Below are 45,966 nucleotides of genomic sequence, written 5' to 3' on the forward strand. Positions count from 1 at the left end.
AAGGCGACGCGCGCTTTGAGATCGGCATTCTCTTCGTCGAGCGAGAGAATGATCCGGGTTAATTGCGCAGCATCCTGAGGCAAGGGGGTGGGTCGGAGCGGCATGGACGACCCTACCACACAAGCCTGAATCTGCAAGCAAAACCAATAGGATCAGCCTGCTTTCGTCGGTCGCTTTACCGCGTTTCGTTTGACCCGCGTCCAGTCGATACCGGCCAACAAAAGCGAGAACTCCTGGCTACTCATCTGCATCGCGCCATCGCGGATCGGTGGCCAAACGAACTTGCCCGCCTCCAGCCATTTCGTCACCAGGATCATGCCTGATCCGTCCCAGTAAATGCAGCGAAGTCGATCGAGACGCTTGGCCCGGAACACGAACACGTCGCCACAATAGGGATCGGCCGCAAGCGCTGATGCCACCAAAGCCACCAGGCCATTCATGCCGCGCCGGAAGTCGACAGGCTGCGTCGCCACCATGATCTTCACGGCATTCGGCGAAACTCCGATCACCGGCGTCCTCGCAACGCCGCCACCATCGCCTGCGCCAACTCGGGCGCCACCGAGCCGATCACGGTCATGCGCGCCCCGGCAATCTCGATCTCAATTCGACCGGAAGCGACGGAAGCGATATCCGACGACGCGCTCTGGTGAAGCGTTCGTTCTCCAACCACTGTCACCGGCACGAACATCGCCTGCTGTGCGCAGGCTTGCTCTGATCGTCGAGAGGTCAGCCCGGCTTCGCGGCGCCAGACATTCAGCAAGCCGCGATTGACGCCCCAACGCCGGGCAACAGCCGAGATGTTCACTCCGGGTTCAGCGCTCTCCGCAAGGATCCGCGCCTTCTCCTCGTCGGTCCAATTCCGCCGCTGGCGTCGCCCGGTGATCAGCTCGATCCGCCGGTAGGCTCCATCATGCCTGGCTTCATCCATGGCTTCATGCATGACTCCAAGCATGGCACCAGCGCGATCTCCAACCATCCCGTTCCACTCCTGTCGATGACGGAGCTTATCTCGCGGTCTCAATCAGCAAAGGCAAGGTGGGCTGTTCGTAGCGCTCACCGTCGATCCCTGGACAAGCCGCCCACCGGCCCCGACTGGGCCTATGAGGTAAAGTGGGACGGGTACCAGCTGGCCGTGCACATCGAGCCTGGCCGGGTGCGGGTTCTCACGCGCGGCGGCTACGATTGGACCGATCGCTTTCCGTCGATCGCCGATGACGCGCGGCGCCTTGCCGTCATGACAGCCATCCTCGACGGGGAAGCGGTTGTTCTGAACGATCATGGCCGCTCGGATTTCGGCATGCTGCAACGGGCGCTCGGGCGCTTGCCGTCAGCAGTCGAAGCCGGTGCGATCGTCTTCTATGCCTTTGACGTTCTCTACCTCGTGGCCGCGACGTGCGCCGTCTACCGCTGCGCGAGCGTCGGCGGCTACTGGAGCCGCTCGTTGCTGGGCGGGAAGGGGCCGTCCGCCTTTCTGAGGAGGTTCAGGCTGATGGTGACGAGTTCTTTCGCGTGGCGTGCGAACACGGCCTTGAGGGCATCATCGCCAAGCACGTCGAGAAGCCCTATCGCTCAGGTCGAGGCGAGTGGTGGCAGAAGATCACCTGCAAGCGCCGGGATAGCTTCGTGATCGTCGGCTTCGAGCCGTCCACCGTCCCGGCCACCTCGGCCGACTGCTGCTGGCCGCTCGCCAGGGTGATGACATCGTCTATGTTGGCGGCTGCGGCACGGGCTGGTCGCACGATCTGTCACGCGAGCTGAGCAATGTCCTTGCATCGACCGTTACGAAAAAACCGGCAGTGAGCCTTCGGCGGAAGAATGCACCGAGCCCGTGCTCGTTGCAGAAGTTGAATATCGCGCCTGGACCGACGATGGAAGGCTGCGGCATGCGTCGTTCAAGGGGATCAGGGAGCGGGACGATGAAGTGGTGATTTATTCTCTGGAAGGTTAGCCGTCAATTACAGCTGCATCGAGTTTACGCCAAACGCTGGTTCTCGAAAGCTGCCGGTTGACTTTCGTCAAGCGCTTCGCTACCTGTGGTGGAGATAATAACCCCCAAAATTTACCAGTAATTTTTATCGGAAAGGGCGCTCAATGATCAGAAGCGTCGTTGAGATTATTGCCGCCATTTTTATCAATTCGGTTGGATTGGCGTTGGCTGCTATCGGGATTGAGTCAGTGGACTACGGTAGTCTTTTGCAATTGCTGCTCGTTATATCTGCCGCCATTGTTTTGAGCGCAATGGCCGTGTGGGCCGCTTTGCGCATTTTCGATCAAGACTATCCATATTGCCTTGGCTGATCTGCGCGCCGGTTTGTTTTCGATTCGCGCCTGGAACGAGGATGGAAAGCTGCGGCATGCGCTTTCAACGGATCAGGAATCTGGCAGATGATTTCACCGTACTTGCGCTACCATAGCGAGGCGAAAGCCGTTCCTCGACGCAGTCCTATATAAAACTATGTATATCCAGCCCCAACCTGTGGTGGCACACTCCATGCGTGTCATCGATAAGTGGGGGGGGGGAGGCGTTCATGCCCGAAATACCAAATGAAGTGCCGTCGAAGAGCGACGATGATCGGCGGGAATTTCTGAAAAGTTGTGGTCGCTTTGCGATTGTAACACCTCCGGCGGTAACAATGTTGCTTTCAACTAGCCTGACGTCAAATGCAATCGCCAAGTCTGGCGGCGGCGGAGGCGGCGGGAAAGTTAAAGGCAACAACGGCTGGGGCAATGGCCCAGATCCAACGAACCCGGGTAGCTCCCAGGGTGGTGGCGTTTCACAGGGTGGTCCGGGCGCCGGCAATTCGCAAAGCGGCACCAAGACCGGCGGAGCTCGTTAGTCCAGTCTGCTATACCGCTCCGATAAACGGCGGTCAGCGGCTTGAGCCGTCGACGGTACCTGGTGCACTCGGCCGGCTGCTGGCGGGCTCGTCTATTTTGGCAGCTGCTAGCTGCTACACTAGCTGTTTGAGGAAGAACGTGGCTTCTCAAGCCCGCGCTTGCCATCAACACTACGCCCTCGATCAGCATCCGTGATGTTGCGGCGCGCTCACTATCTGCACGGCGTTTCTGCAGTTCCTCGACCTTCTTCATTTCTGAGGTCAGGTCATCGCCTTTCGATGCGGCGATTTCGACTATCAACTTCTGGAGCATCATGAAGGTGGCTTGGACGGTGGCGCGCATTTCCGGGTCTGTCATTAGGGTCTCCTGCTGTGCGATTGCTCTTAAGCAAAAAATACAACCTGAAGTTCAGTAAAAATGCTATCATGACCGTGTCCCGTGGGCGGGAGCGGCAATGCAATTCGAGTCACCGAGTCCCGAAATAAATCCGAACTGACCTTATGGACATGCAGTTTTTCATTTCGCCCGACACCGACGCTATGATGGCTTTTGCCCATGTCGGCGCGCCCCTTATGGTCGATAGCTTCGCCGGCGGTGGTGAAGCCTCGACCGGCACCGAGATTGCGCTCGGCCACTCGCCGGAGCTCGCCATCAACCACGATCCTGATGCGCTGGCGCTGCACGCGGCAATCCATCCAGAGACACATTGACCTCTCTGAGAACGTCGATCGGTTCGATCCGCTTGATCATCTGAAGGGCAAGCACATCGGCCTCGCCTGGTTCTCTCCTGACTGCAAACACTTCCCAAGGCAAGGGGCGGCAAGCCCGTGGAGCGCAACATCCGCGTGACCTTTGCTGGGTCATTCAGGGCTCGATCGAGCGCATCCAGAAGAGCGGCGACCGCGTCGATGTCGTCATCATGGAGAACGTCGAGGAGTTTAAGGATCATGGGTTGCTTGGTCGCGACCGATCGCGGTCTGATGCCGGACCCTGAGCGCCGTGGCGAGAATTTCGAGAAATGGTGCAAGAAGCTGCGGCGGCTCGGCGGTAAGGTCGAGTTTCATGAGCTGCGCGCCTGCGACTACGACGCTCCGACGATCCGCAAGCGGCTGTCGTAATCATCCGGTTCGACGGCAAGCCGATTGTCTGACCCGAACCCACGCACGGTAAGCCTGAGGACCCGGATGTGATCTCCGGCAACAAGCTGCTATGGCGTACCGCAGCAGAATGCTTTGACTGGTCCCCGCCTTGCCCGTCGATCTTCGCAAGCTCGGCCGAGATCTGGGCGGAACACCAACTGCGCGCCGTCCGGCCGCTGGCGGACGCCGCGATGGCGCACGTGGCACGCGGCATGAAGCGCTATGTGCTCGAGGCGGAGCGACCTTTCATCGTCAATCTGACGCACGGGGACGAACCGAGGATCTCAACAAGCGTTCAACGTCATCACCCGTGGCGCATCGAGGGGAGGAGGCGGTGGTGACGCCCTATGTCGCCTCCTACTATAGCCATACTAATGGTCGCTCGGAGCGCACGTCGAACCTCGGCGAACGAATCGCGACCATCCCAACGGAGAACCGTCACGCGCTTATCGCTCCGGTGCTGACGGCGGCGCAACAGGGCGGTTCCGTTCGCCGGGTCGATGCTCCGCATCACACGTTCACCGCCAGCAACAAGGAGGGAACTCAGATATCGTGCCGAGGCTCGTGGGCTGCGGCGGACGGGCAGGGCAAAGCCGACCTCGCGGCGGTGACGAACCGACGGGAACGATCACGGCCAAGGCGGATGGCTGCGTTGCGGTCGCCTTCCTTGCGCAAAGCAACTATCTTGAGCCTGGCCATGATGCGCGCGAACCACTGTCGACAATCGTCGGCAGGGTCAGCACGCAGAGCCCAATAGTTGCTTTCATAGCCCAGCACAATGGTGATTCGCGCCCCGATGGTAGCGAGGCCGCTCGGCCCGGGCGTGATTCGGGCGAGCCATTAGCCACCATCACACAATCCGGAAGCCAGCAGAGCCTCGTCTCCGCATTTGTGGCTCGCCAATTCGGCAACTCAACCGGCCATGCGGACGACGAACCAACCGCCACCGTTATGGCGGGCGGTTACGGCAAGTCGCAGCTCGTCAGACCATACCTGCAGGCATACTACGGAACAGGCGACGGCCAGCTCGAGAGCGAGCCGATGCGGACTGTTACCACGAAGGACCGCCACGGCCATGTCGAAGCGACTATCAGTGCTCCACCGTTCACCGAAGCGCAGGCGAGCGCGCTCGGCAAGTTGCCGAATTCAATCGCGTCTCCCTTCGCAACATGCCGGTTTAAGGGCTGCGCCGGGCCTACGTGAAGCTGAAGCGCGGCGAATACGAAAACATCAACAAGGCTTTTGTCCCCCTGCCGGCGGAACTTGCGGCCATGGCCAATGCCGAGTGCCGCCTGATCCGCGAGGATCGGATTCGCAAGCAGGAAACGCTTAGGGCAATAGAGGACTCCGTCAGTCGAACGCTGCCCAGCTCTCATTGCCTCATGGACCTGCGCGTCACCCAGCGTGAGCGCGCCACCGCGCTAGCGGAGAAGGGCTTCGTCAGGGTCGCCGAAGGTGCCGACCATCTTGATTCGCACAGCTCGGCAAATCGCGTGAACTGCCGGCCGACTCCGTCCACCCATGGGCGATCGATGAGGTATGGTCTCCGGTCGCCATCCGCGTCAACCGGAGCAGGATCCGGACCAAGCTGAACGTCAGGCCCAGCCGGTATTGCCGGAGCGCGCCCACGAGCTCGCCCGCATGTTGGCGCTTCCTGATGCCAGTCAGGTCACCGCCGAGCAGATGGCTTATCGCGGCAAGGTGAAGGCGGACATCGAAGCGGCCGAGCCGGTCGACGAGGAGCGCGCGGCATGACCATCCAGCACCGCACAGTCGACATCGAGGCTGCGTCCGAGCTCTGGAAGGAAGACTTGTCAGCTTCCCAGATCGCGAAGTGCTTCGGTGTCTCGCAACGTCATCGTAGGGATCACATTTCGAAATCGCGCGTTCTTCCCTTCGAAGCCGCGAGCTCGCAACTGCCGACCGCACGAGAGCAAGAGAGCTCCGCGGAAGGACAACTGCAATGCGCGACCGCAGGCCCGATACCACAATCATCCCTCCCCACAAATATGACCTGGAGCGACTGCCGTTCGCCAAGCGCCTCTTAGAACTGAGGCCCGGCGAGTGCGTTTGGCCCATCAACGACGGCAGCCCTTTCCTGTTCTGTGCAGCCAAGACTGCGGGGAAATACTGCCAGCACCATCAATCCAGAGCATATGCAGCCCATCGCATTACGAAGAGGGAAAAATGAAGAGATCACGTTGGTATCCAATCCGAGTTGCGCCCGGATATAAGCGCATGGAGTCCATCATCGAGCGGAACTGCCGCAAGGACGGGTTCGACATCTCATGCCGTCATTCTACACCGAGTTGAGGCATCACCGGACGAAACAGATCTCCAGAAGCGGTTCCCGTTCCTGGTTGGTTATGCCTTCGTGAACCTGCCGAGGCTGAACTTCGAGGAGCTGCGCCGCGTCGACGGTGTCGTGTGTTTCCTCCGCGGTGCCAACTATGGGCCGCTCGAATTCCCCGGCGCCACGATCGAATCCCTATTTCGCCGAGCACGAGCGCCGTCAGTCCGTCTTCTACGAGCAGATACATCACCTCCGTGGTCAACTCCGGAAGATCTCGCCGAAGGGCCGGAAAGCGCGCGTTTCCATAGTCGACCAGGCGGAAAGGGGTATAGATTCTCCAAGCCCGCAGATCAAAGAGCGGGTACAAAAAATCATCAGTGAATTGAACAACCTTACTGCTGACCATCAGGTTGAAAATCTCCGCCATATCGGTTTCCTGAAGTGATCTGTGGCTGTTCAGTTTGCGGACCTCGATTAAAGGGAGCACTCGCCGGGCCTTAGGGGAGAACTCACCGCTCCACGCCTGGGCTGCATTCTGCCAATTTTCCCGGTTGGATGATCAATGATCCTGACTGTTGAACTCGAAAAGGCCGAGCATCCCGGGGTTGCACTATGCTTTGACCGCGAGGGACTGGATCTCTTGATAGCCAAGCTCGAGACTCTGCGAAATAGGCCAGACCACATGCATCTGATGACGCCATCATGGGCAGGCGACGCTCTCAATGAAGAAAAAGAAGGTGGCGAGCGATACGAGATTGTGAAAAGCTTGCGACTTGTGCGAGTTCCGTAAAGGCTGTCGCACTCGGCGCCTAGGAGAAATGCGGCCCAAAATATATTGGCCCAATTTACCTCTGCTGCGGTTAGCTCTTGGTTTTCGACGTGACCACGTAAATTGCATCTCCGACCGTGATAACGGCCTCGGCCACGTCGTCTGAAATTTCGATATTGAACTCGTCCTCAATCATCATGACGATTTGAGCGACTTCGAGAGAGTCGGCGCCGAGGTCATCCACTATGGACGCGTCGTCCACAGCATGGGCAGGGTCTACGCCCAACTGCTCGATGATTATTGCTCTTACACGACTAGCAGCGTTCGCGCTGGAGTTTTCCACCGATGTCCTCCCTTAGAGCATGATCACACTTATCCGGCTGTCACATAAGCATAGTCATCGCTTTTCTTTATTCCAATACTCTCGCACCATAGCAGGCAGGGCAACTGGTAAGCCGCGTGGCTCATAACGACGAAAGACCAGGTTCAAATCTCCGGCCTGCAACCAACACACAATGCGGCCACCACGTCTCATCTTAGAGGCGTCTGAGGAACCACTTCCGGTACATCGGGCGGCACCTCATTCTCTGGAACGAACCACAGGATACTCACCACGATAGCGATGAGAACACAGATGAGTACGAGGAAGGCAAGGCCGGCTTTGTCCATGCATTATTAGCAGTTGCGAATGTGAGCAATTCGAGGCGATGCCAATCATCACTTTCGCGTCGAGCAGCCGATAGCTCGCCAGCCTCGGTCGCAGGTCCCAATCCTGTCGCCGCAACCAATCTCACGGGAAGGGCACGGGTAGTGGACTGTTCTGACTTCTTCATCCAGGGCTCACCGGGCAGTTATTGCTCAGTATGCACCGTGAACTTCGGAGCGTCTTCGCCGGCCCCTTCTGCAAGGAACTCGAGCAGCACCGAAATTAAGAACTCCGCGGCCTCTTTGTTCACCAAAAGGTCTATGGTGCCCAGGTCGGTCTCAAGATTGAGGCGCCCAATCAATGGCTCTGACGAAATTGTCTGGAATTCACTGTCTAACAAGCGGTTTTCTTCCAGCTCTGACATTTTCCCCTCCTGGTTAGAACGACACGATGCGCAGGAGTTCTGTTGATTGGCAACCAATCTAGTTTTGCGATGACCGCAAGGACCCAACCTAGCTCGCTGTAAGCTCCCCGGACGCGAAGGGGAGGCACCGACCGCAGATCGGCACAACCAGTTTCGAGGCGATGCCTCACGAGATTGGAAAGCCCCGCAGCCGTATGGCGCTAAGCCGGGTCATAGGTTCACCGCATGGGGGCCGACTTTCCCGAGCAAGATCAGGTCGGCGGATAGTTATCCGAGAAGATCGGGGTTCGTGCCTGGTCGTCCTGTCCGGACCATAAGCAGCCCGCCGCCGTGATGGTGAGCGGGGCTTGCCTCCATGTCCAAGCCCTACCGCGTCGTAAAGCTCAACACTGGGGAGCAAGACATGGACGCGGTCCTGAACGAGTGGGCGGCCAAGGGATATTGGCTCAATCACGTGGTCCGGAACTCGACCTACGACTGGGGGCTGATTTTTTCTTCGCTCAGCTGATCGCAAAGAGCAGCCACACCAGCGTGCACGCAGAAACGATGATCATCACGACCGCCATTGCTTCAAGTGCCTTGTGCATCACTCTTCCCAGAGCATTTCCATGATTTCTTCAGGCGGCTCCTTCACCTGGAGGGTGACGGAGGCGCCGTTTTTGATCGAGCAGGTGACGAGTGTAGTGCTCCGCTGCCCTTCGACCCTTTGGAAGTGCATGACCGTGTCCATGTTGACGAAGATTGGTCCATTGTTGTCGTGCAGTTCTAGCCACATGGTTAGCGTCCTCTCGACGATTCGACCGCTCGGGTAAGTATAGCAGAGGGGTGATCGAATGAGGCGCTACCGCGTCGTCGAATAGATGCGCGGTTAGTGCAATGTCAGCATCGCGAAAAGGATGATGGCCGCAAGAACGACGAGGAGAAGGATCGTACCTTCTTTCATGGCGTTGTTACTCCTGCCCCAGCATAGAATATGGGGAATCTGCAGTTCTTCATCCATGCGACGCCTGATCAAATCTCGACTATGAGGCCTTGGTGCATCAGTTCTGTAACGTTTACAGAACTGGCATTGAGAGCCTCATCGGTATCAACATATTTGTCTGCGGTAAGGCACAAGAATACGGCCACCGCCCTGCCGCCTTCAGCATTCACGTTTGGCCGATCAATCGTCACGCCTTGATACGTGCCTTGAGGTATGGCGTGTCCGCGGATCTCGCAATCTCCGAGAGCTTCAAGGTTGATCAGGTGTTTAGCCATGCAGGCGTTTCCTCTTTTGACGGGGCTTTGACGGAAGGATGGCCAAAGCGCAACTTTCTGATGAGGTGAAAACCTACATTGTGCAAGCCTTGGCATGTTGTGACAGTCCATCTGTCGTGGCGGCGGCAGTCAAGAAGGAGTACGGCGCCGACGTCAGCCGACAGCTTGTCGAGAGCCATGACCCGAACAAGAAGGCAGGATCGGGCTTAGCGCGAAAGTGGAAGACACTCTTCGAAGAGACCCGCAAGACCTTCCTAGAGGATAGCGCCATCATCGCCATCAGTCCCCAGGCGGTCCGGCTACGCGCTCTGCAGCGCATGGCAGAGAAGGCGGAAACGGCAATGCGTTTCCCTTTGTAGATCTGCGTGGATTGCCGTTTTCCGAGAGCGCCCTCTCGGTCGATGATGAGAGAGTTGGTGATTGCTGCGTCAGAGCGCCGGATGTGTTTGCCTTCTGGAAGAAATAAACTGCTGCGGCGGCCGCCGCTAAGACAAGCGACCAGAATAACCCAGGTCTTATGGTCCCCCTCAAATGTGACACCCACTAAAATGAAACACGAGCGAGAGTGGAAGTCGAGGACGGTCTGCGCTATCTATGATTTCCTCGTGCTGCCTTAATCGCTTCGAAGACGGGAACCATCGCAACCCGCCAAGGCAATCAGCCGACCAGCGTTCACGCCGTTTAAACGAGGGACTTCTGGAATGGGTATAATCTGGACCATCATCATCGGTTTTATCGCGGGTATCGTGGCCAAGCTCATCGTGCCCGGCGAAAACGAGCCAAAGGGCTTCATTCTAACGACGATCCTGGGAATCGTAGGGGCCTTTGTCGCCTCCTATCTGGGGCAGGCATTGGGGTGGTACAACGCCAACGAGGGTGCCGGCTTCATCGGCGCTATTGTAGGAGCTGTGATCGTCTTGCTCGTATGGGGCGCCGTCGCCCGGCGTGCCTAGGACTTCACTAAGCAGAAAGGAACCGACAATGGCTTCGTCTCGCAACACCATGCCGTCGCTAGCGGCTCTATTGGGTCTGCTCGCGGTCGCTGGTTACCAGAACCGCGATAAGCTCGGACAGATCTTTCAGGATGCAAAGGGGGGCGCCCAGAACAGCGGCGGAATTCTCGGCGAACTCGGCAAGATGTTTGGCGGCTCCGAGGAAGGCTCGCTCAGCAAGGGCGTGGGAGAACTTGTCGATGCATTCAAGAACGGCGGACACCGGGAGGCGGCAGACTCCTGGGTAAGCGCCGAAGAGCGATCTCAGGGCATTTCGCCCGAGCAGGTCGAATCTTCGATCGGCAAGGATACCCTCCAGGATCTGGCCGCAAAGACCGGCCTGGACTACAACGAACTGCTGAAGCGCCTTTCGACATCGATCCCGGACGCGGTGGACACGATGACCCCGAACGGCCAGTTGCCTGAGACCGATGAGGAAGTCCTTGGCCGATCCCGCGGCCCCACTCTGGGCTAGAGGTTGGTTGACGGACCGGTTGCGCTGTTCCGGAGGCCCTAATTGTTCAGGCTCGATCCGCGATCCGTGCCGCAGTCAAGGCGACACCGTCGGCTATGCGGCTGCGGGCGATCGACGAGTAACCCATGCGGAAGAAGCGGCACGGACCGTCGTCCTTGGGGAAGAACGGCGATCCGGATTCTATAAGCACCCCTTCCAACCGCAACGCGTTCATCAGCAGATCCGCATCGAGGTCATCCGGCCCTTCGATCCAGAAGGAGGTGCCGCCGAAAGCCGCCGACCCGGCGATCCGCAAACCGGCATCCCGAAGTGCTGCCGCCATGATGATGTGCCGGCGATGATATTCCTCGCGCATGCGGTGCAGCACGGCATCATAGTGGCCGAGTGCCAGGAAATAGGCGGCCGTTCTCTGGAGGTGCCCCGGCGGATGGCGTAGCATCAGCGCGCGAAGCGCCCGCGCCTCCCGGATCACGGCGGCCGGCGCCACCAAATAACCGAGCCGCAGACCGGGAAACAGCGACTTGGAAAAACTGCCGATATAGAAGACGCGTCCGCTGCGGTCGAAGGCCTTGAGAGCCGGGGATGGGGGCGCCAGAAAGCTCATCTCGAACTCATAATCGTCTTCGACGATTATGAAGTCCTTCGAGGCAGCGGCTTCGAGCAATGCAGCACGCCGGTCGAGCGGCATCGTCGCCCCGGTAGGAGAATGATGGCTGGGCGTAACGAATACCGCATCGACCTTATCGGGAAGAGCGGTGGGCGGCAGGCCTTCCTTGTCGACATCGATGACGGTGACTTCGGCGCCGCTCAAGCGGAGCGAGGCGCTCATGTCGGGATGACATGGATTCTCGCAGACCGCGTGTGAGCCCTGGCGCAACAGCAGTTGGATGACGATCCACAGGGCGTTTTGCGCGCCGACGGTCACGAGGATCTCGTCGGGGCTCGCACGAATGCCGCGCCCCGGCAATGTACGCGAGCAGATATAGTTGACCAGTTGGACGTCATCCGATGCCGCGAAATCGCCCGCCATCAGTTCGAAATCCTCTCGCCCGAGCGCCCGGCGCGCGCAGTCGCGCCATGCGGTGAGGTCGAACAGCGATGGATCCATCTGGCCGTAGAGGAACGGGTAGGGATAGGCGCGCCAGTCGAGGGGTTTGCGCATCTGCTTGGCCACGATGAAGGTCGAGCACAACTTGGCCGACCAGTCGATCGTATCGGCTTCAGTGTGCGCGGCCCCTATTGCAATGCCTGTCGTCGGTGGCTTGCCGGCGACACGGTAGCCGCTGCGCTTCTCCGCCTCGATATAGCCTTGCGAGGCGAGCTCCTGATAGGCGAGCGTCACGGTGATCCGCGAAATGTTCAGATAGGCCGCAAGCTTGCGACTGGAAGGGAGCCGGGCACCCGCTGCCAGGCGGCCGGACAATACCGCGGACACGATGGTTTCCCGGATCTGCGCCTGCAAGCCCGCATGGCCCGTTCGGTCCAGAAAGAAGATCGTTTCGGATACCGTCGAGCCCACCATTCACATCACCCATGGCCTCCTCCAAACTGGACTCATCTAACTTCTTATCTGGATATAAGGCAATCCGAGAGGCAGGCATATTTCTACTCCTCAAGCAAAGACCGTCATCACAGTGCGGCCCGACCCCGCAATAAGCGGGGCGACAGAACCAAGAGGGAAACGAAATGATTCACTACAGGAATTTCAAGCTTGTATCCGGAGCCCTTGCGATAGCGACCGGGCTGTTAGCCGGCTTTGCGGCCCGGGCGGAAACCAGTGTCGTCGTCGGCTACCAGCAGATCGTCGGCCCGTTCATTTCGGCAATCGCGGATGGCCGCTTCGATGCCGCAGCCAAGGAGGCCGGCTACTCGATCGATTGGCGCCAGTTCAGCTCGGGAGGCGACATTTCGACGGCGCTTGCATCGGGTAATGTGCCGATCGGCGTTATCGGTTCGACCGGTACGACAGCCGCCGCGACCCGCGGCGTCGAGCTCGAACTTTTCTGGATTCTCGACAATATCGGCAAATCGGAAGCGCTTGTCGCACGCGAGGGATCCGGCATCGCAAAGCCGGAAGATCTGAAAGGAAAGAATGTCGGCGTTCCCTTCGTGTCGACCTCTCACTTCCATCTGCTGGTCGGCCTGGGAGAGGTCTGGAAAATCGATCCGCGGGAAGTGAACATCCTCAACATGAAGCCGCCGCAGATCGTCGCCGCCTGGCAGCGCGGCGATATCGACGCCGCCTATGTCTGGCCGCCGGCCCTTTCGGAGCTCCTGAAAACGGGTAAGGTGATCTCGGATTCCGAGGCGATCGGCGCGGCGAGCGTGCCCACCTTCGACGGCCTCGTGGTCGATAAGAAATGGGCCGAGGAAAATCCGGATTTCATGGCGGCCTTCACCAGGGTGCTCGCCGAGTCCTATGCCGATTACAAGGCCAATGGAAGCGGCTGGACGGCGGACTCGCCGGAGGTGCAGGGCATGGTCAAGTTGATCGGCGGCGACGCCGAGGGTATCGTCCAGGCCCTCAACCTTCTATCCTTTCCGACCACCGAGGAACAGGTCTCCGACAGGTGGCTTGGCGGCGGTGCCGTCCGGGCACTGGAGGCGAGCGCCAGGTTTCTGGTCGAGCAGAAGCAGATCGACAATGCGCTCGACGATTACGCGCCCTTCGTCAACAGCGCCTACGCGAAAGAAGTCTCCAAGTAGCGGAAGCGCGCTCCCGGCTGCTGCGCGCTGTGCGTGTCCGGGAGCATCGCTGCTGCCCTCGATACAGCACTTTCCAGGAAGGCCCGCGACATGGAAACGCTCAACGTCAGCAATGTCAATCTGACTTATCCTGGTCTTTATTCGGACCAGGCGGTCATCGCGCTCAAGGGCGTGAATCTCGAGATCAAGAGCGGCGACTTCGTCGTCGCGCTCGGTGCATCGGGCTGCGGCAAGACCACGCTCCTCAACCTGATGGCAGGTTTCATGGCACCGAGCGCCGGGGAGATCACGCTCGGTGAGCGCCGCATCACCGGTCCCGGCGCCGACCGAGGCGTTGTTTTCCAAAAGCACGCGCTGCTCCCCTGGCTCAATGTCATCGACAATACCGAGTTCGGGCTCAAGCTGAGGGGTGTCGACAAGGCAACAAGGCGGGAGGTGGCGACGCGAAACCTCGCGCTCGTCGGGCTGCAGGATTTCCACCGGCACATGATCTACCACCTTTCCGGCGGCATGCAGCAGCGCGTCGGCATCGCCCGCGCGCTCACCTGCGATCCGGCGATGCTGCTCATGGACGAACCCATGGCGGCCCTCGATGCCTTGACGCGGGAGACCATCCAGGAACTGCTGCTGAAGGTCTGGCAGCTCACCAACAAGATGTTCTTCTTCATTACCCACAGCGTCGAGGAGGCGCTGTTCCTCGGCTCCAGGCTGATCGTGATGTCGCCCCGACCGGGCCGCATCACCCATACCTACGAGCTCGATTTCAACAAACGCTTCCTGGAGAACGGCAATGCACGCGCAATCAAATCCAGCCGCGACTTCATCGACATGCGCGAACAAATCCTCGGCATCATCTACGGGGACGAGCGCCAGTCCGGTAACCCGGAGCTCCTCCATGCTTGAGGGCGTCGTCAAGAGCAAACCCGTTCGGCCGGGACGAATCTACGGCGCACCTGGCGATGGGATGAGCGGCCATATCAGCCTTTTGACTGCGCTGGTGCTGATCGCGTTCTGGCTGCTCGTGACCGAGATGGGCTGGATCAAGCCGCTGTTCCTGCCGTCGCCGCTCGCTGTCTGGGACAAGTTCGTCATCGCATTGACGGAAGGGGTCTCCAACTCCACCTTGGCGCAGCACACGCTGGCGAGCCTCGGCCGGGTGTTCGGAGCCTTTCTGCTTGCGCTCGTCACGGCAGTCCCGGTGGGCATTCTCATGGGCGTCAATCGGGTGGTGCGGGGGCTTTTCGACCCCATCATCGAATTCTACCGCCCGCTGCCGCCGCTCGCTTATCTGCCGCTGATCATCATCTGGCTCGGCATCGGCGAATTTCCGAAAGTTTTCCTGATCTATCTGGCGATCTTTGCGCCGATGGCGATCGCCGCCAGAGCCGGTGTGCGCTCGGTCTCGACGGAACAGATTCATGCCGCCTATGCCATGGGCGCGACTCGGGCACAGGTGATCGGGCATGTGATCATGAAGGCTGCGTTGCCGGAGATATTCACCGGTATGCGCATCGGGATCGGCGTCGGCTGGACCACGCTGGTCGCGGCCGAAATGGTGGCCGCCCATCGTGGACTCGGCTTCATGGTGCTGAATGCAGCCGAATATCTCGCCAGCGATACGGTCATCATGGGGATCGTCGTCATCGGCGTGTTCGCCTTCGCCTTCGACCTCATGATCCGCTACCTCGAAAAGACGCTCATTCCCTGGAAGGGCAAAGTGTGATGGCCGCCGATCGGCAGTAGTCGGCGCCGCCCCGGATAGCCTCGATTCAAGCATTTCAACGGGCCTATGGCCGCCCGACCGGCGAAGCCATGCCCCGACATGAACAAAGGACTTTCGACATGACCGCCGAGGACCTCGCAGAGCTTTTCGACGCCTTCAACAGACACGACATCGATAGTGTCATGGCATTTTTCGCCGCCGACTGTGTCTTCAACGCCGTTGCCGGGCCGGAGGGCTGCGGCAAGCGCATCGTCGGCGCCGAGGCGATTGCCGATGCCTTTTCCGGTGTATGGGCGGCAATGCCGGACGCTCATTGGGATCATCACAGCCATTTCGTCCATGGAGACCGCGGGGTCTCCGAATGGACCTTCTCGGGGACCAATGCGGACGGCACGCGCATCGTCGCGGAAGGCTGCGATCTCTTCACGCTTCGCGACGGCAAGATCGTCCGCAAGCAGGCATTCCGAAAAAACCGGCCGCTCATCGAGCCGCAGCCGAGATACTGAGCGCCTTGAGGGCAGGATCACGACATGGAACACCAGCTGGCCAGACCGATCGCATCGCGCAAGCCCTTCGATCCGACCTATGATCCGATCCGCGCGCCCAATCCGGGCGAGGGCAAGGACTATGCGCCGACCTATTGGATTGGCACGGCCGGCAAACCGCCTTCCGACGACGGCCCCGTCACATGCGATATGGACGTCGACGTCGCTATCGTCGGCTCCGGATATACGGGGCTCTCCTGCGCGATCCATCTCGCCCGCGAGCACGGCATAAAGGCGACGGTTCTCGAGGCGAACGGCGTTGCCTGGGGCTGCAGCACCCGCAATGGTGGCCAGGCGCAGATCTCCGCAGGGCGCCTCAAGCGCTCGCAATGGATCGAGCGATGGGGCGTCGATATCGCCAAAAAACTGCACGTCGAGATCAGCGAAGCCTTCGATCTCTTCCGAGACCTGATCCGTTCACCCGAAATCGAATGCGATGCTCAGGACGGCGGCCACCTCTATATCGCACATCGCGACAAGGTGATGCCGGCGCTCGAAAGCGAGTCGCGGCTCCTCAACGAGGTCTTCGGCTACCGTTCGCGCATCGTCGGGCGAGAGGAGGTCCACCGGGACTTCGTCCGCGACGAGGAGGCCAAGGGGGCTATGTACGAGCCGGACGGGATGGGGATCCACGCAGCCAAGCTCGCCTTCGGATACCTCAATCTGGCGCGCAAGCTCGGTGCGCGGGTCCATACGGCGAGCCCCGTTCTCAGCTGCGACTGGAAAAACGGCGCCTATCACCTGTCTACGCCGGGCGGCACCGTTCGTGCACGCGCCGTCTGCATTGCGACGGCGGGCTATACCTCGCCGGATCTCCATAGTTTGACGCGGCACCGGCTCATGCCGATCCTCTCCAACTCGATCGTCACCCGTCCGCTGAACGAGGAAGAGCGCTCCGAACTGAACTTCAAGACGCGGATACCGCTCACAGATACACGCACGCTGCGGCACTATTACAGGATAATGCCGGACGGCCGCGTGCAGATCGGCAGCCGCAGCGCCATAACCGGCCGCGATGCGGTGAATCCCAAACATCTCGGTCGGCTTCTCGAAGGGCTCTACCGAAAGTTCCCGGTCCTGAAGGGAATCACGATCGACTACTCCTGGTGGGGCTGGGTCGATGTCAGCCACGACATGATGCCGCGCATCTTCCGGCCCGATCCGAAGCAGCCGCTGTTCTACGCGATGGGCTATGGCGGCAACGGCGTCATGTATTCCGCCCAGGCAGGACGTCGAATGGCACAGATGGTTGCGGGCCAGGGCGGCGCCCTCGATCTGCCGATCTTCACGTCGCCGCTGCCGAGCCATGGACTGCTCACGCCGTTCAGACGCCTCGGCCAGTGGGGCATGTATCGCTGGTACTATCTCAAAGACGAGATCCTGTAACCGTGCGCGGGTCAGAACGTTTGCGCGAGCTTGCGTGCCGCCGACTGAAGCACGGGCACGTAGCGCTTGGAGTCGTCGAGCGTCATGCGGGCTTTCGGGGCGTGGCAGGCAAGCGACGCAACCACCCTTCCGTTTCTGTCGAATACGGGAACCGCGATGGCTATCAGGCCGATCATGAACTCTTCCCGGTCGGTGCTGTAGCCATCGCGCAAAATCTCTGCGAACTCGCTCTCCAGCGCGTCGGCAGACATGATCGTTGCAGGCGTGAATCTTTCAAAGGTCAGCGAGGCCAGCAGCTTCTGCCTTTGCTGCACATCCATATGCGCAAGCAACAATTTGCCGCTGGCGGTGCAGTGAAGCGGCACGCGCGAACCGGGCTCGAGATGTACTCGGAGCGGCCAGTCGGATTCAACGCGCGCCAGATATATCGCGTCGCAGCCGGAGCGCGTCACGAAATTGCATGTCTCACGCGTCACATCGACGACCTGCTTCAATATGGCGTGCCGCTGGGTCCCCACGCCCGAACCGACGATGGTCAGGCCCATCTTGAACAGGCGCGGGCCGACCGAATAGTGGCGTCTGTCAGGTTCGCGAAAGAGGAATCCTTCCTCGACCAGGCGCTGGCACAGCCTGTGCAGCGTGGCCCTGGGCATGTCGATCCTCTCCGCAAGATCGTTCAGCGTGACCGGCTTTTCGGAAAGTCCGACGACTTCGATCAGGCTGAGGCTGCGCGTAACGGCCGAATTCGGCGTCTCGATTTTATCGTCCATCCTCATTCCTTTGTCTCACTCAATGAGATTCAATTTGGGTACAATCGCTATCATATAGCTAATCTTACCTCAATATCTCACTCAGTAGGATATTTCATCTCAGAAAAATTGACACATCGCGCTCCTTATCTCTTTTGTGGGATGAGGGAGGAGCCGAACGTGAACGAAGCGCAGTTTGATTACATCGTGGTCGGTGCCGGCTCTTCGGGCTGCACCGTTGCCGCACGTCTCTCGGAAGACGGCAGGTTCCGTGTTGCTCTCGTCGAAGCGGGGCCGAAAGACACCAGCCCCTGGATTCACTTGCCGCTCGGTTACGGCAAGACGATGTGGGATGAGCGCATCAACTGGAAGCTTTACACCGAGCCCGATCCCAACATGAACGGCCGACGCATCTATTGGCCGCGCGGCAAGGTTCTGGGGGGCTGCTCGGCGATCAACGGTCTGATTGCCATCCGGGGACAGGCCGAGGACTATGACGACTGGGCGCGCTACGGCGGGGATCAGTGGAACTATCGCAACGTCCTGCCCCATTTCCGTAAGTCCGAATCCTTCGCGGGCGCCGCAAACCCCGAGTTCCATGGCAAGCACGGGCCGATCTGCGTCGCTCCGATCCGCCACCGTCATCCGCTGATCGACGCATTCATCGGCTCGGCCAATCAGCTTGGCATCCCCTGCAACGATGATTTCAACGGTCCGTCGCAGGAAGGCGTGGGCTACTACAGCCTGACGACCAGAAACGGAATGCGCAGCAGCGCGGCGGTGGGTTATCTCCGCCCGGCAAAACGGCGGAGCAACCTTACGATCGTCACGGAAGCGCTGGTCACGAAAGTCCGCTTTGAGGGGCGCCGGGCGCAGGGCATCGACTACACTACAAATGGTCGCAAGATGAGCATGAATGTGCGGCGTGGCGTCATCCTTAGCGCGGGCGCCGTGCATACACCGCACCTGATGATGCTGTCCGGCATCGGACCGGCCGGGCATCTCAAGGCTCACGGCATCGACGTCGTGGCGGACATGCCTGGCGTTGGTGCTAATCTGCGAGATCACCTGCAGCTCCGGCTTATCTATCGCTGCAACAGACCCATCACCACGAATGACGAACTGAACAGTCTGACCGGCAAGGTGAAAATCGGACTGCAATGGTTGCTGACGCGAACTGGACCCCTTGCCGTCGGCATCAACCAGGGTGGGCTCTTCGCCAGGGTGATGCCCGATGCGACGCGACCCGACGTTCAATTTCATGTCGCCACACTTTCCGCGGACATGGCCGGAGGAAAAGTCCATCCCTTCTCCGGCTTTACCATGTCGGTCTGTCAGCTCCGGCCCGAGAGCCACGGCACCATTCGGCTGGCCTGCGCGGACCCCACGACACCACCGCTGATACACGCCAATTATCTCGACTCCGAACTCGACCGTCAGGTTGCGATCGGCGGCATCAGACTGGCCCGCCGCATCGCGCGCACAGGTCCGCTGAGCCAGCTCGTAACCCGCGAAGAACTGCCGGGCGAGTCCGTCGACAGCAAGGAAGGAATTCTCGATTTCGCGCGCCAGAACGGCGCAACGATCTTCCATCCAACGAGCACATGCCGAATGGGCCAGGACGACGATGCGGATGCAGTGGTCCGCCCCGACCTGAAAGTGAGAGGCTTCGACGGCCTTTGGATCGCGGATTGTTCGGTGATGCCCACCATCGTGTCGGGAAACACCAACCTGCCGGCAATCATGATCGGAGAGAAACTGTCGAGCTCAATTCTGAACTGAAATCCGACATTGGGAGGAGACCATGTTGAATACCGCTGGGAGCACCAGAGAAAGTGAAGTGAGGCGTGTCGTTTTCGCGTCTCTGATAGGCGCAACGATCGAATGGTATGACTTCTTCTTGTACGGCGTGATTGCCGGCATCGTTTTCAATCAGCTGTATTTCCCGTCGCACGACCCGCTCGTTTCGATGGTGCTGGCCTATGCGACCTTTGCCGTAGGTTTCGTCGCCCGTCCGCTCGGCGGCATCGTATTCGGACATTTCGGCGACAAACTCGGCCGCAAGCAGATGCTCGTACTCACCATTCTGATCATGGGGGTGGCGACCGTGCTGATCGGCGTTCTGCCCACCTACGAGCAGATTGGTGTGGCAGCCCCCATACTGCTGCTCATCCTGCGTATCGCACAAGGCATCGGCATTGGCGGCGAATGGGGCGGCGCAGTCCTCATGGCCTATGAATTCGCACCTGAAGACAAGCGCGGCTACTATGCGTCGATCCCGCAGATCGGCCTTGCGATCGGATTGTGCCTGTCGTCCGGCGTGGTGGCACTCCTCAGTCTTCTCCCCGAAGAAGCCTTCATGTCCTGGGGCTGGCGCACTGCTTTCATCGGCTCGGTCGTCCTTATCGTCGTCGGCCTTTACATCCGGCTGAAGGTTGCCGAAACACCGGATTTCGCCAGCGTCAAGGAAGAGCGGCAGGAGCTCAAGATCCCGTTCGTGGAGCTCATCCGCACCTATCCTCGCAATATACTGCTCGGCATGGGTGCCCGCTATATCGATGGAGTTTTCTTCAACGTATTCGCCGTCTTTTCGATCGTCTATCTTTCCAAGCATGTGCAGGTGGACCGCACGACGGCATTGTGGCTCGTATGCCTCTCTGCACTCGTCATGGTCGTGACAATTCCGCTCTTCGGCAAGTTGTCCGATCGATGGGGGCGGCCGAAAACCTATGCCATAGGCAGTCTGCTGCTGGCGCTGGTCACCTTCCCGGCCTTCATGCTCATGGGAAGCGGGAGCCTGCCGTTGATCGCACTCGCTCTGATCGTGCCGTTCGGCATCATCTACGCAATGTGCTACGGCCCCGAAGCAGCACTGTTCTCCGACCTTTTCGACGTTAAGGTCCGCTATACCGGCATTTCCTTCGTCTATCAGTTCTCCGGCATCTTCGCCAGCGGCATCACTCCAATCATCGCGACCTTCCTTATCAGCTATGGCGACGGCTCGCCCTGGCTGCTGGCCGCCTACGTGGTGTTTGCGGCTCTTGTTTCGATGGTTTCGGCGATGCTCATACGCCCGGTTTCGCAAACGCGTACCACCCTGCCGCATAAGCCGTTGCGCCCATCAACCGTTCACACAAGCTAAGGAAACAGCCATGAAAATGACCACCGAAGAAGCCTTCGTCAAAGTCCTCCAGATGCACGGCATCGAGCATGCTTTCGGCATCATCGGCTCGGCGATGATGCCCGTATCGGATCTCTTTCCGAAGGCGGGCATCAAATTCTGGGACTGCGCCCATGAGACCAATGCCGGCATGATGGCGGATGGCTTCAGCCGGGCCACCGGGACCATGTCGATGGCGATCGGCCAGAACGGTCCCGGCGTCACCGGCTTCATCACCGCCATGAAGACGGCCTACTGGAATCACACGCCGCTGCTGATGGTTACGCCGCAGGCGGCCAACAAGACGATCGGGCAGGGCGGCTTCCAGGAAGTCGACCAGATGGCCATGTTCGAGGAGATGGTCTGCTATCAGGAAGAGGTGCGGGACCCGAGCCGCATTCCTGAAGTCCTGAACCGAGTCATCGAGAAGGCCTGGCGGGGTTGTGCGCCGGCGCAGATCAACATCCCCAGGGATTTCTGGACGCATGTGATCGACGTGGATCTGCCGCGTATCGTCCGCTTCGAGCGGCCGGCCGGCGGACCGGCGGCGATCGCGCAGGCGGCCCGGCTGCTTTCGGAGGCGAAATTCCCGGTCATTCTCAATGGCGCCGGTGTCGTCATCGGCAATGCAATTCAGGAATCGATGGCGCTCGCCGAACGGCTGAATGCACCGGTGTGCTGCGGATATCAGCATAACGACGCCTTTCCGGGCAGCCATCGCCTGTCGGTCGGGCCGCTTGGCTATAACGGCTCGAAGGCGGCGATGGAACTGATCAGCAAGGCCGATGTCGTGCTGGCATTGGGCACGCGGCTCAACCCTTTCTCGACGCTGCCGGGCTATGGCATCGACTACTGGCCGAAGAATGCGTCCATCATACAGGTCGACATCAATCCCGACCGGATCGGCTTGACGAAGAAGGTGACGGTCGGGATTTGCGGCGACGCGAAACAGGTGGCGCAGCAGATCCTTCAGCAGCTTGCCCCCGTCGCCGGCGAAGCAAGCCGCGAGGAACGCAAGGCGCTGGTCCACCAGACGCGCTCGGCGTGGCTGCAGCAGCTCTCTTCGATGGACCACGAGGATGACGATCCGGGTACGGAGTGGAACGTTGGGGCGCGCCAACGGGAGCCCGATCGCATGTCGCCGCGCCAGGTCTGGCGCGCGATCCAGGCCGTGCTTCCGAAAGAGGCGATCATCTCCACCGACATCGGCAACAACTGCGCCATCGGCAACGCCTATCCGAGTTTCGAGCAGGGCAGAAAGTATCTGGCTCCCGGCATGTTCGGCCCCTGCGGCTATGGCTTCCCGTCGATCGTGGGCGCCAAGATCGGCTGCCCGGATGTGCCGGTCGTCGGCTTTGCCGGCGACGGCGCCTTCGGCATCTCGATGAACGAGATGACGTCGATCGGCCGCGAGGGATGGCCGGCCATCACCATGGTAATCTTCCGGAACTACCAGTGGGGTGCCGAGAAACGCAATACGACGCTCTGGTACGACAACAACTTCGTAGGCACCGAGCTCAATCCGAACCTGAGCTACGCCAAGGTTGCGGACGGCTGCGGGCTCAAAGGGATCACCGTCGACACGCCGGCCGCACTCAAGGAGGCGCTTTCGAAGGCGATCGAGGACCAGGCCAGGGGTATCACCACCTTCGTCGAGGTCATTCTCAATCAGGAACTCGGCGAGCCCTTCCGGCGCGACGCGATGAAGAAACCGGTGGCGGTGGCGGGCATCGATCGGGCCGATATGCAGCCCCAGAGCCGCAGGTAGTCCTGCATGCGCGATACCCGGCGGCCTCTGCCGCCGGGCACACTCAACGGGAAGAATAGATGGACGCGATCTCCAGAACCGAGCGACCGAAGCAATCCCCCAAAGCCGTCCTGTCGACCTATGGCCCCGGCCTCCTGGTGACGGCGGCCGTCGCCATGGCTGCTCAGTTCCTCTCCGAGCACTATGGGGCGCCGGCCATGCTGATGGCGCTGCTGCTCGGGATCGCGTTCCACTTCCTGGCGGAAGAGGGACGATGCGTCGCCGGCATCGAACTCTCGGCAAAACTGGTGCTCAGGATCGGCGTCGCGCTGCTCGGTATGCGCATCAGCGTCGATCTGCTGATCGGCCTCGGCGCGGGCACCATCCTCCTCCTTGTATCGGCGATTGCTGCGACCATCCTGTTCGGCCTCGTGGCCGCCCGGCTGCTTGGCCGGGGCTGGCGCCTTGCTCTCCTCACAAGCGGCGCGGTTGCCATCTGCGGAGCCTCGGCGGCCATGGCCATCGCGTCGGTGCTGCCTCGCAACGAGTTTTCCGAACGCAACCTGATCTTTACCGTCCTGTCGGTGACCGTGCTCAGTACGCTCGCCATGATCGGATACCCGATCGTCGCCGAATATCTCGGGCTTGATGGCCAGGCGACCGGGATATTCCTTGGCGGCACGATCCATGATGTCGCCCAGGTCGTGGGCGCCGGCTTTTCGGTGTCACCGGAGGCGGGCGAGACGGCGACGCTCGTCAAGCTCATCCGCGTGACGATGCTTGCACCAGTCGTCCTCATCTTCTCGGTCGCGCTGCGCGGCGTTCCGCAGGAGGGCACCTCGATAGGAAGGCGCGCCCCGCTCGTCCCCGGCTTCGTGCTGGCGTTTCTCATACTCGCGGGTTTCAACTCCGCCGGTCTGGTGCCCGTCCTGGTGAGCGAAATCGGAATGGAAATCTCGCGGTGGGCGCTGCTGGCGGGGATCGTGGCCGTCGGCATGAAGACATCTCTGCGTCGCGTCCTTGAGGTTGGCGGGGATGCCGTCGCACTCGTCGTCGCCGAAACGCTGTTCATCGCCGTCTTCATTCTTGTCGGCATGAATTATCTGGGACACAGCTGATGAAACCTCTCGACCGGATTATCGAAACGGCAAGGAAAGCCCCGCGACACATTGTTCTCTCCGAAGGGGAGGACCCGCGGATCGTCGCCGGCGCCGTACGTGCGAGGCGGGAATGTCTGGCGGAGATCACGCTCGTCGGAAACCGCGAGGTGGTCATGCACAGGCTCGCAGCTCTGGATGCAAACCCGCGAGAATTCCGGGTGGAGGACCCGTCCTCCTCGTCGCTCACCGACGGTTTCGCGGCTTCCTTTCTCGACCTCAGAAGGAGCAAAGGCGTCGACGAGGCCGCGGCTCGGGTGGCGGTGCTCACGCCACTGAACTTCGCCGCGATGATGGTGAGGGAAGGGCTGGCCGACGGAACCGTCGGCGGTGCGGTCGCGACCACCGCCGATACCGTGCGCGCCGCCCTGCAGGTGATCGGTAGGGCGCCCGGCGTCGGGCTCGTCTCCAGCTTCTTTCTGATGATGCTCTGCGAACCGCATCACGCCCGCAAGGGTGCCTTCGTCTTCGCCGATTGCGGACTGGTGGTGGATCCCGATGCAGGCGGCCTTGCCGACATCGCGCTTATGTCCGCGAAATCCTATGAGCAGCTTGCCGGCGAGCGGGCTAAAGTCGCCATGCTCTCTTTCTCGACCGGCGGCAGCGCCGCTCATGAGCGCGTTTCGAAGGTCGTCGAGGCCACCCGCATGGCGCGATGCGCTGAGCCCGATCTCGTTATAGACGGGGAATTGCAGTTCGACAGCGCCTTCGTCGAAGCCGTCTCCCTGACCAAGGCGCCGCAATCCGCGTTGCGCGGGGAGGCCAATGTTTTCGTGTTCCCGAATCTCGACGCGGCAAATATCGGTTACAAGATCGCCCAGCGGATCGGCGGAGCGACGGCGATCGGGCCAATTCTGCAGGGACTGGCACGGCCGGCCAACGATCTTTCGCGGGGCTGCAGTGCCGACGACGTCTTCCACATGATTGCGGTTACAGTCGTCCAGGGGCGTGAGGACAACTCCACCGTTTCCGAAAGGCGTCAAAACGTCACATAATGCAAAAAGTGTATTATGCAGCCTTTGCAATATTTGCGACATCCCTTGCGGCCTGTCGCGAATATTGCAACATTGTCGGCATGTCCAGATCAGCGAACTCCCGGGCGCTCGCGCCGCGCCGTCATGAGGAAATTCTAAGGCGCCTCGCTGCCGAAGGCTCGGTGAGCATCGCGGAGCTTTCCGCCCATTTCGACGTCTCGCGTGAGACGATCCGCCGCGATATGAAGTTGCTGGCTGACCGCGGCCAGCTCGACGTGGTGCATGGCGGGGCCACATTGTTCGAGCCGATCGAGCCGGCGTTGGTTCACCGAAGCGAGGAAAACGCCACCGCCAAGGCAGCTATTGGCCTCAAAGCCGCCGAACTGGTGAAGGACGGCATGGTCGTGTTCCTCGATTCAGGCACGACCACGCTTGCCGTTGCCCATGCGCTAGACGGGCTTCGCGACCTGACCGTCTGCACCACGGGCCTTGCCATCGCACTGCATATGTGCCGGCAACCGCGCGCCCGGGTCCATATGCTGGGCGGCGAGATCGATCCTGCGGAGGAGGCGGCAGTCGGCCTGGACGCGCTGGAGGCGATCGGCCGCTTTCGGGTCGATATCGCCTTTCTCGGTGGGGGCGGGCTTTCCCCGGACGGCGAGGTGACCGATTTCACGCGCAATGGCGCCGAGCAGCGCTCGCGCATGATCGCCATGGCCGGCAAAGCCTATTTCGTCCTGGACAGCTCGAAGTTCGGAAGGCTGACGCCACTTCGCATACCCGGGTTTCATCAGGCGGCCGGTGTCATCGTAGATGCGCCGCCAGCGCCGACGATCTCGGAAGCGCTCGAGCGGAAAGGGCCACGGGTGATCGTCGCCACCAGATGAATGTTGCATAATGTTGCAATTCATGTTGCGTTTTGCGGATGGCCAACTATCCTGAAGCCAGTCAATCGGGAGGATGGTTCATGCCGCAGGAATTTCCAACGCAGGCGCGCGTCGTTATTATCGGCGGCGGTATCATAGGCTGTTCGGTTGCCTATCATCTCACACAGCTTGGCTGGACCGACGTTGTCCTCCTTGAACAGGGTCAACTCAGCGGTGGAACCACCTGGCATGCTGCGGGTCTCGTCGGACAGTTGCGCAGCCATGCCAACATGACCGGCCTCATCCGGTATTCGACGCAGCTCTACAGCGAGCTCGAGGCAGAGACAGGTCTTGCGACCGGATGGAAGAATTGTGGCTCGCTTGCCGTCGCCCGCACGGCCGACCGCATGACCGTGCTGAAGCGGACCGCCGCCTCGGCCCGGGCCCAAGGGGTCGCCGTCGAGGTGATTTCGCCCCGCGAAGCAGCCGATCTCTGGCCGGTGATGGCGGTAGAGGATCTCGTCGGCGCCGTCTGGCTCCCGGGAGACGGCAAGGCCAATCCGACGGACCTCACGCAGTCCCTGGCCAAGGGCGCGCGCAATCGCGGTGCCCGTATTATCGAGCGGGTGCGCGTGACCGGGATAACGGCCAAGGACGGGACGGTCCGCGGAGTCGAGACGGATCGGGGCAGCATCGCCGCTGAAATCGTCGTCAATTGCGCCGGCCAATGGGCGCGCAAGGTCGGGCTGATGTGCGGCGTGACCGTACCGCTGCACTCCGCCGAACACATGTATATCGTCACGGGCAAGATCGAGGGCGTGCATCCGGACCTGCCTGTACTGCGCGATCCCGATGGCTACATCTATTTCAAGGAGGAGGTCGGCGGTCTCGTCATGGGCGGCTTCGAGCCGGAGGCCAAGCCCTGGGGCATGAACGGCATTCCGGACGATTTCGAATTCGCATTGCTGGAAGATGACTGGGACCAGTTCGAAGTCCTCATGCAGAATGCACTTATACGGGTACCGCAACTCGAAACGGCGGAGGTTAGAAAGTTCTACAACGGTCCGGAAAGCTTCACCCCGGACAACAATTTCATCCTCGGTGAGGCACCGGAACTGCGCAACTTCTATGTCGGTGCCGGCTTCAACTCCATGGGGATCGCCAGTGCCGGAGGCGCCGGGCGGGCGCTTGCGGAGTGGATCGTCAATGGTGCTCCGACGATCGATCTCTGGCCGGTGGACATTCGCCGTTTCGCGCGCTTCAACAACAATCCACGCTGGCTGCATGATCGGGTGAAGGAAACGCTTGGCCTGCATTATGCCATGCCATGGCCGAACCGCGAGTTGCACACGGCACGGCCCTTCCGGCGCTCGCCGCTTTACGACCGGCTTGCCTCAAGGGGTGCGTGTTTTGGGTCGAAGATGGGTTGGGAGCGCGCCAACTGGTTCGCCGAAGCGGGCCAGGAAGCGGAAACGGACTACGCCTTCGGTCGCCAGAATTGGCACGAAGCGGTAAAGCGTGAGATGAGGGCGACGCGCCAGGCCGCTGGAATCTTTGATCAAACCTCTTTCGCCAAATTGCTCGTGCAGGGGCGGGATGCAGCAAAGGCTCTCAACCGCATCTGCGCCGCCGATATTGATGTCGAGATCGGCCGTTCAATATACACCGGCATGCTCAACGCGCGCGGCGGCTATGAAAGCGACCTGACGGTGATGCGGCTTGCACCCGATCGGTTCCTCATCGTGACCGGATCGGCACAAGCCGTGCACGATGCAGACTGGATACGCAGAAATATCCCGGTGGATGCGCATGTCACCCTGACCGATGTGACGTCGTCCTATGCCGTGCTGGCGCTGATGGGGCCGAACGCGCGCGACATCCTCGGACGGATCACCTCTGCCGATCTTTCGAACGCGGGTTTTCCCTTCTCGACCATATGTGAGATCGACATCGGCTATGCGACGGCCTTCGCCAACCGCATGACCTATGTCGGCGAACTCGGCTGGGAGCTGATCGTACCCAGCGAATTCGCGGTGGGCGTGTATGAGGCGCTACACGAGGCTGGTCGTGACCTCGGGCTCATCGATTGCGGCTATTACGCTCTCGAGGCACTGCGTATCGAGAAAGGCTTCCGTGCCTGGAGCCGCGAGTTGACGCCCGACATCAATCCCTATGAAGCGGGGCTCGCCTTTGCCGTATCGCTCGACAAGCCGGGTGGCTTCATCGGCCGCGAGGCATTGGTCCGCGCCAGGCAGGCCGGCCCCCCTGTCAAGCGGATCGTGCAGTTCACCTTGGATGATGCAGAGCCGATGCTTTGGGGCGGCGAACTCATCCTGCGCGACGGCAAGCCCGTCGGCGAGGTCAGGTCGGCTGCCTATGGCCACACGCTTGGTCGCTCGGTGGCACTCGGACTCATCGAACATGATGAAGGCGTCGGCCGGGAGTTCATCGGAAACGGGCATTTCGAGATCGATCTTGCAGGTGACCGCCAGTCCGCCACCGCTCACCTGAAGTGCCCCTACGACCCGAAGTCCGAGCGCGTAAGGGTAGATGCTGATGAACCGCGGGCGGCAGCCTGAGGTTCACTTCTCCGCCAGGGAGCGGGCGATCTCGAAGAAGGCGCGCACGAGCTTTCCGCCGCTGCGCTCCTTCAGGCAGATCAGAGCCTCGTCCATCAGCATCTCAGCTCCTATAATTTCGATCGGGGCGAGACGTCCGTCCCGACCGAATTCGGCAGCGGAGACAAAGCCGACACCGGCCCCGGCCGCGACGATCTCCCTCACGGCCTCACGACCTTCCGCTTCGATGGCCGGCTTCAGCGCGACACCGGCGGCGGCGGCAAAGTCCTCGAGCTTCTGCCGCGTCTTCGAACCCCGCTCGCGCATGACCAGCGGCTGGCCCGCGAGTTCCTCGAGACTGACATTGCTGCGGCAGGCGATCGGATGTTCCGTCGACGCGAATGCGATGATCGGCGTGGAGTTCAGTTTGACGATGTCGAATTCCCGGCTTTCGGGAATCTCGCCGAGAACGCCGATGTCCGCCTCGTAGGAATAGAGACTTGTGATGACCGTTTCCGTGTTGCCGGCCCTCAGCGAGATCTGCACCGTCGGATATTTCTTGCGAAAGGCGGCAAGGATGTGCAGCAGATGATGGGCGGCGTCGGCGACGATGCGAAGTGTTCCCGCGCGCAGCGCGCGCGATTCCGAAAGCAGATCGAGCGCCTGCTGTTCGGTGTCGAACATGCGCCGGGTGATCTCCAGCAACTGGTGGCCAGCCTGGGTCAGCGTCACCTGCTTCTTGTTCCGGTTGAAGAGGAGGACGTCATATTCCTCCTCCAGCTTTCGGACCTGGTCCGATACGGCTGGCTGGGTGAGGAACAAAGCCTCTGCCGCCCGGGAAAAGCCTCCACAGACCGCAACATTATGGAACGCGCGAAGCTGGACATAGCGCATGGGATGGGGTCCAATCATAAGCTCATCTAATGAAACGATAGAAACGAACGATTTGATTTATGTAAAGAGAAAAGTGACGGTCAGCCGGAATGATTTCCGGAGCGATTGAAAATGACTGTCATTACTCTCTCGCTGCATCTCGCCGGCGCGACCGTGCTGCTGCTTTACGCCGTGCATCTCGTCCGTAGCGGCGTCGAGAACGCCTATGGGCCTTCTCTGAAGCGTGTGCTGGCGAAAGGAGGGGAGCGCCGCGTTTACGCCGCCGCGAGCGGCACGGCCCTTGCCGTCCTGTTGCAAAGCTCCACCGCAGTGGCGATGCTTGCCTCCGGCCTTGCCGCAAGCGGCTATCTCACGCTGAACACCAGCCTAGCCGTTCTGCTTGGAGCGGATTTCGGCTCGGCGCTGGTGGTCCGTGTCCTATCGTTCGATCTCGGCTGGATGTCGCCGCTGCTGCTTGCGGCCGGTGGGCTTTGTTACCTGAAGGGAAGAACCGACAAATTTCACGAAATCGGGCGCATGCTGCTCGGTATCGCCTTCGTCCTCATGTCGCTGAAGCTGATCGGCGAGGCGACAGTGCCGTTGAAGAGGAGCGAAGTGCTGCCTGCTATCGTCGGGTATCTCGCCGAAGACCAGGTGATGTCCTTCGTCGCCGCGGCGCTCTTCACCTGGATCGTTCATTCGAGCGTCGCAGTTCTGATCCTCATCCTCGGTTTCGCCGCACAGGGACTTCTGCCGATCGAGGCGGGCCTGCCGTTGATCCTCGGAGCGAATCTCGGCAGTGGAATGATCGCCATTTGGCTGACACGCGGCTTTCCAGCCGAGGCGCGACGCGTGGCGGCGGGCAACTTCCTCTTCCGGGCGCTTGGCGCCGCGATCACCTTACCGGTCTGCGGTGTTTTGGCGGGCCGCATTCAGGCTCTGGGCACCACCCCTGCGGAGCAGCTCGTCCATTTTCATCTGGTCTTCAATGCCTGCCTGGTGCTCATTTACCTTCCGCTTTCGCAGCTTGCTGCCGGCGCCGTCTCGTCACTCGTGAAGTCGGACCCTGGACGCTTCGACGATAACGACCCGCTCGCCGGTCGCATCAGCGCTCTGGACGAGGGGTTGCTCGACAGCCCCGATGCCGCTCTCGCCGCGGCAACGCGCGAGGTGCTGTTCATGGGTGAAATGGTCGAGCGGATGCTTTGTCCGGTAATGGAGCTTCTGGAGCATCCAAATCGAAGAAAGCTTGAAGAGATCCGCCGTCTCGACGAGCACGTCAATCGCGCCCACCGCGGTATCAAGCTCTATCTCGCAGCGATCAACCGCGGCGTGCTTGATGAGCCCCAGTCTCGGAAGGGAGTTGAGTTGATCGATATCGCGATCAACCTCGAGCATGCCGGGGACATCGTCTCCAAGACCCTTGTGGAAATCGTCCGCGACAAGCTGGAGAACGGCAACAGCTTTTCCAATGAAGGCTGGACCGAGCTCAAAATGCTTCATGCCAGCGTGCGCGACAATATGCGTCTCGCATTCAATCTGCTGGTTTCGGGCGACCCGGCCATGGCGCGCAGGCTCGTGCGCGAGAAGGAGCGAGTGCGTGGGCTCGTGCGCGAAAGTCGCGAAAGGCACCTGGCGAGGCTGCGGGCAGGGCGCCCCGAAAGCGTCGAGTCCAGCAATATGCACCTCGAAATCGCGCGCGCGCTCAAGGAGGTGAATTCTCTTCTCGCAACGCTTGCCTATCCCATTCTGAAGCAGAGAGGCGATCTGCTCGAAAGCCGGCTCAGGCTGGCGAAGGTATCATAAGCAGAAACTATGCGTGAATATAAAATATCGATTTTACAGATACATTCCGGCCCGCCATCCTCGCCCCCATCCCGGCAGTTCTCAGAGGAGAGAAACCAGATGCCAGCAGATGCAAAGACGAATAATGCTCTCGAAGCGCCGAGATTGGGAGAGCCATACCTGCTGACGCCGGGACCGCTCACGACAGCTTTTTCCGTCAAGGAGGCAATGCTGCGCGACTGGGGTTCCTGGGACGGCGACTTCCGGGCGATGACGGCCGAGCTGAGACGCGAACTGCTTGCGATCGCCGAAGATGAGACCGGCGAGTTCGATTGCGTCCCGATGCAGGGCAGCGGATCCTTTTCGGTCGAGGCGATGCTCGGCAGCTTCGTTCCCCGCGATGGCAAGGTCCTGGTGCTGATGAACGGCGCCTACGGCCAGCGCATCGCCCAGACGCTCAAATATCTAGGCCGTGCTTATGTCGCGGTCGACAAGGGCGACTATATGCCTCCGCGCGGCAGCGAGGTCGCAGCTGCCCTCGACGCCGATCCCGCAATTACCCATGTGGTCGTCGTCCATTGCGAGACGAGTTCCGGAATTCTCAACCCTCTCAAGGAAATTTCCGAGGCGGTCTACAGCCGCGGCCGCAAGCTGCTGGTCGACAGCATGAGCGCCTTTGGAGCGGTGCCTGCCGGTGTCCTTGACTTCCGTTACGAGGCAATCGTTTCCTCGGCGAACAAATGCATCGAAGGCGTGCCGGGCTTCGGCTTTGTCCTCGCGCGCAAATCGGAACTGGAGGCAGCGAAGGACCGCAGCCACTCCTTGAGTCTCGACGTTCATGCGCAATGGGCATACTTGAACAAAACGGGCCAATGGCGCTTCACTCCGCCGACCCACGTCGTCGCGGCCTTCCTTGAAGCGCTGCGGCTGCATCGCAAGGAGGGCGGTGTTGCCGGGCGCGGGTCCCGTTATGCGCAGAACCGCGACATAATGGTTTCCGGCATGCGCCAACTTGGCTTCGAGACGTTGCTTGGCGACCAGTGGCTCTCGCCGATCATCGTGACCTTCTTCAGCCCCGCCCATCCGAATTTCAAGTTCGAGCGCTTCTACGAGCTGATGAAGGCGAGGGGGTTCATCATCTATCCCGGCAAGCTTACCGTCGTCGACAGCTTCCGCATTGGCTGCATCGGCCAGATGGACGGCCATGTGATGCGCAAGGTGGTCGCTGGTGCCGCCGAAAGCCTTGCTGAGATGGGGGTCGATTCCGCCGCGCCGCCGGCGCTGGCCCTTGCCGAGCGCGCCCGCCTCGCCGCCTGACGAACATCCTCCTAGGAGCACAACAGATGAACCAGATGTCCAAAATTTCGGTAACGGTTAATGGCCGCCGCTATCCATGGCCCCGCGTTCCGGCAATTGCGATCTGCCTCGACGGGTGCGAGCCCGCCTATCTCGATGCGGCGATGGAGGCGGGATTGATGCCCGCCCTCAAGCGCATCAAGGAACGCGGTGCCGTGCGGCTGGCGCACAGCGTCATTCCGAGCTTCACAAATCCCAACAATCTTTCGATCGCAACGGGAACTCCGCCGGCCGTCCACGGGATCTGCGGCAACTACCTTTACGAGCCTGCGACGGGCGAAGAGGTGATGATGAACGACCCGAAGTTCCTTCGCGCGCCGACCATTTTCCAGGCCTTCTACGACGCCGGCGCGCGGGTCGCGGTCGTCACGGCGAAGGATAAGCTTCGCGCGCTTCTCGGAAAGGGGCTTCGTTTCGACGAAGAACGCGCGATCTGCTTCTCGTCTGAAAAATCGGACAAGGCGACGCCCGAGGAACATGGCATCGACAATGCCTCGGGCTGGCTCGGCCGGCCGGTTCCGGAAGTCTATTCGGCAGCGCTTTCGGAATTCGTCTTCGCTGCGGGCGTGAAACTGCTCAAGGAGTTCCACCCCGACATCATGTATCTGACCACGACGGACTATGTTCAGCACAAATACGCTCCCGGCGTAGCGGAGGCCAACGCCTTTTACGCGATGTTCGATCGCTACCTGTCAGAGCTGGACGGACTAGGAGCGGCCATCGTCGTCACCGCTGATCACGGCATGAAGCCGAAGCACAAGGCGGACGGCTCGCCCGACGTCATCTATGTCCAGGACCTGCTCGATGAGTGGTTGGGCGAGGAAGCGGCCCGTGTCATCCTGCCGATCACCGATCCATATGTCGTGCACCACGGCGCGCTCGGATCCTTCGCCACCGCCTATCTCCCCGGGCAATGCGACCGCGGAGAGATCATCGATCGGCTAAAGGCGCTCGATGGCATCGACGTCGTGCTGGACCGCGAAGAGGCATGCCGAAGGTTTGAGCTCCCGGAGGATCGCATCGGCGACATTGTCCTCGTTTCGTCCGAAAACAAGACACTCGGCACCAGCGAGCACCGCCACGACCTGGCGGCACTGGACGAGCCGTTGCGCTCCCATGGCGGCCTCACAGAGCAGGAGGTTCCCTTCATCGTCAACCGGGTGCTGCCCGATCTCCCGGGCGCTCCTTGTCTTCGCAACTTCGATGCGTTCTTCTACGCTGTTGCGGCAGCGGCGTTGATCAGTGCGGAGGACGCGATATGACGAAGCCGGAGGTCTCAATCGCCGTGCGCCACGAACCGATGCGTATCGCCGGGCAGCTGATAGATACGGACGACCGCATAGAAGTGCGTTATCCCTGGAACAACACCGTCGTCGGGACCGTGCCCGCCGGCCGGGCCGAGCACGCCCGCGAAGCCTTTGCTATCGCGGCCGCCTATCAGCCGAAGCTTACGCGCTATGAGCGCCAGAAAATCCTGCTGACTGCGGCGGAAACGCTTGCGTCCCGCAAGGAGGAGATTTCCGACGTCATCACGCTCGAGCTCGGCATTTCGAAGACGGACTCACTTTATGAAGTGGGGCGCGCTTTCGATGTCTTCACGCTGGCCGGCCAGATGTGCATTCATGATGACGGCGAGATATTTTCCTGCGACCTCACACCCCACGGAAAGGCTCGCAAGATTTTCACGACGCGCGAACCCCTGACCGCGATCTCGGCCATTACACCGTTCAATCACCCGCTGAACATGGTGGCCCACAAAGTCGCCCCAGCCATTGCAACGAACAACTGTGTCGTGGTGAAGCCGACGGAACTCACGCCGATAACGGCACTGTTGCTCGCCGATATTCTTTACGAGGCCGGTTTGCCGCCGGAGATGCTATCCGTCGTGACCGGCTGGCCGGCGGACATCGGCATGGAAATGATCACAAACCCGTATATCGATCTTGTAACCTTTACCGGCAGCGTTCCGGTCGGGAAACTGATCGCCGCCAACGCGCATTACAAGCGTCAGGTGCTCGAACTTGGCGGCAACGATCCGCTGATCATCCTCAACGACCTTTCCGACGACGATCTTGCCAGGGCGGCCGACCTTGCCGTCGCCGGGGCAACGAAGAATTCCGGTCAGCGCTGCACGGCCGTTAAACGTATTCTCTGCCAGGAGAGCGTCGCCGACCGTTTCGTACCTATGGTTCTCGAGCGCGCAAAACGCCTGCGCTTCGGCGATCCGATGGATCGTTCAACCGATCTCGGAACCGTCATCCATGAAAAGGCGGCAGCGCTTTTCGAAGAGCGGGTCCTGAGTGCGGCCGGGGAGGGCGCCGACATCCTTTACCACCCGGGTCGAAGCGGTGCGCTCCTGCCGCCGATCGTCGTGGATCGGGTCCCTCACCATTCTGATCTCGTGCTGGAGGAGACCTTCGGTCCGATCATCCCGATCGTGCGGGTTCCCGACGATGATGAGGCAACCATTGCCCTGTCGAACTCCACGGCCTTCGGTCTCTCCTCCGGCGTCTGCACCAATGATTATCGCAGAATGCAGAAATACATTGCCGGGCTGAAGGTCGGAACGGTCAACGTCTGGGAGGTTCCCGGCTATCGCATCGAAATGTCGCCCTTCGGCGGTATCAAGGACTCCGGGAACGGCTACAAGGAAGGGGTGATCGAGGCGATGAAAAGCTTCACCAACGTTAAGACGTTTTCGCTGCCTTGGCCGTGAGGAAATCCGCTTCGCGCGTTATATAGGAGCGGCCTGTTGCCGCTCCTTTTTATTTTTGGGCGAAGCAAGCTCGGTATAGCTACAGCTGATAGTTATATAAAATAAATAGATTTTACTTATCGATCCATCCCCCGCAAATTTGCCAGGCAGGCCGGATTTCCAGGCGCGAAAGTCGCCACCACCGCCGCAAAAGAGCTTGCCAATTCGAATGCCAACAAAAGGGGAATTAGCATGCCGTTCTCAAAGGCCTTTCTGGGCGCCGCGACCGCCTTCCTTCTCGCATCCACCGCCGCCTATGCCGAAGCCGAACTTACGGTCTACACGTCTGTCGAGGCGGTTGACCTCGACCGTTACAAGGAGACTTTCGAGAAGGCTCACCCCGACATCAAGATCAACTGGGTCCGCGACTCGACAGGCGTGATGACCGCCAAGCTACTGGCGGAGAAGGATAATCCGCAGGCGGACGTTGTGTGGGGCGTGGCTGCGACATCGCTGCTGCTCCTGAAGTCCGAGGGCATGCTCGAACCCTATGCCCCGAAGAATGTCGAGGCCCTGGATCCGAGATTCGTCGATGGCGACAAGCCGCCGAGCTGGGTAGGGATGGACGCATATGTGGCGGCTCTCTGCTACAACACGGTGGAGGCCGAGAAGCTCGGCCTGACGCCGCCAACCAGCTGGAAGGATCTGACCAAGCCCGAATACAAGGGTCACGTCGTGATGCCCAACCCCAATTCCTCCGGAACAGGCTTCCTCGACGTCTCCGCCTGGCTTCAGACGTTCGGCGAAGAGGAAGCCTGGTCCTTCATGGACGCCCTGCACGAGAACATTGCCGCCTATACCCATTCGGGTTCCAAGCCTTGCAAGATGGCAGCGTCCGGCGAAACCGTCATCGGCGTCTCCTTTGAGTTTCCGGGCGCCAAGGCGAAAACGTCGGGCGCGCCGATCGACATCATTTTTCCCGCTGAAGGATCGGGCTGGGAAGCAGAGGCCACGGCGATCATTGCAGGAACGGCCAATCTCGAGGCGGCGAAAACGCTGGTCGACTGGTCGATCAGCAAGGAAGCCAACGAGATGTACAATGTCGGTTATGCAGTCGTGGCTTATCCGGGAGTCGCCAAGCCGATCGAGAATCTTCCCGACGACGTTGCCGAGAAGATGATCGAGAACGACTTCGAGTGGGCCGCGAACAACCGTGCCCGTATTCTGAAGGAATGGCAGAAGCGTTACGACGCAAAGTCCGAGCCCAAGTCCTGAGCTGGTGATCCGTCGGGAACGCTCGGTTCGAGAGCGTCCCCGTCAAGCCTCATCGAATGCCGTGCGGAATTGTGGAGGCCCTCAGAGCATTTTCGTGTTCGGAGAAAAACGGGAATGCTCAGGAGCCAGGAGCTTGCGGATGAAACATGCAACAGCCCCAGCGGAACCGGCCATGCCCGTGTCCGCCAACCGTCAGAGCGAAAGACGACCATTCCTCGAAATCAGCGGGCTGTGGAAAGCCTATGGCGATTTCGTCGCGCTACGAGACATAGACCTCCAGGTGAAGGAGGGTGAATTCGTCTGTTTCCTCGGGCCCTCGGGCTGCGGGAAAACTACGCTTCTGCGCGCCATCGCCGGGTTGGACATACAGTCTCGAGGCGCCATCCGCCAAGCCGGACAGGATATCTCGCGCCTGCCGCCGGCACAGCGCGACTATGGCATCGTCTTCCAGTCCTACGCGCTCTTTCCGAATCTCACGATCGAAAAGAACATCGCATTCGGACTCGAAAATATCGGCCGGCCTCGCCGCGAAATAGCCTCGCGCGTCTCCGACCTTCTGGACCTCGTCGGCTTGAGCAGCCAAGGACGGAAATACCCGGCTCAACTATCCGGCGGTCAGCAGCAGCGCGTAGCGCTTGCCCGCGCCATGGCGATTTCTCCCGGGCTCCTGCTTCTCGACGAGCCTCTGTCGGCGCTCGACGCGAAGGTGCGCGTCCACCTGAGGCATGAGATCAAGGAGCTGCAGCGCAAGCTTGGTGTCACCACGATCATGGTTACGCACGACCAGGAAGAAGCGCTGTCCATGGCCGACCGCATCGTCGTGATGAACCAGGGTGGTATCGAACAGGTTGGAACGCCGACTGAGATCTATCGCCATCCGAGAACGCTTTTCGTCGCCGACTTCATCGGGGAGACCAACCAGTTTCCCGCAACGGTCGGTAAGGGCGCGCAGGTCGAAATAGGGCACACTCGGTTTGCCTGTGCGGAACACCTGTTGCCCGCCGGTGCGGCGGTCGTTGCCGCGGTCCGGCCGGCGGATATCATTCCGCACGGCGCCGACGCCCACCGGGCAACCGGGCTCGAGGCCGTGGGCAACGCCGACAATCTAATCGACGCACATGTGGAGGATATGGAATTTCTCGGCATGTTCTGGCGCACACGGCTCTCAGCCCCGCGTCTCAAGGAGACGCCTCTCGTGGCGGATTTCTCTACGAACGCGGTTCGCCGGCTTTGCATCGAGATCGGCAGCGCCATCCAGGTTGAAATTCCGCAGGAGCGTCTGCTCCTATTTGCAAAGGCCTGATCCGAATGACGCTTGCTGTCGATTTCCTGCCGCCCGGCCGAGCCCTTCGCCAGCAGATTTCCGACGATGACAGGCTCAAGCGCGCAGTCATGTTCGTCGTCGGCATCTATCTGGTTATCGCGCTTGCAATACCGCTTTTCGTGATGCTGTCGAAATCGCTTTCCACGTACACGTTCGATCTTCATCAATTTGAGTTCCAGGTGAGTGACGAGAGCGGAGGAGGGTGGAGCGACCCTGTTACGGCTGCGGCGCTCAACACAGCCATCGCCGCCTTTCCCGAAAGCGATCTCGAGGCCGGTGCCGACGGAAGGCTGCAGGCGGCCAAACTCTTTGCAGATTTCAGTTTCCGCAGCCCGGTCAGATACCGCATCCGCGGCACGAGCGAAGAGGCGCACTTCCTTGCCGGCTCGCAACTGGTGCGCGGGACCGAGTGGAAGGAATATGACAGCAACCATTTCCGGCGCGTGATGCTGCGGCCATCGCGCTCGGTCGGGCTCTCCAACTTCACGGAATATTTTTCGACGCCGTCACTCGTCCGCTCAATCAAGAATTCGGTGATGATTGCGTTAATCAGCACGGCAGTCACCCTCACCGTCGCCTTCGGCCTCGCCTATGCCCTGAACAGAAGCCGGATGCGGGGGAAGGGGGCGTTCAAGCTCATTGTCACGATCCCGATCCTCGTGCCGTCTCTCTTGCCCGGTATCGCGCTGGTGTATCTGTTCGGCAATCAGGGCGTCTTCAAGGATTTGCTGCTCGGGCATTCGATCTATGGTCCGCTCGGCATCGTCGTGGGCTCGGTGTTCTTCACTTTGCCGCATGCCTTTCTGATCATTTCGACGGCGCTGTCGGTCGCCGATGCCCGTCACTACGAGGCGGCAACGTCACTTCGTGCAAGCAGGTGGCGGACCTTCTGGACCGTTACCGTGCCCGGCGCCCGCTACGGCCTGATCTCCGCCGCCTTCGTCGTTTTCACGCTGGTCATCACCGATTTCGGGCTGCCCAAGGTCATCGGCGGGCAATATGGCATGCTCGCAGTCGACATCTACAAGCAGGTCATCGGCCAGCAGAATTTCGAAATGGGCGCCGTCGTCTCGGTCATCCTGCTGATCCCTGCATTCCTCGCATTCGCCGTCGATCGCATGACGCAGCGCCGGCAAGTGGCGCTGCTCTCCGCACGCGCAGTACCCTTCGAGCCGAAACCACGACGCGGTTTCGATGCGGCTTGTTTCGCCTTCTGCTCACTGGTCGCAATCTTCGTGCTCGGCATGATCGGTATGTGCCAGGTCGCGGCGCTCGTGAAATTCTGGCCTTACGATCTCAGCCTGTCGCTGCGCAACTATGCCTTCGACCTCATGGATGGCGGCGGCTGGGATGCCTATTACAATTCGATCCGGCTCGCTCTCATGACTGCTGTCATTGGATCGCTGATCGTGTTCACCGGTGCCTATATGGTCGAAAAAACCAAGGGTTTCGGCTTGGGCCGAGGTGCATTCCACATGCTTGCCATGTTGCCCATGGCCGTACCGGGCATGGTTCTGGGTCTTGCCTACATCTTCTTCTTCAACAACCCGGGAAACCCGTTGCACGGTATCTACGGCACGATGGCCATCCTGGTATTATGCACCGTCACGCATTTCTATACCGTCGCCCATCTGACCGCCCTCACGGCGCTCAAGCAGTTGGATCCGGAATTCGAGGCCGTGGCCGACTCATTGAAGATACCGTTCTACAAGCTCTTCTTCCGGGTCACCTTGCCGGTGTGCCTGCCGGCCCTGCTCGAGATCGCGATCTATCTCTTCGTCAACGCGATGACGACTGTCTCGGCGGTCGTGTTCCTCTATGCCACGGATACGAAGCTTGCTTCGGTAGCGATCCTCAACATGGACGATGCAGGCGACATAGCCCCGGCGGCCGCGATGGGCATGATGATCTTTTATACCAACGTGGCGGCAAAACTGCTCCACGCAGTCGTAGCGCGGCTGCTTCTTGCCCGCACACAGGGCTGGCGGCAGGTGGCGCAGACCGCGGTGCCAGCGTGAGTGTGGACACCCTATTCCCGCTGCTTTCACCAGCTTCGACACGGTGAAGTTGACGCCGCATCGCGCTCGCGCGCCTGTTTCGAACAGTCTTTCACCGCGATCTGCTGCTTGCCATGCGACTGTCCCATCGCCGCACCGACGTGGTTCGCATAATTGTCTCTGCTGTGCGGGTCGATGGCGGCGACCGGAGCGGCAAGGATCAAGCCGGCCGCGCTGCCGGCCGCAGCGGCTGCTCCCGTCGTTCCCGCAATGAGATGGTCCCCGAGGCCCATCCGGCTGTCGGTCAACGGCTGACCTTCGGAGATGCGTGCACCGATGAGCCGGACGACTTCCGGGGATTCTGCGAACTTGCCGTGATGCATGCCGTCGCCGGCCTTCACCTTGGTCAGATCGATAACGGTGATCTCGTTGTCCGCCAGTTCCTGCTTGTAGGGATCGGCCTCCGGGTCGATCGAACCAAGCCGGGGAATGTCGCCCCAGACCCTGCGAGAGAAGGCTAGCGCCCGGTCGTCGCGGGATACAAACAGGGTAAACCGCGGATGCTGCCTGCCCATGTCCTCGATTTGCGAACGGAAGACGTCGACATCGACATCCGGAGCCGCAAGCATCACGTTCTTGAATTTTTCCGGCAGGCCGTCATTGCGGATGGCCATCTGGCGAAGCGCCTCGAGCGTGAGCCAGTTCCCCATGGAATGCGCGAGGATCGATACCTCCTTCACCTCTTTATCCGCGGCCAGATACTGGAAAAGCGATTCGAGTGCGTTGCGGGTGTAGTTGGTGCTTTCGCGGTCGTAGCCATAGGCAAGCAGGCTGCCCCGCGACGGCCATGTCACCAGGACAGGGGCGCTGTGGACGCCGGAATCATGGACGATCTGAGCGAAGCGGTAGACGGAGTCCTCGAAGCGGTTGTTGAAGCCGTGGATGAACACGAGCACACTGCGGTCGGGGCTTTTCCGGACTGTGGTGTTGAGCCAGTCCTTGGCTCCATCCCTGGTCAGGTCGTCCGCCTTCAAAGTCGCGAAATCGGTGGCTGGATTGGACGGCAATTTCTTCGGCCAGGCAACCTCTCCGGCCTTGCGGACAGGCGGGATCGAGACGGTGATGTTCGCGAAGGCCGGTGCGCGGGCTCGTTCTCCCGTAAACATCTCTCCGGCCACCTCCGAACGGCCGCGGGTGGTGGTGATCAGCATGTCGACCCGGCTCGCTGTGGGCGCGCTGTCGGCGACAGGCGTCAGCACGCCTTTGGGATGCCCGCCGCAGCCGGAAAGAGCGGCAATTGCCAGGCAAAGGATCATCCGCTGAAGGCGAACCACAGGAACTGATGAGGCGACAAGAAAATCGCGGCTGCGTCGATTGGCCAACACGTACTCCGATCTGCGGAAAATGCGAATTTATCAATGATAGACTCCGAAAGTGCAGCGCCCGCGGTCTGCCGAGCCGCGTTCGCGGCGGCGACAGGCGTGAGCGACCGGCCACCCCGGCATCGGCGAAACTCTATGTGCGGACGGAGCGAAACGCTCGTAACATCGGGTATGCTCTGTTGCACAAGCCGTTGAAGATCCTTCGTGCGGCGAGGCTTTCAAAGGGTTCAGCGACGGTCGGTCACAGCGGATTTCAGAAGCTCGGCTTCGATGCCGGCCGCATCCGGCACGGGCACTCCAGCCTTGCGAAGCGAGGCGATCATGCGAATGCTGTCTTTCGGCTGAATGTTGCGCTTCCGGTTCTCGTTGATGATGTCGCGGATGTATTCCGGTCGTATCTTCGTGAAGATCGTTCCCTCGCGCCGGGCATCGTCGATCAGTCCAGCCTCGGCATAGATTGCGGCCGCTACGATATGGAACAGAGGAAACTTCTGCAGGTCGGCTTTTCGGATCAGGCTCACCGCCTTTGCATGATCGTCAAGCATGTAGGCGGCAAGCGCGCGTGTCCCGTGATAATAGGCCGCACCGCCAGGATTCAGCGCAAGCGCCCTGTCGAGCAAATCCGCGCCCCGCTTCCATTGCCCGCACAGTGCAAGCCGAGTTCCGAACTCTGCCAGCAGTTCCGTATCGTTCGGATTGGTCGCCAGTGCCTCTTCGCCGGCCTCCAGCGCCTCCGCAAGTTGCTGATTGAAGAACAACGCGGTCATTAGGGATTGAAGCGCGCGCGTATTGTCCGGTTCAAGCTCGATTGCACGGCGGGCAGCGTGGAGCGCCCGTTCCATTGGCTCTCGCTGAGCCGGGTTCAGGTTATATCGGAAGCGGTCTTCATCGAGATAGGCGATGGACAACATGGCCCATGCCGTCGCATAGGCCGGGTAGCGGGCGACGGCGCTTTCCAGGCAGGCGCGTGCACTCAGATGGGCTTCCGGACTGAGTTCGGCGCGATAGGCATAAAATCGAAGGGTGCAGTCGTAGACGCCAAGGTCGTCCGGCGGAGGCTTGGCCGTCACAGCCTGCGCAATGATGCCGTAGGGCTGGGCAACGGCCGTGGCGACCTTGCTTGCAACGTCGGACTGGATGGCGAAAAGTTCTCGCGTGGTCAGATCGTCATCGTAATTCTGCGACCAGAGTATCGCGCCGTCAGACGTGTCGACAAGCCGTGCCGTCACCCGAACCCGTGGGCCTGACACCCTGACGCCGCCAGCGAGCAGGTAGCGAGCGCCGAGCCCGCCACGCACCTCGGACGCCTGCACTTCCGGTGCAAGCGATTTCGACGTTTCCCGCCCGAACACCCTGATTTCTTTGAACCGGGGCAGCGCGGTCAGCAGTTCCTCCGTCAATCCGACGGTATAGAGCTCGGACTGTGGGCCATCACCCAGATTGGCGAAGGGCGCTATTACCAGGGTCGGCTCGTCAGGCACCGCGCTGAAGCCGGACTGTCTCGTACCGGCTATGAAACGGTCGGTTGCCCAATACGTCAGCACCGCAGTAATTACGACACCGACGAGGCCGGCAAGGATCGGTAATGGGGTCCGCAGCCTGCCTTGCGCCGGCCGCTCGTCGGAGTTTTCTGCCGCGGCTTCCTTGCGACCCGTGACCGCCGCATCGTTCCATGCGAAAGACGGAGCATAGCCGCCTTTCGGAATATCTATCCTGATGGGATCGCCCTGTCCGGCGACCAGATAATAGCGCTCGAGCGTGCGTCTCAGGCGCCCCGCTTCGATGCGGACAACTGGATCGTCCTGGGTGAAGGTGTCGCTGCGCTTGAATACCTCGATCGCGACGGTATAGCCCTTCAGGCGATGTGCACGGCCAGCTATCGCTTCTTCTACGACGAAGGTGAGAAACGCGGCGCCACGCCCGGCTTTCGGAAATTCAGGACTGGAAATGACCCGTGCAAGCTGCGCACGAATCTCGTCCGGCCCCGGCAACGGATAGGGCAGGGGCTCCGCGCCCCCGGATCCGTGTGTCACAGCGGTGACCATTACTTGCTCCCCTCACGCCCGGAGGCGCAGCAATCGCAGATTTTATTGGCGTGCCCGCGTGTAACCTACGCCACGAAGACCGCACCGTCCAGAAAGATACCAAGCCTTCATGAACGTTATTGTTGAGTTGGATCGATTCACTACTGTATTCACTGGTACGTATCGAGGCGTGTAGATTACTGTTACATACTTGTTTTCTGGTGCTGCAGGTTCAACATCCCGACTTCCAGAACCCACCGGGCGCGATGATAGGAACAGAGACATTCTCTATCTGTGCGTGCTCAACCACTCATCGCAAGCCGGAAGGAAGTCCGAGATGCTCACGAAACGCGATCTGCTTCACGCTGCTGCGATAGCCGCCGCGGTGGCCGCCACGGCGGCGAGGTCCACCCCAGCAATTGCCCAGGACAAAGCCGGATGGCCCAGCGTGCTGGAGGCCAAGGATATTGCCGAGGAAGGGCTCATCTATGGCTTGCCGCTGGTGATGAATTACGCGGTCATGCAGGAGTTCGCAGTCGACAGAAACTCGGGGCAGTTCAAGGCACCTTTCAACGAAATCAACAACATGCACCATGTCGCGACCCCCGCGGACACTGCAATCATAACGCCGAACAGCGATACCCCTTACTCGTTTGTGTGGCTGGATTTGCGCGCCGAGCCGATGGTTCTCTCGGTTCCGGCGATCGATAAGGACCGATACTATTCGATCCAGCTCATCGACGGCAACACCTATAACTTCGGCTATATCGGCACGCGCGCCACGGGCACCGAGCCGGGCGACTATCTGGTGGTCGGCCCCGACTGGAAGGGTGAAACGCCCGCCGGTATCAAGAAGGTCTTCAGATCGACGACGCCGTTCACGTTTACCGCTATCCGCACGCAGCTCTTCAACCGCAACGACATGCCGAGGGTCGAGAAAATTCAGGCTGGCTACACCGCGCAGCCTCTCTCCGCTTTCCTGAAACAACCGGCTCCGCCCGCATCGCCGAAAATCGACTTCCTTCCAGCCACCACTGCAGGGATCAAGGACAACTTCTTCCGATATCTCGATGCGTCCCTGCAATTCGTTCCTGAGACGTCAAGGGACAAGGCCATCCGCGCGAGACTCGCTAAGATTGGCATTGGTCCGGGAAAGACCTTCGAGTTCGAGGATCTGTCGCTCGAACACAAGGACGCAATTCGCGTGGCCATGAAGCAGGGCAATGACAAAGTCGACAAATGGCTGACCAACGGAAACAAAAATATCAACGGCTGGAACATCGGCTCGTTCTTCGGTGACGAAGCCTTCTTCAACGGTGATTGGATGATGCGGGCCGGGGCTGCCAAGGGCGGTCTCTATGGAAATGATGCCGTTGAAGCCATGTACCCCTACACCCGAACGGACACGACCGGCGAGCCGCTCGACGGCAGCAAGCACAAGTACACAATCACCTTCGCACCCGGCCAGTTGCCTCCGGTAAATGCGTTCTGGTCCGTCACGATGTACGACGGCAAGAGCCAGTTCCTGGTCAAGAACCCGATCGATCGCTACCTCATCAACTCTCCGATGTTGCCGGGGATGAAAAGGGCGCCGGATGGTTCGCTGACGCTGTACATTCAAAAGGACAGCCCCGGTCCGGACAAGGAGGCAAATTGGCTTCCAGCCCCGGATGGCACGATTTATCTCGTGATGCGCCTGTACTGGCCGAAGCCTACGCCACCCTCGATTTTGCCGGCGGGCGAGGGGACATGGCAGCCGCCCGGCGTGAAACGGGTCTCGTAGAGGCGCACATGAATTCCTGAGATGCCCAGGAGCGCCGAAGCACCGTCGGACAGCCATAAGTCCCGCATATTCTGTGCGGCAGGTTAGGCCGGCGCGCCTCGCGACGGAAAGGTGTAGCGGCCCTAGTCGCGCTGCCTCCCAAAACCGGAGCGTTCGGGCATGGTGCGCTACCGACGGAAAACCGCCGGGCCACCGTGGCCCGGCAAGCGTGGGAGCCATATCATGGGATACGACGTTGCTTTCACGAAACGATGCTTTCCGGCCCGTGTCGGACTGATCGACGAACTCGCCGCCCGTAACGAAAGCTTTCGCGATCTCTGTTATGACTTCGCCACCGCGGAGGAAGTGAGACTGGCATGGGAGACAGCGTCCGGACCCGAGAAGGACGAGCGTCACGCTGAGTCTGTGGAACTTGTAGACTGCCTTCGGACCGAGATCGAGGCGGCGCTCGATGACGCCGCCGTCGTGCCGTTTCAGCGCCGGCGGACTTAACGAGCCGACAAGGGCAGGGCCCTGCATCATCGAACGCATTCCCGAGATTCCTCTTCAAAGCCGGCGACCAGAGGTTTGTAACTTTTTGACTTTCCGTGCGTTTTGTCGAGCGTAGTGCACAATGTTGGACCGTGATTTGACCGACACCGGGTGGAGGAAGATCAATGACGATGAATGACTGGCGCGCCGACCTGCGCCTCGGGCTCGAAAACCTGGTCGATGCCGCGGTCGTTGCCGGTGCGCACCAACGGGATGTTTACGCAGCCATCCTTGACGAAGTCGAACGCCTTCGGCTCGCCTACGAGCGAGATCCCGATCCGGCCGACGATCTCAGTGAACAGATCGTCGAAGAACCGTCCAACAACTGGCCTGCGGCCGAGCAGGACTGAGTCGGAACTCGGGATGGCCGTGGGTCTGTTCCTGTTCCTGCCGGCATTCGGTCAGCGTCAAACAAGTTCCATAACATACGTTATGCGATGAATCCATGTAGCCGCAAAGTTAAAGTGTCCTGTTTCTGCAATGTAAGAATGTCACTCTCCCCGGGTTTAGATGACCTGGGAGATTGCGGATGGGATT

General features: G+C 60.4%; 42 protein-coding genes and 4 pseudogenes. 33 read left to right on the forward strand and 13 right to left on the reverse strand.

What is annotated here, in order from left to right:
- Positions 1 to 152: 152 nt before the first annotated feature.
- Positions 153 to 509 carry an IS66 family insertion sequence element accessory protein TnpB gene (gene tnpB, locus FB009_RS29555; RefSeq protein ID WP_011970376.1) on the reverse strand — a complete coding sequence of 119 codons (357 nt, stop codon included), beginning with the start codon at positions 507 to 509 and terminating at the stop codon, positions 153 to 155.
- Positions 506 to 976 carry an IS66-like element accessory protein TnpA gene (tnpA, locus tag FB009_RS29560; RefSeq protein ID WP_011970377.1) on the reverse strand — a complete coding sequence of 157 codons (471 nt, stop codon included), beginning with the start codon at positions 974 to 976 and terminating at the stop codon, positions 506 to 508. The genes tnpB and tnpA overlap by 4 nt, the downstream gene beginning before the upstream one ends.
- Before the next feature lie 90 nt (positions 977 to 1,066).
- On the opposite strand from tnpA, the pseudogene ligD reads away from it, so the two are divergent.
- The 7 genes and pseudogenes from ligD to nusG all read left to right on the forward strand — a co-directional run.
- Positions 1,067 to 1,948 (forward strand): annotated as a pseudogene (gene ligD, locus FB009_RS33455) (non-homologous end-joining DNA ligase); the annotation flags it as partial.
- A gap of 143 nt (positions 1,949 to 2,091) precedes the next feature.
- Positions 2,092 to 2,298 (forward strand): hypothetical protein, encoded by a 207-nt coding sequence (locus FB009_RS29575; protein ID WP_018009294.1) that lies wholly within the window; start codon positions 2,092 to 2,094, stop codon positions 2,296 to 2,298.
- Between the two features lie 230 nt (positions 2,299 to 2,528).
- On the forward strand, positions 2,529 to 2,837 hold the full coding sequence (locus tag FB009_RS29580) for a hypothetical protein (RefSeq protein WP_018009295.1): 309 nt from the start codon (positions 2,529 to 2,531) through the stop codon (positions 2,835 to 2,837).
- Positions 2,838 to 3,344: 507 nt separating this feature from the next.
- Positions 3,345 to 5,131 (forward strand): annotated as a pseudogene (locus FB009_RS33460) (DNA cytosine methyltransferase); the annotation flags it as partial.
- Positions 5,129 to 5,732, forward strand: a pseudogene (locus FB009_RS33830) (hypothetical protein); the annotation flags it as partial. The pseudogenes FB009_RS33460 and FB009_RS33830, both read left to right, overlap by 3 nt.
- A gap of 124 nt (positions 5,733 to 5,856) precedes the next feature.
- Complete coding sequence (locus tag FB009_RS29620) at positions 5,857 to 6,168, forward strand: GcrA family cell cycle regulator (RefSeq protein ID WP_234705506.1); 312 nt, start codon at positions 5,857 to 5,859, stop codon at positions 6,166 to 6,168.
- A pseudogene (gene nusG, locus FB009_RS33465) lies at positions 6,165 to 6,715 on the forward strand (transcription termination/antitermination protein NusG). Before FB009_RS29620 ends, nusG begins: the two are co-directional and overlap by 4 nt.
- Positions 6,716 to 7,130: 415 nt before the next feature.
- Here nusG and acpP read toward each other — a convergent pair.
- The 3 genes from acpP to FB009_RS29650 all read right to left on the reverse strand — a co-directional run bounded on the left by acpP (position 7,131) and on the right by FB009_RS29650 (position 8,109).
- Positions 7,131 to 7,382 carry an acyl carrier protein gene (gene acpP, locus FB009_RS29640; protein ID WP_012061767.1) on the reverse strand — a complete coding sequence of 84 codons (252 nt, stop codon included), beginning with the start codon at positions 7,380 to 7,382 and terminating at the stop codon, positions 7,131 to 7,133.
- A 188-nt stretch (positions 7,383 to 7,570) separates the two neighbouring features.
- Complete coding sequence (locus FB009_RS33835) at positions 7,571 to 7,708, reverse strand: exopeptide (protein ID WP_081664934.1); 138 nt, start codon at positions 7,706 to 7,708, stop codon at positions 7,571 to 7,573.
- Between the two features lie 182 nt (positions 7,709 to 7,890).
- Entirely contained in the window at positions 7,891 to 8,109 is a 219-nt protein-coding gene (locus tag FB009_RS29650) for a hypothetical protein (RefSeq protein WP_012061769.1), read from the reverse strand.
- 355 nt (positions 8,110 to 8,464) lie between these two features.
- Here FB009_RS29650 and FB009_RS32920 point away from each other — a divergent pair, with 355 nt between their 5' ends.
- Positions 8,465 to 8,617 carry a hypothetical protein gene (locus FB009_RS32920; RefSeq protein ID WP_164497631.1) on the forward strand — a complete coding sequence of 51 codons (153 nt, stop codon included), beginning with the start codon at positions 8,465 to 8,467 and terminating at the stop codon, positions 8,615 to 8,617.
- Between the two features lie 78 nt (positions 8,618 to 8,695).
- Here FB009_RS32920 and FB009_RS29660 read toward each other — a convergent pair whose 3' ends face one another.
- From FB009_RS29660 to FB009_RS32925, 3 genes are all read right to left on the reverse strand, one after another.
- On the reverse strand, positions 8,696 to 8,884 hold the full coding sequence (locus tag FB009_RS29660) for a hypothetical protein (RefSeq protein ID WP_018010967.1): 189 nt from the start codon (positions 8,882 to 8,884) through the stop codon (positions 8,696 to 8,698).
- Positions 8,885 to 8,977: 93 nt separating this feature from the next.
- The gene (locus FB009_RS33725; protein WP_018010968.1) at positions 8,978 to 9,109 is read right to left on the reverse strand and encodes a hypothetical protein; all 132 of its coding nucleotides are present in this window, start codon (positions 9,107 to 9,109) and stop codon (positions 8,978 to 8,980) included.
- Positions 9,110 to 9,120: 11 nt separating this feature from the next.
- Positions 9,121 to 9,366, reverse strand: coding sequence for a hypothetical protein (locus tag FB009_RS32925; protein ID WP_024312271.1), 246 nt, complete (start codon positions 9,364 to 9,366; stop codon positions 9,121 to 9,123).
- Positions 9,367 to 9,404: 38 nt separating this feature from the next.
- On the opposite strand from FB009_RS32925, the gene FB009_RS29670 reads away from it, so the two are divergent.
- The 3 genes from FB009_RS29670 to FB009_RS29685 all read left to right on the forward strand — a co-directional run bounded on the left by FB009_RS29670 (position 9,405) and on the right by FB009_RS29685 (position 10,833).
- Positions 9,405 to 9,725 (forward strand): DUF2280 domain-containing protein, encoded by a 321-nt coding sequence (locus FB009_RS29670; protein ID WP_018010970.1) that lies wholly within the window; start codon positions 9,405 to 9,407, stop codon positions 9,723 to 9,725.
- Between the two features lie 342 nt (positions 9,726 to 10,067).
- Positions 10,068 to 10,319, forward strand: coding sequence for a GlsB/YeaQ/YmgE family stress response membrane protein (locus FB009_RS29680; RefSeq protein ID WP_012061772.1), 252 nt, complete (start codon positions 10,068 to 10,070; stop codon positions 10,317 to 10,319).
- Positions 10,320 to 10,347: 28 nt separating this feature from the next.
- Complete coding sequence (locus tag FB009_RS29685; protein WP_012061773.1) at positions 10,348 to 10,833, forward strand: YidB family protein; 486 nt, start codon at positions 10,348 to 10,350, stop codon at positions 10,831 to 10,833.
- A gap of 46 nt (positions 10,834 to 10,879) precedes the next feature.
- Here FB009_RS29685 and pdxR read toward each other — a convergent pair whose 3' ends face one another.
- Complete coding sequence (gene pdxR / locus FB009_RS29690; RefSeq protein WP_012061774.1) at positions 10,880 to 12,355, reverse strand: MocR-like pyridoxine biosynthesis transcription factor PdxR; 1,476 nt, start codon at positions 12,353 to 12,355, stop codon at positions 10,880 to 10,882.
- Positions 12,356 to 12,519: 164 nt separating this feature from the next.
- Between pdxR and tauA the strand changes: the two genes are divergently transcribed.
- The 5 genes from tauA to FB009_RS29715 all read left to right on the forward strand — a co-directional run bounded on the left by tauA (position 12,520) and on the right by FB009_RS29715 (position 17,193).
- Positions 12,520 to 13,539 carry a taurine ABC transporter substrate-binding protein gene (tauA, locus tag FB009_RS29695; RefSeq protein ID WP_024312273.1) on the forward strand — a complete coding sequence of 340 codons (1,020 nt, stop codon included), beginning with the start codon at positions 12,520 to 12,522 and terminating at the stop codon, positions 13,537 to 13,539.
- Between the two features lie 90 nt (positions 13,540 to 13,629).
- Positions 13,630 to 14,442, forward strand: coding sequence for a taurine ABC transporter ATP-binding protein (locus FB009_RS29700; protein WP_024312274.1), 813 nt, complete (start codon positions 13,630 to 13,632; stop codon positions 14,440 to 14,442).
- Positions 14,435 to 15,262: an ABC transporter permease subunit gene (locus FB009_RS29705; RefSeq protein ID WP_012061777.1), complete on the forward strand. Its 828-nt coding sequence runs from the start codon at positions 14,435 to 14,437 to the stop codon at positions 15,260 to 15,262. Before FB009_RS29700 ends, FB009_RS29705 begins: the two co-directional genes overlap by 8 nt.
- A 119-nt stretch (positions 15,263 to 15,381) precedes the next feature.
- Positions 15,382 to 15,768: a nuclear transport factor 2 family protein gene (locus FB009_RS29710; RefSeq protein ID WP_024312275.1), complete on the forward strand. Its 387-nt coding sequence runs from the start codon at positions 15,382 to 15,384 to the stop codon at positions 15,766 to 15,768.
- Between the two features lie 24 nt (positions 15,769 to 15,792).
- Positions 15,793 to 17,193, forward strand: coding sequence for an NAD(P)/FAD-dependent oxidoreductase (locus FB009_RS29715; protein WP_024312276.1), 1,401 nt, complete (start codon positions 15,793 to 15,795; stop codon positions 17,191 to 17,193).
- Positions 17,194 to 17,204: 11 nt separating this feature from the next.
- On the opposite strand, the gene FB009_RS29720 is transcribed toward FB009_RS29715, so the two are convergent.
- Positions 17,205 to 17,963, reverse strand: coding sequence for an IclR family transcriptional regulator (locus tag FB009_RS29720; RefSeq protein WP_024312277.1), 759 nt, complete (start codon positions 17,961 to 17,963; stop codon positions 17,205 to 17,207).
- A 159-nt stretch (positions 17,964 to 18,122) separates the two neighbouring features.
- Between FB009_RS29720 and FB009_RS29725 the strand changes: the two genes are divergently transcribed.
- The 7 genes from FB009_RS29725 to FB009_RS29755 all read left to right on the forward strand — a co-directional run bounded on the left by FB009_RS29725 (position 18,123) and on the right by FB009_RS29755 (position 28,425).
- Positions 18,123 to 19,724 carry a GMC family oxidoreductase gene (locus FB009_RS29725; RefSeq protein WP_186447692.1) on the forward strand — a complete coding sequence of 534 codons (1,602 nt, stop codon included), beginning with the start codon at positions 18,123 to 18,125 and terminating at the stop codon, positions 19,722 to 19,724.
- A 22-nt stretch (positions 19,725 to 19,746) separates the two neighbouring features.
- Positions 19,747 to 21,084, forward strand: coding sequence for an MFS transporter (locus FB009_RS29730; protein ID WP_024312279.1), 1,338 nt, complete (start codon positions 19,747 to 19,749; stop codon positions 21,082 to 21,084).
- A gap of 10 nt (positions 21,085 to 21,094) precedes the next feature.
- Positions 21,095 to 22,870, forward strand: coding sequence for a sulfoacetaldehyde acetyltransferase (xsc, locus tag FB009_RS29735; RefSeq protein WP_024312280.1), 1,776 nt, complete (start codon positions 21,095 to 21,097; stop codon positions 22,868 to 22,870).
- 59 nt (positions 22,871 to 22,929) lie between these two features.
- Positions 22,930 to 23,967, forward strand: coding sequence for a YeiH family protein (locus FB009_RS29740; RefSeq protein WP_012061784.1), 1,038 nt, complete (start codon positions 22,930 to 22,932; stop codon positions 23,965 to 23,967).
- Complete coding sequence (gene pta, locus FB009_RS29745; RefSeq protein WP_012061785.1) at positions 23,967 to 25,001, forward strand: phosphate acetyltransferase; 1,035 nt, start codon at positions 23,967 to 23,969, stop codon at positions 24,999 to 25,001. The genes FB009_RS29740 and pta overlap by 1 nt, the downstream gene beginning before the upstream one ends.
- A gap of 80 nt (positions 25,002 to 25,081) precedes the next feature.
- Positions 25,082 to 25,867, forward strand: a complete 786-nt coding sequence (locus FB009_RS29750) for a DeoR/GlpR family DNA-binding transcription regulator (protein WP_033045166.1) — start codon at positions 25,082 to 25,084, stop codon at positions 25,865 to 25,867.
- An 80-nt stretch (positions 25,868 to 25,947) separates the two neighbouring features.
- A complete protein-coding gene (locus FB009_RS29755; RefSeq protein ID WP_012061787.1) occupies positions 25,948 to 28,425 on the forward strand; it encodes a GcvT family protein in 2,478 nt (825 codons plus the stop codon).
- Positions 28,426 to 28,428: 3 nt separating this feature from the next.
- Here the strand turns inward: FB009_RS29755 and FB009_RS29760 are convergent, their stop codons facing one another.
- Positions 28,429 to 29,298: a LysR family transcriptional regulator gene (locus FB009_RS29760; protein WP_018209712.1), complete on the reverse strand. Its 870-nt coding sequence runs from the start codon at positions 29,296 to 29,298 to the stop codon at positions 28,429 to 28,431.
- 111 nt (positions 29,299 to 29,409) lie between these two features.
- Here FB009_RS29760 and FB009_RS29765 point away from each other — a divergent pair, with 111 nt between their 5' ends.
- From FB009_RS29765 to FB009_RS29795, 7 genes are all read left to right on the forward strand, one after another.
- Positions 29,410 to 31,083, forward strand: coding sequence for a Na/Pi cotransporter family protein (locus FB009_RS29765; RefSeq protein ID WP_145162658.1), 1,674 nt, complete (start codon positions 29,410 to 29,412; stop codon positions 31,081 to 31,083).
- 99 nt (positions 31,084 to 31,182) lie between these two features.
- A complete protein-coding gene (locus tag FB009_RS29770) occupies positions 31,183 to 32,379 on the forward strand; it encodes a 2-aminoethylphosphonate--pyruvate transaminase (protein WP_012061790.1) in 1,197 nt (398 codons plus the stop codon).
- Between the two features lie 26 nt (positions 32,380 to 32,405).
- The gene (gene phnA, locus FB009_RS29775; RefSeq protein WP_012061791.1) at positions 32,406 to 33,680 is read left to right on the forward strand and encodes a phosphonoacetate hydrolase; all 1,275 of its coding nucleotides are present in this window, start codon (positions 32,406 to 32,408) and stop codon (positions 33,678 to 33,680) included.
- Positions 33,677 to 35,134, forward strand: coding sequence for a phosphonoacetaldehyde dehydrogenase (phnY, locus tag FB009_RS29780; RefSeq protein WP_012061792.1), 1,458 nt, complete (start codon positions 33,677 to 33,679; stop codon positions 35,132 to 35,134). The genes phnA and phnY overlap by 4 nt, the downstream gene beginning before the upstream one ends.
- A 231-nt stretch (positions 35,135 to 35,365) precedes the next feature.
- Positions 35,366 to 36,388 (forward strand): putative 2-aminoethylphosphonate ABC transporter substrate-binding protein, encoded by a 1,023-nt coding sequence (locus FB009_RS29785; RefSeq protein ID WP_012061793.1) that lies wholly within the window; start codon positions 35,366 to 35,368, stop codon positions 36,386 to 36,388.
- A gap of 139 nt (positions 36,389 to 36,527) precedes the next feature.
- Positions 36,528 to 37,691 carry a putative 2-aminoethylphosphonate ABC transporter ATP-binding protein gene (locus FB009_RS29790; RefSeq protein ID WP_012061794.1) on the forward strand — a complete coding sequence of 388 codons (1,164 nt, stop codon included), beginning with the start codon at positions 36,528 to 36,530 and terminating at the stop codon, positions 37,689 to 37,691.
- A 5-nt stretch (positions 37,692 to 37,696) separates the two neighbouring features.
- Positions 37,697 to 39,730 (forward strand): putative 2-aminoethylphosphonate ABC transporter permease subunit, encoded by a 2,034-nt coding sequence (locus tag FB009_RS29795; protein WP_012061795.1) that lies wholly within the window; start codon positions 37,697 to 37,699, stop codon positions 39,728 to 39,730.
- Positions 39,731 to 39,756: 26 nt separating this feature from the next.
- Here the strand turns inward: FB009_RS29795 and FB009_RS29800 are convergent, their stop codons facing one another.
- On the reverse strand, positions 39,757 to 41,025 hold the full coding sequence (locus tag FB009_RS29800) for an alpha/beta hydrolase (protein ID WP_225996812.1): 1,269 nt from the start codon (positions 41,023 to 41,025) through the stop codon (positions 39,757 to 39,759).
- 293 nt (positions 41,026 to 41,318) lie between these two features.
- Entirely contained in the window at positions 41,319 to 43,136 is a 1,818-nt protein-coding gene (locus tag FB009_RS29805) for an adenylate cyclase (RefSeq protein WP_012061797.1), read from the reverse strand.
- A gap of 316 nt (positions 43,137 to 43,452) precedes the next feature.
- Between FB009_RS29805 and FB009_RS29810 the strand changes: the two genes are divergently transcribed.
- From FB009_RS29810 to FB009_RS29820, 3 genes are all read left to right on the forward strand, one after another.
- A complete protein-coding gene (locus FB009_RS29810) occupies positions 43,453 to 44,898 on the forward strand; it encodes a DUF1254 domain-containing protein (RefSeq protein ID WP_127580995.1) in 1,446 nt (481 codons plus the stop codon).
- 222 nt (positions 44,899 to 45,120) lie between these two features.
- Positions 45,121 to 45,390, forward strand: a complete 270-nt coding sequence (locus tag FB009_RS29815; protein WP_018010991.1) for a hypothetical protein — start codon at positions 45,121 to 45,123, stop codon at positions 45,388 to 45,390.
- 164 nt (positions 45,391 to 45,554) lie between these two features.
- Complete coding sequence (locus tag FB009_RS29820) at positions 45,555 to 45,779, forward strand: hypothetical protein (RefSeq protein ID WP_012061800.1); 225 nt, start codon at positions 45,555 to 45,557, stop codon at positions 45,777 to 45,779.
- The last annotated feature ends 187 nt before the right edge of the window (positions 45,780 to 45,966 follow it).

Source organism: Sinorhizobium medicae (assembly GCF_007827695.1).
GTDB classification, from domain to species: Bacteria; Pseudomonadota; Alphaproteobacteria; order Rhizobiales; family Rhizobiaceae; genus Sinorhizobium; species Sinorhizobium medicae.

Bases quoted from the DNA above. Each gene is read 5' to 3' on its own strand.
- tnpA (WP_011970377.1), bottom strand. From the start codon at position 976: ATGGTTGGAGATCGCGCTGGTGCCATGCTTGGAGTCATGCATGAAGCC.
- FB009_RS29575 (WP_018009294.1), top strand. From the start codon at position 2,092: ATGATCAGAAGCGTCGTTGAGATTATTGCCGCCATTTTTATCAATTCG.
- FB009_RS29580 (WP_018009295.1), top strand. From the start codon at position 2,529: ATGCCCGAAATACCAAATGAAGTGCCGTCGAAGAGCGACGATGATCGG.
- FB009_RS33835 (WP_081664934.1), bottom strand. From the start codon at position 7,708: ATGGACAAAGCCGGCCTTGCCTTCCTCGTACTCATCTGTGTTCTCATC.
- FB009_RS29650 (WP_012061769.1), bottom strand. From the start codon at position 8,109: ATGTCAGAGCTGGAAGAAAACCGCTTGTTAGACAGTGAATTCCAGACA.
- FB009_RS32920 (WP_164497631.1), top strand. From the start codon at position 8,465: ATGTCCAAGCCCTACCGCGTCGTAAAGCTCAACACTGGGGAGCAAGAC.
- FB009_RS29660 (WP_018010967.1), bottom strand. From the start codon at position 8,884: ATGTGGCTAGAACTGCACGACAACAATGGACCAATCTTCGTCAACATG.
- FB009_RS33725 (WP_018010968.1), bottom strand. From the start codon at position 9,109: ATGGATGAAGAACTGCAGATTCCCCATATTCTATGCTGGGGCAGGAGT.
- FB009_RS32925 (WP_024312271.1), bottom strand. From the start codon at position 9,366: ATGGCTAAACACCTGATCAACCTTGAAGCTCTCGGAGATTGCGAGATC.
- FB009_RS29670 (WP_018010970.1), top strand. From the start codon at position 9,405: ATGGCCAAAGCGCAACTTTCTGATGAGGTGAAAACCTACATTGTGCAA.
- FB009_RS29680 (WP_012061772.1), top strand. From the start codon at position 10,068: ATGGGTATAATCTGGACCATCATCATCGGTTTTATCGCGGGTATCGTG.
- FB009_RS29685 (WP_012061773.1), top strand. From the start codon at position 10,348: ATGGCTTCGTCTCGCAACACCATGCCGTCGCTAGCGGCTCTATTGGGT.
- pdxR (WP_012061774.1), bottom strand. From the start codon at position 12,355: ATGGTGGGCTCGACGGTATCCGAAACGATCTTCTTTCTGGACCGAACG.
- tauA (WP_024312273.1), top strand. From the start codon at position 12,520: ATGATTCACTACAGGAATTTCAAGCTTGTATCCGGAGCCCTTGCGATA.
- FB009_RS29700 (WP_024312274.1), top strand. From the start codon at position 13,630: ATGGAAACGCTCAACGTCAGCAATGTCAATCTGACTTATCCTGGTCTT.
- FB009_RS29705 (WP_012061777.1), top strand. From the start codon at position 14,435: ATGCTTGAGGGCGTCGTCAAGAGCAAACCCGTTCGGCCGGGACGAATC.
- FB009_RS29710 (WP_024312275.1), top strand. From the start codon at position 15,382: ATGACCGCCGAGGACCTCGCAGAGCTTTTCGACGCCTTCAACAGACAC.
- FB009_RS29715 (WP_024312276.1), top strand. From the start codon at position 15,793: ATGGAACACCAGCTGGCCAGACCGATCGCATCGCGCAAGCCCTTCGAT.
- FB009_RS29720 (WP_024312277.1), bottom strand. From the start codon at position 17,963: ATGGACGATAAAATCGAGACGCCGAATTCGGCCGTTACGCGCAGCCTC.
- FB009_RS29730 (WP_024312279.1), top strand. From the start codon at position 19,747: ATGTTGAATACCGCTGGGAGCACCAGAGAAAGTGAAGTGAGGCGTGTC.
- xsc (WP_024312280.1), top strand. From the start codon at position 21,095: ATGAAAATGACCACCGAAGAAGCCTTCGTCAAAGTCCTCCAGATGCAC.
- FB009_RS29740 (WP_012061784.1), top strand. From the start codon at position 22,930: ATGGACGCGATCTCCAGAACCGAGCGACCGAAGCAATCCCCCAAAGCC.
- pta (WP_012061785.1), top strand. From the start codon at position 23,967: ATGAAACCTCTCGACCGGATTATCGAAACGGCAAGGAAAGCCCCGCGA.
- FB009_RS29750 (WP_033045166.1), top strand. From the start codon at position 25,082: ATGTCCAGATCAGCGAACTCCCGGGCGCTCGCGCCGCGCCGTCATGAG.
- FB009_RS29755 (WP_012061787.1), top strand. From the start codon at position 25,948: ATGCCGCAGGAATTTCCAACGCAGGCGCGCGTCGTTATTATCGGCGGC.
- FB009_RS29760 (WP_018209712.1), bottom strand. From the start codon at position 29,298: ATGCGCTATGTCCAGCTTCGCGCGTTCCATAATGTTGCGGTCTGTGGA.
- FB009_RS29765 (WP_145162658.1), top strand. From the start codon at position 29,410: ATGACTGTCATTACTCTCTCGCTGCATCTCGCCGGCGCGACCGTGCTG.
- FB009_RS29770 (WP_012061790.1), top strand. From the start codon at position 31,183: ATGCCAGCAGATGCAAAGACGAATAATGCTCTCGAAGCGCCGAGATTG.
- phnA (WP_012061791.1), top strand. From the start codon at position 32,406: ATGAACCAGATGTCCAAAATTTCGGTAACGGTTAATGGCCGCCGCTAT.
- phnY (WP_012061792.1), top strand. From the start codon at position 33,677: ATGACGAAGCCGGAGGTCTCAATCGCCGTGCGCCACGAACCGATGCGT.
- FB009_RS29785 (WP_012061793.1), top strand. From the start codon at position 35,366: ATGCCGTTCTCAAAGGCCTTTCTGGGCGCCGCGACCGCCTTCCTTCTC.
- FB009_RS29790 (WP_012061794.1), top strand. From the start codon at position 36,528: ATGAAACATGCAACAGCCCCAGCGGAACCGGCCATGCCCGTGTCCGCC.
- FB009_RS29795 (WP_012061795.1), top strand. From the start codon at position 37,697: ATGACGCTTGCTGTCGATTTCCTGCCGCCCGGCCGAGCCCTTCGCCAG.
- FB009_RS29800 (WP_225996812.1), bottom strand. From the start codon at position 41,025: ATGATCCTTTGCCTGGCAATTGCCGCTCTTTCCGGCTGCGGCGGGCAT.
- FB009_RS29805 (WP_012061797.1), bottom strand. From the start codon at position 43,136: ATGGTCACCGCTGTGACACACGGATCCGGGGGCGCGGAGCCCCTGCCC.
- FB009_RS29810 (WP_127580995.1), top strand. From the start codon at position 43,453: ATGCTCACGAAACGCGATCTGCTTCACGCTGCTGCGATAGCCGCCGCG.
- FB009_RS29815 (WP_018010991.1), top strand. From the start codon at position 45,121: ATGGGATACGACGTTGCTTTCACGAAACGATGCTTTCCGGCCCGTGTC.
- FB009_RS29820 (WP_012061800.1), top strand. From the start codon at position 45,555: ATGACGATGAATGACTGGCGCGCCGACCTGCGCCTCGGGCTCGAAAAC.